Source organism: Mycobacterium sp. OTB74 (assembly GCF_029892685.1).
In the GTDB taxonomy this organism is placed as follows: Bacteria; Actinomycetota; Actinomycetes; order Mycobacteriales; family Mycobacteriaceae; genus Mycobacterium.
Window position 1 is genome coordinate 115,344 of record NZ_JARXVD010000013.1, and the last position, 55,066, is coordinate 170,409.

General features: G+C 65.4%; 56 protein-coding genes, 1 tRNA gene, 1 other RNA gene and 2 pseudogenes (1 of these 60 running past the window's edge). 34 read left to right on the forward strand and 26 right to left on the reverse strand.

Annotation, left to right across the window (positions count from 1 at the left end; all coding sequences use genetic code 11):
* Window positions 1–26 carry the 5' portion of a TetR/AcrR family transcriptional regulator gene (locus M2432_RS18005; protein WP_280828187.1) on the reverse strand. 649 nt of this gene lie to the left of the window's left edge, so only the first 26 of its 675 coding nucleotides appear in the window; its start codon is at window positions 24–26; the stop codon falls past the left edge of the window.
* A gap of 153 nt (window positions 27–179) precedes the next feature.
* Here M2432_RS18005 and M2432_RS18010 point away from each other — a divergent pair, with 153 nt between their 5' ends.
* From M2432_RS18010 to M2432_RS18040, 7 genes are all read left to right on the forward strand, one after another.
* The gene (locus tag M2432_RS18010; RefSeq protein ID WP_280828188.1) at window positions 180–929 is read left to right on the forward strand and encodes a DUF1989 domain-containing protein; all 750 of its coding nucleotides are present in this window, start codon (window positions 180–182) and stop codon (window positions 927–929) included.
* Window positions 926–1,552, forward strand: a complete 627-nt coding sequence (locus M2432_RS18015; RefSeq protein ID WP_280828189.1) for an urea amidolyase associated protein UAAP2 — start codon at window positions 926–928, stop codon at window positions 1,550–1,552. Before M2432_RS18010 ends, M2432_RS18015 begins: the two co-directional genes overlap by 4 nt.
* The gene (locus tag M2432_RS18020) at window positions 1,549–3,552 is read left to right on the forward strand and encodes a 5-oxoprolinase/urea amidolyase family protein (RefSeq protein ID WP_280828190.1); all 2,004 of its coding nucleotides are present in this window, start codon (window positions 1,549–1,551) and stop codon (window positions 3,550–3,552) included. Before M2432_RS18015 ends, M2432_RS18020 begins: the two co-directional genes overlap by 4 nt.
* A gap of 98 nt (window positions 3,553–3,650) precedes the next feature.
* Entirely contained in the window at window positions 3,651–5,135 is a 1,485-nt protein-coding gene (locus M2432_RS18025) for a CYTH and CHAD domain-containing protein (RefSeq protein ID WP_280828191.1), read from the forward strand.
* Between the two features lie 885 nt (window positions 5,136–6,020).
* Window positions 6,021–6,530 carry a hypothetical protein gene (locus tag M2432_RS18030; RefSeq protein ID WP_280828192.1) on the forward strand — a complete coding sequence of 170 codons (510 nt, stop codon included), beginning with the start codon at window positions 6,021–6,023 and terminating at the stop codon, window positions 6,528–6,530.
* Window positions 6,527–7,177: a TetR/AcrR family transcriptional regulator gene (locus tag M2432_RS18035; protein ID WP_280828193.1), complete on the forward strand. Its 651-nt coding sequence runs from the start codon at window positions 6,527–6,529 to the stop codon at window positions 7,175–7,177. Before M2432_RS18030 ends, M2432_RS18035 begins: the two co-directional genes overlap by 4 nt.
* A gap of 21 nt (window positions 7,178–7,198) precedes the next feature.
* Entirely contained in the window at window positions 7,199–7,729 is a 531-nt protein-coding gene (locus M2432_RS18040; protein WP_280828194.1) for a carbonic anhydrase, read from the forward strand.
* Between the two features lie 65 nt (window positions 7,730–7,794).
* On the opposite strand, the gene M2432_RS27970 is transcribed toward M2432_RS18040, so the two are convergent.
* Window positions 7,795–8,460, reverse strand: coding sequence for a recombinase family protein (locus M2432_RS27970; protein ID WP_348536317.1), 666 nt, complete (start codon window positions 8,458–8,460; stop codon window positions 7,795–7,797).
* A gap of 32 nt (window positions 8,461–8,492) precedes the next feature.
* Between M2432_RS27970 and M2432_RS18050 the strand changes: the two genes are divergently transcribed.
* Window positions 8,493–9,197, forward strand: a complete 705-nt coding sequence (locus tag M2432_RS18050; RefSeq protein ID WP_280828196.1) for an alpha/beta fold hydrolase — start codon at window positions 8,493–8,495, stop codon at window positions 9,195–9,197.
* Between the two features lie 28 nt (window positions 9,198–9,225).
* Here the strand turns inward: M2432_RS18050 and M2432_RS18055 are convergent, their stop codons facing one another.
* Window positions 9,226–9,501, reverse strand: a complete 276-nt coding sequence (locus tag M2432_RS18055; protein ID WP_280828197.1) for a hypothetical protein — start codon at window positions 9,499–9,501, stop codon at window positions 9,226–9,228.
* Window positions 9,502–9,663: 162 nt separating this feature from the next.
* On the opposite strand from M2432_RS18055, the gene M2432_RS18060 reads away from it, so the two are divergent.
* Window positions 9,664–10,206, forward strand: a complete 543-nt coding sequence (locus M2432_RS18060) for an ester cyclase (protein ID WP_280828198.1) — start codon at window positions 9,664–9,666, stop codon at window positions 10,204–10,206.
* 226 nt (window positions 10,207–10,432) lie between these two features.
* Window positions 10,433–11,308, forward strand: a complete 876-nt coding sequence (locus tag M2432_RS18065) for an alpha/beta hydrolase (protein WP_280828199.1) — start codon at window positions 10,433–10,435, stop codon at window positions 11,306–11,308.
* 199 nt (window positions 11,309–11,507) lie between these two features.
* Here M2432_RS18065 and M2432_RS18070 read toward each other — a convergent pair whose 3' ends face one another.
* The 5 genes from M2432_RS18070 to M2432_RS18090 all read right to left on the reverse strand — a co-directional run bounded on the left by M2432_RS18070 (window position 11,508) and on the right by M2432_RS18090 (window position 15,255).
* Entirely contained in the window at window positions 11,508–11,924 is a 417-nt protein-coding gene (locus M2432_RS18070) for a nuclear transport factor 2 family protein (protein ID WP_280828200.1), read from the reverse strand.
* 350 nt (window positions 11,925–12,274) lie between these two features.
* On the reverse strand, window positions 12,275–12,436 hold the full coding sequence (locus M2432_RS18075; protein ID WP_280828201.1) for a hypothetical protein: 162 nt from the start codon (window positions 12,434–12,436) through the stop codon (window positions 12,275–12,277).
* Window positions 12,437–12,646: 210 nt separating this feature from the next.
* Entirely contained in the window at window positions 12,647–13,561 is a 915-nt protein-coding gene (locus tag M2432_RS18080) for a hypothetical protein (RefSeq protein ID WP_280828202.1), read from the reverse strand.
* Window positions 13,562–13,856: 295 nt separating this feature from the next.
* The gene (locus M2432_RS18085) at window positions 13,857–14,909 is read right to left on the reverse strand and encodes a PE-PPE domain-containing protein (protein ID WP_280828203.1); all 1,053 of its coding nucleotides are present in this window, start codon (window positions 14,907–14,909) and stop codon (window positions 13,857–13,859) included.
* A gap of 178 nt (window positions 14,910–15,087) precedes the next feature.
* A complete protein-coding gene (locus M2432_RS18090) occupies window positions 15,088–15,255 on the reverse strand; it encodes a hypothetical protein (protein WP_280828204.1) in 168 nt (55 codons plus the stop codon).
* A gap of 145 nt (window positions 15,256–15,400) precedes the next feature.
* Here M2432_RS18090 and M2432_RS18095 point away from each other — a divergent pair, with 145 nt between their 5' ends.
* The gene (locus tag M2432_RS18095; RefSeq protein WP_280828205.1) at window positions 15,401–15,538 is read left to right on the forward strand and encodes a hypothetical protein; all 138 of its coding nucleotides are present in this window, start codon (window positions 15,401–15,403) and stop codon (window positions 15,536–15,538) included.
* A gap of 101 nt (window positions 15,539–15,639) precedes the next feature.
* Here M2432_RS18095 and rnpB read toward each other — a convergent pair.
* The 3 genes and pseudogenes from rnpB to M2432_RS18110 all read right to left on the reverse strand — a co-directional run.
* An RNA gene (gene rnpB, locus M2432_RS18100) (RNase P RNA component class A) lies at window positions 15,640–16,029 on the reverse strand.
* 23 nt (window positions 16,030–16,052) lie between these two features.
* Window positions 16,053–16,685 carry a class I SAM-dependent methyltransferase gene (locus M2432_RS18105; protein WP_280828242.1) on the reverse strand — a complete coding sequence of 211 codons (633 nt, stop codon included), beginning with the start codon at window positions 16,683–16,685 and terminating at the stop codon, window positions 16,053–16,055.
* A pseudogene (locus M2432_RS18110) lies at window positions 16,668–17,261 on the reverse strand (FAD-dependent oxidoreductase); the annotation flags it as partial. The pseudogene M2432_RS18110 and the gene M2432_RS18105, both read right to left, overlap by 18 nt.
* Before the next feature lie 48 nt (window positions 17,262–17,309).
* Here M2432_RS18110 and M2432_RS18115 point away from each other — a divergent pair.
* The 3 genes from M2432_RS18115 (at window position 17,310) to M2432_RS18125 (ending at window position 21,158) form a co-directional block, all read left to right on the forward strand.
* On the forward strand, window positions 17,310–17,888 hold the full coding sequence (locus M2432_RS18115) for an XRE family transcriptional regulator (protein ID WP_280828206.1): 579 nt from the start codon (window positions 17,310–17,312) through the stop codon (window positions 17,886–17,888).
* 350 nt (window positions 17,889–18,238) lie between these two features.
* A complete protein-coding gene (gene mgtA / locus M2432_RS18120) occupies window positions 18,239–20,863 on the forward strand; it encodes a magnesium-translocating P-type ATPase (RefSeq protein WP_280828243.1) in 2,625 nt (874 codons plus the stop codon).
* Between the two features lie 49 nt (window positions 20,864–20,912).
* Window positions 20,913–21,158, forward strand: coding sequence for a hypothetical protein (locus tag M2432_RS18125; protein ID WP_280828244.1), 246 nt, complete (start codon window positions 20,913–20,915; stop codon window positions 21,156–21,158).
* A 15-nt stretch (window positions 21,159–21,173) separates the two neighbouring features.
* Here M2432_RS18125 and M2432_RS18130 read toward each other — a convergent pair whose 3' ends face one another.
* Genes M2432_RS18130 through cobC form a run of 4 tightly spaced genes read right to left on the reverse strand, consistent with a single transcriptional unit; the run spans window position 21,174 to window position 25,094 of the window.
* Window positions 21,174–22,250 carry a bifunctional RNase H/acid phosphatase gene (locus M2432_RS18130; protein ID WP_280828207.1) on the reverse strand — a complete coding sequence of 359 codons (1,077 nt, stop codon included), beginning with the start codon at window positions 22,248–22,250 and terminating at the stop codon, window positions 21,174–21,176.
* Window positions 22,247–22,999 carry a C4-type zinc ribbon domain-containing protein gene (locus M2432_RS18135; RefSeq protein ID WP_280828208.1) on the reverse strand — a complete coding sequence of 251 codons (753 nt, stop codon included), beginning with the start codon at window positions 22,997–22,999 and terminating at the stop codon, window positions 22,247–22,249. The genes M2432_RS18130 and M2432_RS18135 overlap by 4 nt, the downstream gene beginning before the upstream one ends.
* A gap of 11 nt (window positions 23,000–23,010) precedes the next feature.
* Window positions 23,011–24,135: a Nif3-like dinuclear metal center hexameric protein gene (locus M2432_RS18140; RefSeq protein WP_280828209.1), complete on the reverse strand. Its 1,125-nt coding sequence runs from the start codon at window positions 24,133–24,135 to the stop codon at window positions 23,011–23,013.
* On the reverse strand, window positions 24,132–25,094 hold the full coding sequence (gene cobC, locus M2432_RS18145) for an Rv2231c family pyridoxal phosphate-dependent protein CobC (protein WP_280828245.1): 963 nt from the start codon (window positions 25,092–25,094) through the stop codon (window positions 24,132–24,134). The genes M2432_RS18140 and cobC overlap by 4 nt, the downstream gene beginning before the upstream one ends.
* Before the next feature lie 75 nt (window positions 25,095–25,169).
* Between cobC and M2432_RS18150 the strand changes: the two genes are divergently transcribed.
* From M2432_RS18150 to M2432_RS18160, 3 genes are read left to right on the forward strand one after another with little or no spacing between them, the layout of a single operon-like run.
* Window positions 25,170–25,826, forward strand: coding sequence for an HAD-IA family hydrolase (locus M2432_RS18150; protein ID WP_280828246.1), 657 nt, complete (start codon window positions 25,170–25,172; stop codon window positions 25,824–25,826).
* Window positions 25,819–26,316, forward strand: coding sequence for a low molecular weight protein-tyrosine-phosphatase (locus M2432_RS18155; protein WP_280828210.1), 498 nt, complete (start codon window positions 25,819–25,821; stop codon window positions 26,314–26,316). Before M2432_RS18150 ends, M2432_RS18155 begins: the two co-directional genes overlap by 8 nt.
* Window positions 26,316–27,158, forward strand: coding sequence for an SURF1 family protein (locus M2432_RS18160; RefSeq protein ID WP_280828211.1), 843 nt, complete (start codon window positions 26,316–26,318; stop codon window positions 27,156–27,158). The genes M2432_RS18155 and M2432_RS18160 overlap by 1 nt, the downstream gene beginning before the upstream one ends.
* On the opposite strand, the gene M2432_RS18165 is transcribed toward M2432_RS18160, so the two are convergent.
* Window positions 27,115–28,065 carry a cobalamin biosynthesis protein gene (locus M2432_RS18165; RefSeq protein ID WP_280828247.1) on the reverse strand — a complete coding sequence of 317 codons (951 nt, stop codon included), beginning with the start codon at window positions 28,063–28,065 and terminating at the stop codon, window positions 27,115–27,117. The genes M2432_RS18160 and M2432_RS18165 overlap by 44 nt on opposite strands.
* 55 nt (window positions 28,066–28,120) lie before the next feature.
* On the opposite strand from M2432_RS18165, the pseudogene M2432_RS18170 reads away from it, so the two are divergent.
* Both M2432_RS18170 and M2432_RS18175 read left to right on the forward strand, forming a co-directional pair.
* Window positions 28,121–28,396: pseudogene (locus M2432_RS18170) on the forward strand (oxygenase MpaB family protein); the annotation flags it as partial.
* Between the two features lie 55 nt (window positions 28,397–28,451).
* A complete protein-coding gene (locus M2432_RS18175; protein WP_280828248.1) occupies window positions 28,452–28,829 on the forward strand; it encodes a hypothetical protein in 378 nt (125 codons plus the stop codon).
* 6 nt (window positions 28,830–28,835) lie between these two features.
* Here M2432_RS18175 and M2432_RS18180 read toward each other — a convergent pair whose 3' ends face one another.
* On the reverse strand, window positions 28,836–29,807 hold the full coding sequence (locus M2432_RS18180; protein WP_280828212.1) for an alpha/beta fold hydrolase: 972 nt from the start codon (window positions 29,805–29,807) through the stop codon (window positions 28,836–28,838).
* 278 nt (window positions 29,808–30,085) lie between these two features.
* Complete coding sequence (locus M2432_RS18185) at window positions 30,086–30,799, reverse strand: DUF5666 domain-containing protein (RefSeq protein ID WP_280828213.1); 714 nt, start codon at window positions 30,797–30,799, stop codon at window positions 30,086–30,088.
* A 153-nt stretch (window positions 30,800–30,952) separates the two neighbouring features.
* Between M2432_RS18185 and M2432_RS18190 the strand changes: the two genes are divergently transcribed.
* Window positions 30,953–31,510 carry a YdcF family protein gene (locus tag M2432_RS18190; protein ID WP_280828214.1) on the forward strand — a complete coding sequence of 186 codons (558 nt, stop codon included), beginning with the start codon at window positions 30,953–30,955 and terminating at the stop codon, window positions 31,508–31,510.
* A 34-nt stretch (window positions 31,511–31,544) separates the two neighbouring features.
* Here M2432_RS18190 and M2432_RS18195 read toward each other — a convergent pair whose 3' ends face one another.
* Together M2432_RS18195 and M2432_RS18200 are read right to left on the reverse strand one after the other, a co-directional pair.
* Window positions 31,545–32,207, reverse strand: coding sequence for a class I SAM-dependent methyltransferase (locus M2432_RS18195; protein WP_280828249.1), 663 nt, complete (start codon window positions 32,205–32,207; stop codon window positions 31,545–31,547).
* 133 nt (window positions 32,208–32,340) lie between these two features.
* Window positions 32,341–33,717 (reverse strand): FAD-binding oxidoreductase, encoded by a 1,377-nt coding sequence (locus M2432_RS18200; RefSeq protein ID WP_280828215.1) that lies wholly within the window; start codon window positions 33,715–33,717, stop codon window positions 32,341–32,343.
* A 139-nt stretch (window positions 33,718–33,856) separates the two neighbouring features.
* Here M2432_RS18200 and M2432_RS18205 point away from each other — a divergent pair, with 139 nt between their 5' ends.
* Window positions 33,857–34,489 carry a TetR/AcrR family transcriptional regulator gene (locus tag M2432_RS18205; RefSeq protein WP_280828216.1) on the forward strand — a complete coding sequence of 211 codons (633 nt, stop codon included), beginning with the start codon at window positions 33,857–33,859 and terminating at the stop codon, window positions 34,487–34,489.
* A 144-nt stretch (window positions 34,490–34,633) separates the two neighbouring features.
* Here M2432_RS18205 and M2432_RS18210 read toward each other — a convergent pair.
* The 4 genes from M2432_RS18210 to M2432_RS18225 form a co-directional block, all read right to left on the reverse strand.
* Window positions 34,634–34,708 (reverse strand) — tRNA-Val (locus M2432_RS18210).
* A gap of 41 nt (window positions 34,709–34,749) precedes the next feature.
* Window positions 34,750–35,205, reverse strand: coding sequence for a peroxiredoxin (locus tag M2432_RS18215; protein WP_280828217.1), 456 nt, complete (start codon window positions 35,203–35,205; stop codon window positions 34,750–34,752).
* Window positions 35,206–35,308: 103 nt separating this feature from the next.
* A complete protein-coding gene (locus M2432_RS18220) occupies window positions 35,309–35,731 on the reverse strand; it encodes a DUF3052 domain-containing protein (protein ID WP_280828218.1) in 423 nt (140 codons plus the stop codon).
* A gap of 109 nt (window positions 35,732–35,840) precedes the next feature.
* Window positions 35,841–36,383 (reverse strand): hypothetical protein, encoded by a 543-nt coding sequence (locus M2432_RS18225; RefSeq protein ID WP_280828219.1) that lies wholly within the window; start codon window positions 36,381–36,383, stop codon window positions 35,841–35,843.
* Between the two features lie 151 nt (window positions 36,384–36,534).
* Here M2432_RS18225 and aceE point away from each other — a divergent pair, with 151 nt between their 5' ends.
* From aceE to M2432_RS18265, 8 genes are all read left to right on the forward strand, one after another.
* Window positions 36,535–39,324, forward strand: a complete 2,790-nt coding sequence (gene aceE / locus M2432_RS18230) for a pyruvate dehydrogenase (acetyl-transferring), homodimeric type (protein WP_280828220.1) — start codon at window positions 36,535–36,537, stop codon at window positions 39,322–39,324.
* Between the two features lie 67 nt (window positions 39,325–39,391).
* Window positions 39,392–40,681, forward strand: coding sequence for a PucR family transcriptional regulator (locus M2432_RS18235; RefSeq protein WP_280828250.1), 1,290 nt, complete (start codon window positions 39,392–39,394; stop codon window positions 40,679–40,681).
* Between the two features lie 139 nt (window positions 40,682–40,820).
* The gene (locus M2432_RS18240) at window positions 40,821–41,741 is read left to right on the forward strand and encodes an ACP S-malonyltransferase (protein ID WP_280828251.1); all 921 of its coding nucleotides are present in this window, start codon (window positions 40,821–40,823) and stop codon (window positions 41,739–41,741) included.
* Window positions 41,742–41,809: 68 nt separating this feature from the next.
* Entirely contained in the window at window positions 41,810–42,103 is a 294-nt protein-coding gene (gene acpM, locus M2432_RS18245; protein ID WP_061006272.1) for a meromycolate extension acyl carrier protein AcpM, read from the forward strand.
* The gene (kasA, locus tag M2432_RS18250; protein WP_280828221.1) at window positions 42,100–43,350 is read left to right on the forward strand and encodes a 3-oxoacyl-ACP synthase KasA; all 1,251 of its coding nucleotides are present in this window, start codon (window positions 42,100–42,102) and stop codon (window positions 43,348–43,350) included. Before acpM ends, kasA begins: the two co-directional genes overlap by 4 nt.
* Window positions 43,351–43,374: 24 nt before the next feature.
* Window positions 43,375–44,643 (forward strand): 3-oxoacyl-ACP synthase KasB, encoded by a 1,269-nt coding sequence (gene kasB / locus M2432_RS18255; RefSeq protein ID WP_280828222.1) that lies wholly within the window; start codon window positions 43,375–43,377, stop codon window positions 44,641–44,643.
* A gap of 51 nt (window positions 44,644–44,694) precedes the next feature.
* Window positions 44,695–46,116 (forward strand): acyl-CoA carboxylase subunit beta, encoded by a 1,422-nt coding sequence (locus tag M2432_RS18260; RefSeq protein WP_280828223.1) that lies wholly within the window; start codon window positions 44,695–44,697, stop codon window positions 46,114–46,116.
* 282 nt (window positions 46,117–46,398) lie between these two features.
* Entirely contained in the window at window positions 46,399–47,046 is a 648-nt protein-coding gene (locus tag M2432_RS18265; RefSeq protein ID WP_280828224.1) for a dihydrofolate reductase family protein, read from the forward strand.
* On the opposite strand, the gene M2432_RS18270 is transcribed toward M2432_RS18265, so the two are convergent.
* Together M2432_RS18270 and M2432_RS18275 are read right to left on the reverse strand one after the other, a co-directional pair.
* Window positions 47,025–48,563, reverse strand: coding sequence for a glycerol-3-phosphate dehydrogenase/oxidase (locus M2432_RS18270; protein WP_280828225.1), 1,539 nt, complete (start codon window positions 48,561–48,563; stop codon window positions 47,025–47,027). The two genes, M2432_RS18265 and M2432_RS18270, sit on opposite strands and share 22 nt — an antisense overlap.
* On the reverse strand, window positions 48,560–49,159 hold the full coding sequence (locus tag M2432_RS18275; protein WP_280828226.1) for a helix-turn-helix domain-containing protein: 600 nt from the start codon (window positions 49,157–49,159) through the stop codon (window positions 48,560–48,562). Before M2432_RS18275 ends, M2432_RS18270 begins: the two co-directional genes overlap by 4 nt.
* Before the next feature lie 62 nt (window positions 49,160–49,221).
* On the opposite strand from M2432_RS18275, the gene M2432_RS18280 reads away from it, so the two are divergent.
* From M2432_RS18280 to M2432_RS18300, 5 genes are all read left to right on the forward strand, one after another.
* A complete protein-coding gene (locus tag M2432_RS18280) occupies window positions 49,222–50,802 on the forward strand; it encodes an FAD-binding oxidoreductase (RefSeq protein WP_280828252.1) in 1,581 nt (526 codons plus the stop codon).
* Window positions 50,803–50,876: 74 nt separating this feature from the next.
* A complete protein-coding gene (locus M2432_RS18285) occupies window positions 50,877–51,773 on the forward strand; it encodes a diacylglycerol kinase (protein ID WP_280828227.1) in 897 nt (298 codons plus the stop codon).
* Window positions 51,774–51,783: 10 nt separating this feature from the next.
* Window positions 51,784–52,080, forward strand: coding sequence for a DUF1905 domain-containing protein (locus M2432_RS18290; RefSeq protein WP_280828228.1), 297 nt, complete (start codon window positions 51,784–51,786; stop codon window positions 52,078–52,080).
* A 156-nt stretch (window positions 52,081–52,236) separates the two neighbouring features.
* Window positions 52,237–54,426 (forward strand): DUF4185 domain-containing protein, encoded by a 2,190-nt coding sequence (locus tag M2432_RS18295; RefSeq protein WP_280828229.1) that lies wholly within the window; start codon window positions 52,237–52,239, stop codon window positions 54,424–54,426.
* Window positions 54,427–54,429: 3 nt separating this feature from the next.
* Complete coding sequence (locus tag M2432_RS18300; protein ID WP_280828230.1) at window positions 54,430–54,951, forward strand: hypothetical protein; 522 nt, start codon at window positions 54,430–54,432, stop codon at window positions 54,949–54,951.
* Window positions 54,952–55,066 lie beyond the last annotated feature (115 nt).

The following is a 55,066-nucleotide window of genomic DNA, read 5'->3' on the forward strand; positions in this document are numbered from 1 at the left end:
GGCCGGCCCGGGCCTTCGGTAGCCATGTGCCCATTCTGCACACCCGCGGTCCAGGTGGCCGGCCAATATCTATCGCTTGACAGGAAATGTCACTCAGCCGTAACAGCGGCGACACCCGTCGAACATGACTCTCCCAAAAACTCTCAATTGACAGTTATCCGGGATCAGGAGAGGACGAGATGTCGAGCACCAACTCGACCGGGGGCGCCCGGTCACACGCCCGCGCACAGGCCACCGACGCGCAGATGCGCGTGCCGGCGACCCCCGAGGGCGTCACCGAGTTGCGCTGGGCCGAGACCGTCCCGACGGGTTCATATGTGAGCCGAGTTCTGGGACGCGGCAGTCGGCTGCGGCTGGTCGACACCGACGGCGACGCGTGCGCACATGTGCTGATGTTCCGCGCCGACGCCCCATGGGAACGGCTCAACGTGGCCGACACCATGAAGGTGCCGTGGCAGGCCTATATGGGCAGCGGGCATCCGTTGCTTTCCGACCAGGGCCGGGTGTTGGCGACAATCGTCGCGGACAGCTCCGGCAGGCACGATGCGCTGTGTGGCGCGGGCGCTGAGGTGCGCTCGAAACTGCTGCTCGGCGTGCACAAGCACGGCCTGGACGTCCGTGATGTCGCCCAGTCGGTGTCCTTCTTCCGCGGCGTGCGGGTCGCCGAGGACGGCAGCGTGGAGGCCACCGGGTCAGCCGGAGCGGGCGCCGCGGTAGACCTGCTGATCCACCTGCCGGTGGTGGTGGTCATCGCCAACGGTGCGCACCCACTCGACTCGTCGCCGGCAACCGGTGATCTCGATGTGCTGGCCTGGCGGGCCGATGACGAGCTGACCACCCCCGTCAATGCCGAGCCGGAATATCTGCGGGCCCTGTTCAACACCGAAAGCACTTGGGCTGCAGAACAAAACGAAGGAGCACTCGCGTGACCAGCACTGTGACCACCGTCGCCGACCAGACCGTCGCCGCGTGCGCCCCGTGGTCAGCGATCGTGACCGCCGGCCAGACCCTGCAGATCATCGACCTGCACGGCAACCAGGCCGTCGACACCTTGTTCTGGGGTGTCACCGACGGACACCCTGACCCCGAACTGCGCTATAGCGCCCAGGCAACCGTTGCGGCACAACGCAATATCTTCCTGACCACCGGCTCGGTGCTGCGCGCCGCGGACGGCACGGCTCTCATGACGCTGGTCGCCGACGAGGTCGGTAACCACGACACCATCGCCGGCGCGTGCTCCAAGGAGTCGAACACTCTGCGCTACGGGCATCACACCGCGCACCAGCACGCCTGCGCGGAAAACTTCCTGGCCGAGGCCACCCGTTGGGGCATGGGCAAGCGCGACATCGTGTCCAACGTGAACTTCTTCATGAATGTCCCGGTCGAACCGGACGGCACGCTGGGCATCGTCGACGGCTTGTCCGCCCCCGGCAAATCGCTGACCCTGCGGGCCGAGGTCGACACCCTGGTCCTGGTGTCCAACTGCCCTCAGATCAACAACCCGTGTAACGGTTTTGACCCGACACCGGTGCGAATGGTGATTTCCCGATGAGCACCGTCGTGGTGGTCCGCCCCGGCATGCTGACCACCGTTCAGGACTGGCCGGGCCGCGTCGGTTACTGGCACATCGGGGTTCCGCCGTCGGGCCCGATGGACGACCTCTCCTTCCGGATCGGCAACCGGGTGCTGCTCAACCCCGAAGGTGCTGCCGGCCTGGAATGCACGAAAGGCGGACTGGCACTGAGCTTTCCCGATGGCGGTCGAGTCTGTGTCACCGGCGCCCCGGTAACTGTCGCCCTCGACGGCGCGCCGGTACCGCAATGGCAATCGGTCACCGTCCCAGTCGACGGGGTGCTCGACATCGGCATGGTCAACGGCCCCGGCATGCGCTGCTATGTGCTGTTCGCCGGCGGCCTCGTCGAACCCGAATACCTGGGTAGTGCATCGACTTTCACCATGGCGGCATTTGGCGGACACTGCGGCCGCAAGCTGCTGCAGGGTGATGCGCTGACGGTCGCCGCCGATCCCGGACCGCACGAGATGCGACCGGACCGCGATGCCCGGGCGGCCATCGATGAGCTGCCGGCCATTGCTAACCGCTGGGAACTGGCCGTCACCGAAGGCCCGCACGGTGCACCAGAGTTCTTCACCCGCAGTGATTTTCAGACGATCATCGGCACGGACTACAGCGTGCATTTCAACTCCGACCGCACCGGCGTGCGGCTGGAAGGCCCCAAGCCACAGTGGGCTCGCACCGATGGCGGCGAGGCCGGGCTGCACCCGTCGAACATCCATGACAACGCGTATTGCGTTGGTGCCCTTGATTTCACCGGCGATACCCCGATTCTGCTCGGACCCGACGGCCCCAGCCTGGGCGGTTTCGTCTGCCCGGTCACGGTGGTCACCGCGGACCGGTGGAAGCTGGGTCAACTCGCACCCGGCGACACCGTGCGCTTCGTGCCGGTGCGTGCCAACCGCGCCCCGTCGGCACGCAGTCTCGACCAGGACCGCAGGGCATCCTTCCCCAAGGTGCTGTCCAGCGGCGGCGACAGAGACGACGGTGTGCTGAGCAAGTTCAGCGCGGCTGACGGCACAGCGGTCACGCTGCGCCGGGCGGGCGACGGCGGCATGCTGATCGAGTACGGCCCGATGGTGCTCGACCTGGCGATGCGCGCCCGGGTTCATGTGCTGCATCAGCAACTCCAGGCCCGCAAGATCGATGGCATCACTGAGATGACGCCTGGCGTGCGGTCGCTACAGGTCCAGTTCCACCCGGCAGAGCTGACCCTGGGTGAACTGGCCGACCTGGTCTCCCGGGTGGACGAGAACCTGCCGTCGTCCGATCAGCTGGTGGTGCCCAGTCGCACCGTGCGGTTGCCACTGTCCTGGGACGACCCGGCTACCCACGAGGCGATCGAGCGGTACCGCAACGGGGTGCGCGCCGATGCCCCATGGTGCCCCGACAACATCGAGTTCATCCGGCGGGTCAACGGCCTGGCCGATCGGTCCGATGTGCACGACACCGTGTACAACGCCGATTACCTGGTGCTGGGGCTGGGCGATGTCTATCTGGGCGCACCGGTGGCCACCCCGCTGGACCCGCGGCACCGACTGGTCACCACCAAGTACAACCCGGCCCGTACCTGGACTGCCGAGAACTCGGTGGGTATCGGCGGTGCGTACATGTGCATCTACGGCATGGAAGGCCCGGGCGGCTATCAGTTCGTCGGCCGCACCACGCAGGTGTGGAATCACTGCCACCCGGCCCAGGCGGCGTCGTTCGAGCCGGGAACGCCCTGGCTGCTGCGATTCTTCGACCGGATCAACTTCTATCCCGTCAGTGCCGCCGAACTGCTGGACCTACGGGCCGACATGGCGGCCGGGCGCGGCCAGGTCGAAATCACCGACGGCGAGTTCTCGCTGGCCGGCTACCGCGACTTCCTGGCCGCCCACGCCAATGGCATCGCGTCGTTCCGGGCACAACAGTCCGAGGCCTTCGCCGCCGAACGGGCAGCCTGGGATGCCGCCGGGGAGTTCAGCCGCGCCGGCTGAACTCCCCCGTACCTGCCCCAGCCAGCCGGTTCACAGCGATGTGGCACGCTATTCACGGCTCTCCGTTGGGCCCGCACGCGTCGCAGATGAAGGTGAACATGGCAGCTGGAAAAGGTAAACCGTCCCGCCACACCGAGATTGAGCGCAAGTTTGCGGTGCTCGATACAGCCGTCTCACCGTCTTTCCAGGGGCTCTCAGCGGTGTCTCGGGCCGAGGAGCTGCCGCTGGCCCATCTGGACGCGGTGTACTTCGACACCGCCGGCCACGACCTGGCGGCGCACAACATCACGCTGCGGCGCCGCACCGGTGGCACCGATGCGGGTTGGCACCTCAAGTTGCCGGCCGGCGCAGAGGCCCGAACCGAGGTGCGCCTGCCGCTGACCGGTGCCCGGGAGGGCGTGCCCGACGAGCTGCACGACGTGGTGCTGGCCATCGTCCGGGACCGGCCGCTGCAGCCGGTGGCGCGGATCGAGACCCAGCGCAGCGTCCAGACGTTGTACGGGCCGGACGGAGAAGAGCTGGCCGAGTTCTGCGACGACCGGGTGACGGCCTCGGCGGGGGCGGTCGAGCAGAACTGGCGTGAGTGGGAGCTTGAGCTGGCCCCCGGCGTCAGCGACACCGAGCTGCTGGACCGGCTGGCCAACCGCCTCTTCGATGCCGGCGCAGAGCCGGCCGGGCACGGTTCCAAGCTGGGCAAGGTGCTCGCAGCCGCGCGCGGCGCTGACACTCCGCCACCGGTGCCGATTCCCACCGACGCGGTGCATCGCGCCGTCGCCGCCCATATCGACGAGCTGATCGAATGGGACCGTGCGGTGCGCGCCGACGTCTTCGACTCGGTCCACCAGATGCGGGTGACCATCCGCAAGATTCGCAGCTTGCTGCAGGAGGCGGGAGGGCTGGGCGATCGGGCCTGGGTGCTCGATGAATTGCGATTGCTCGCGTCGGTCCTCGGCACGGCACGCGACGCCGAAGTGTTGGCCCAGCGCTATGAACGTGCCCTGTCCGGTCTGGCCCCGGGGTTGGTCCGGGGCCCAGTGCGCGAACGACTGGTCGACGGCTCACAGCACCGTTATCAGGCCGGCCTGCGCCGCTCGATAACGGCGATGCGGTCCGAACGCTATTTCCGGCTGCTCGACGAACTGGACGCCATTGTCGCCGACGGCAGCTGGCCGTCGTCCGACGAAGATGCCGGACCGGTGACGGTCGATGCGGCCTACCGGCGGGTGCGCAAGGCGGTACGTCGCGCGCGCAGCGCCGAGGCCGCCGGCGCGGATCATGCCGATGAACTGCTGCATCGGATTCGCAAGAGCGCCAAACGTCTTCGGTACACCGCAGCCGCCACCGGTGCGGGCCGGGTGGCCGACCGGGCCAGGGAAATCCAGACCCTGCTGGGTGATCATCAGGACAGCTATGTCAGCCGGGCACATCTGGTGAAGCAGGCCGACGCCGCCCACGCCGCCGGCGAGGACACCTTCACCTATGGGGTACTGCATCAGCAGGAGGCCGAGGTCGCCGAGTACGCGCGGACGCAGTTGACCGGTTCGTTGAAGGCGTTGGAGCGGGCGGCGCGCAAGGCCCGCTGAGCGAGCCAGCCTTGCGGGGCGGACGAGTTGGCCTGTAAGCCGGATTCTGTTATCTGGGCGTTTGTACCGTTTAGCTGTGTTGGGCGCGTTGTAACGGTGCAGGTCAGAGTGCTGGTTGTGTTGGCTAATGAAAGCAGTTGTTAGCTCTACTGCGGACAATCTGCGGACGGTCCCGATTTCTGTTTCGGCGAGTTATTGTCTCGAGGGCCGCCCGCAGGGGGCTGAGGAGTGACCAGAGCTGGCCCCCGCGAGGCCTGAGCCGAGTGGCTGGCCGCAGGGCTTGGGTTGTAATGGCTCCAGGGGTCGGATCACCGCTTCGTCCCCGGTAGGCCCCCGACAGCACCGATCTCATCTTGCTGGTGAATCGTTCGGTGGTGCGGATGGTGCCGCCGGCTGGCAGTTGCTCCTGCTGCCGATTCTGCTGCTTGCGGAGGGGCCGATGCCTTGCGCTCAAGGTCACTCCGGTAGTGCCCACTGGCGACCACTTGCCCTTGCGGAGCAAGATCGCGTCACGCCGCGCCGCACGCTCTGCAACATTGATCGTTCGAGACACCGACTCACACATCCATAATTAGACCGACGGTTGGTTTATTCACCATTGCCGCTGCCCTTCGATGCCGTCATCAACAGCCTTCGACGAATACCGGCAGAGCCTGAACGTGGTCGGCGTACGAGTGGTGCTGGCGTTGGCGGTTGGGGCTCATCGGCCTCGGCGGATGGGCTGCCAGCGTGGGCCATTGTCAACGCGTCACCTCGTTTCGGTAAAAATTATGGACGATCGTCCATCCAATTTGTAGAGTGGGTGACATGCTGCCTACTGCCCCTGATACTGCGGCGGCTCGAGCCGCGGTCAACCTGGTACTGGAGGTGTCCGACGCTCCACTCGTGGGGCATGTCTGGCGCACGTGGTTTTTCGGTCGTCAACTCATTGCCGAACATGTCCACGACGCAGATTTTGAAGTCGGATTCGTGGCCGCGATGCTGCACGATTTGGGGCTCACGGCCAGTTTTGACGGCGATGCACCCTTCGAACAGGCCGGCGCTGCCGCGGCGGCCGATACGCTCGCCGGCCTGGGGTGGCCGCAGGACCGTATCGCGCTCACCGCGGCCGCGATCGGCCAGCATCTCGACGTGGCGTCGGCCGAGGCCAGGCCCGAGATCGCCCTCGTGCACCTGGGCGCCGCCGCGGACGTCATCGGCCTTCGCCTCGATGACCTTCCCGGCGAACTGATCGAGGAGGTTCTGAACACTTATCCACGGCAGGGATTCGTTGACACTGTATTGCCCGCGCTTGAGCGCCAAGTCGAGCGCAAGCCCGAGTCGACGATCGCGCGGTTGTTTAGCGCCGTGCGGTTCGGCGATCTGATGCGGGCATGCCCGCTCGATGCCCGATGAGCCGTTCTGCGCCGCTTTCACCGGCCGCCCGTCGGGATCCGCCGTCCGATGGGCGCCGAGCAAAAGGGATCCGCTCGCGCGACGCGCTGCTCGCGGAGGCCGTACAGCTCGCTTCGGTTGAGGGCCTCGAAGGGCTCACGATCGCCAGTCTCGCCGAACGGCTCGGCACGGCGAAGAGCAGTGTTCACGCCGCATTTGGATCCAAAGAGGCCCTGCAGGTCGCGGCCGTGCAACGGGCCAGGGCGATGCTCATCGAGTTGGTGATCGTTCCTGCGCTGGCCGCCGAGCCGGGCCTGGCCCGGCTCGAAACACTTGGTGAGTCGTGGTTCACCTACCTCGAGAACGACATCTTCGAGGGTGGCTGCATGCTGTGCTCGGCGTCCGCGGAAATGGATGGACGCCCGGGAGCCACCCGCGACGCCGTTGCCGCGGTGATGAAGGAATGGCTGCAGTTTCTTGCAGACAACGTCCGCGCGGGCATCGACCAAGCCGAGTTCGCTGCGGCAACCTCGCCCGACCAAACGGCGTTCGAACTTAACGCAATTGGGATGGCTGCCAACTGGCACCACCAGCTATTCGGCGGCCTGACCGCCTTCACCGCCGCCCGCCGCGGCTGGGCCGACACACTTCAGCGCATTCGAGCCTGACCCAACCGAAGGAGATTCTCAATGACCGCAATCACCACGTTGACCGAACGCAACCGCGGCTATGCCGCCGCCCATTTGGGCAAGCGTCCAGCGCTAGAACCGAGCCTCAAGACCGTGATCTTGTGCTGTGCCGACCATCGCACCGACCCCGCCCACGTCCTCGGACTCATGCCCAACGAAGCCGTCGTCATCCGGAATCCCGGCGGCCGCGTCACACCCGATTTCCTTCGCAGCCTCGCCGTGCTTGCGGCAGTCGCGATGACTGAAAACTTTTCGACCGAATACGAGCTCATCCTCATGCAGCACACAGATTGTGGGCTCTCACACCTCTCGCCGCAGACCAATGCCGAGGTGCTCGCACCATTTTTCGGCATCACGCCGGACGAGTTGCCCAACCAGCAGCTTGGCGACCCGCGCGAGGCGGTACGCAGCGATATCTCACTTCTACGCAGCAACCCATTGGTCCCCCGCACGCTTGTCGTCAGCGGACTCGTCTATGACGTCGATACGGGGCGCGTGGAGACGATCGTGCCGCCGGCCACGACCGTCTAAGGCAAGACAGAGTCAGGCGGCTTATGCCGTCTAAGTGAGTTGGTGTTCGCATTCGACAGGACTGATCATTCCGAGGGCCGAGTGACGCCGGCGACGACTTGGGACTTCCCCCAATATGAACCACGTTGTGCTGTAACGACGTCGACTCGTCGGCGTAGAGCTGGCGCCGCACCCCGTTGCTCGCCTCGAGCGCGCCAGGCCGCCAAGGCATCTCGGGTGCGCTGGCTGATGAGGCTACGTTCGTATTCGGAGCCCGCGATGATGTTCGCCGCCATCTCCCCTGCCGGCGTGCTGGTGTCGATATCGAGGTCCGCAAAAGTGAAGAGGCCCCCGGTCACACCGCGCCGGTCCATCAAGCCCGCACCGACCCGAAAACGGGATGTTTTCCCAGGTAAATCCAGTGGAGCTAAGGGGACTCGAACCCCGTAACCAACCTGTGGAAATAGGTTCTGATCTGCATTTTCCGTCTTTCGGCATTGTTGCGCAGGTCTGCCGTGTACTGCGGATATGCCTCGGCGTGTTACGCGACGTAACAGTGCTGGGGCGCCAATTCCGAAGGATGGCAGTGGCAGACCTACTCGTTTTCGGCAGGTAGAGGAGGTAGTGGGGAACCTGGCGCATGTCGAGCGCCCTGCGCATACTCGACTTACGGACACGTCAATATCGCGGGCAGATTCATCCGAACGAACGACCGACGTCCAGTGAATCGGCGTGACGTCGTTTTCACCCATAGCAGGTTGAGATGTCCCCCTACGCTCGGCGTATGGCGACGTTTGCGTTGGTGCATGGCAGCTGGCACGGCGCGTGGTGCTGGGAATTGTTGACACCGCTGCTGCGGAAAGCGGGCCATGATGTCGTCGCCATGGACCTGCCTTGCGATGACGGTTCGGCGAACTTTGAGACGTACGCCGACGTGGTTAGCGCTGCGCTCGTTGGGTGCAATGACGATGTGGTGCTCGTGGGCCACTCGTTGGCGGGCAACACGGTTCCATTAGTCGCGGCTCGCCGACCGGTACGGCATTTGGTGTACTTGTGCGCCCTGATTCCTGACATCGGCAGGAGCTTTTTCGACCAACTGCGTGACGAACCCATGCTGAACCCCGAATACGTGAAGGGGCTAAGTGAGCCTGATACGCAGAATCGAACCGGATGGGTCGATCTCGAACTTGCTCGCAAGATATTGTTCGCCGACTGTGATGAATCGACATCGGAGACAGCATTCCACCGGCTTGGACTGCAGGCACGGTACCCGTATTCTGTCCCGTTCTCGCTGACCGAATTTCCTGCTGTGCGTTGTACTTACGTGGGTTGCAGTAACGACCAGCTGGTCTTACCTGAGTGGTCGAAACGAGTCGCTCTCGACAGGCTCGGTGCCGATGTCATCGAGCTTCCTGGTAGTCACTCACCGTTTTTCTCGCGACCGACAGCTCTTGCCGATGTGTTGCTCGACATAGCTGACGACAGATAGCGCCGAACCCACCAGAGCTGATGGACCGCTATTTCGACACCGCGTTCAGTTCTGTTCGGGCCTGGTCGATTTGGTCGTAGGCGTAGTTCACCATGGCGGCGGTGGTCATCGTTTCACCCCTGTGGGCGAGTGACTTGTAGGTCTGGTCGCCGAGGACAACGTGCAGATGGGTGATCGTGGTGGTGATCTCGGGCATGGTTGCCGTGGTGAAGGGGCCGACAGCGAACCCGGCGATGGTGGCTGCTGACTCGCATCGTCCGATCCCGTCGAGAATCGCAGCGAGAAAGCTCAGGATGGGTCGCAAAGTGGTGGTGTTGCCCGCGTCGTGGCATCGCCTAAGCCAACGAAGAACCCCGTGGTCTTGGACTGTTTGTCGTATTGATCGGTTGCAATCACTCACCATCACTTACGCTCACGTCAGCGACGACGCGGGACAGGGGTCGGGCCGAGCGCAAGGGGGAGCGTAATGACGGGGACAGCGAGCGTGGATGCAGAACGTCGACTATTGCGAGAAAAAACCGTCCTCGCTCATTTCGAGGCAGAGAACCAACACGACATCGCGGCGACGCTCGCCACATTCAAATCCGGCTCCGCCCGAACGGAATTGCCCGGAGAGGTCGCCGATGGTCCTGATGCGGTCGCCGACGCCTACCGTGAACTCTTCACTGCGCTTCCGGATATGCGTTTCTCCGACATCACACCCGGATCGCTGTGTCACCAGGGCGACCGGGTGATTCTGGAGTCTCGCGTGCAAGGCACCCACGACGGGCCGTATCGCGGCCTACCCCCGACTGGTCGCCGAATCGACCTGCCGCTAGTAGCGATCTTCGAGTTCGATGGCACCGATCTCCTCTGCGAACGCGCCTACTTCGACCGACTCGCGATGCTGATGCAGCTCGGCGTCGCACGCGATCCCAACACCCGAGTTGGTCGAGTCATGACTCTCCTCAATCATCCTGTGATGATCGCCCGAGCAGCATTGCGTTCGCGAAGAGTCGGCAACTCGTAGGTCCTTGGGCCTCGCCGGTAAACAGGAAAGTGACGACCCCCGACGCGCGGCGTTCGGGTGGTTCCTCGAAAGTAAGTGGTGTCCGCGAAAGCCAAAACTTGTCCTGAACTGTCGATACCGTTGCTCCTGGTATCGCCGACGGCGTTGATAAGGACACCGCCCTGCTGATGAGAAGGAATACGATGACCTCGATCGCCGATCCGACGACTGCCACCACGAGGTCGGCATGACTACCTCCGGAACGCCTTCTGACGGCTTCGACGGCACCAGGCACGACATCGACGGTCTCAGCGTGTTCTGTGCGGACACCGCCCCGGCAACAAGCACCCTTCCAACGGTCGTCGCCGTGCACGGCATTCCTGAGTCATCGCTCGCGTGGCGCGATGTCGCAGCCGAGATCGGCGGCAGCGCCCGCATGGTCATTCCCGACCTGCCCGGGTTTGGGCGGTCGGACAAGCCCGCGAGCTACGATTATTCGCTTGCTCGTCAGTCGCGGCTCCTGGAGGCGCTGCTGGAGCGTGTGGTGCCCGAGGGTCCAATACACCTCGCCGTTCACGATATCGGCGGACCCGTCGGCCTGATGTGGGCAATCCGCAACCCCGACCGCCTAGCGTCGTTGCTTATCCTCAACACCACGCTGTTTCTCGAACTCTTTCGCCCACCCCGTGCGGCGGTCGTGTCTTTGGTCCCGGTGATTGGTCCCCGAGTGGTCGCTGCGACTCTGTCGCGTGAGAGCGATTTCAAGCGCGGATTCCTGCGTCCGTGCGCTCGACCCATTGATCCGGCCACGCTCGATGAGTTGTATGACCCCTACCGCCAACCTGACGCTTGCCGCGCTGCCGCACTGACCTGGGCTGCCTATCGTCGCGGCCTTGGCGCTGTCGTACGTGCACGTCGGGAACTGCCGCGCATTACCGCGCCTACGACCGTCCTGTTCGGCGCTCGTGACCCGTATTGCACTCCCGGCAATGCGCGTGCGTTCGCATTACGCATTCCAAATGCCCGCCTGCGTCTGCTTGACGATGTTGGGCACTTCACTCCGACGGAGGCACCTATCGAGGTTGCCGATGAGCTGAAGAGCCTGCTGCAACGGGCGCAGTGACCACAGGCTGCCGCCCAACCCAACAGGAACGCCGCCGAGACCGTTCGGCGGGGTCTCCCATTCTGGTGTCGGTTTACGCCTACGACCAGATCGACCAGGCCCGAACAGAACTGAACGCCGGCTCAAATAGATTCCGCATCTAGGAGGCGACGGCGAACAGACGCCACTCGCCGGGCACGCCCCTGAGGCCGTGCCGTTCCTATCCGAAAAGCACAGTGCGAACCAAGTGGGTATCGCAGTACTCGCGGAGAAGCGCAATCTTGTCGTCGGCGAAGCGGAATAGCCAGCTATATGCGTTGGCATACTTCTTGCCGCTAAGTGCGGTGGCGTTGGACTCGCCGAAGAGCACGACGTAGGGACCCTCGCTCATGGCGAGTTCATAAGTGAAGTGCATGCCATCTCTGGTGAAGCTCGGGATGCTGCGCACGAAATCGAGATATGCCTCTTTGTCATAAACGGTCGCTAACGGCTCGCCGGTCGGCAGCATTATCGGTACGCGGAGCATCTCCTCGAGCGTGAAATCGTCACTGATCATTGCCTCCACCGCAGCAACATCGCCACGCTCTGCCGCCTGCAGAAGCTCCTTTGCTCTCTGCTTTTGCTGCTCACCAGTCATGGTTTCTCCTTCGGGCCGATCAACGTGTTTGGTCAATATGCAGCAGCCTCTCCCGACGCCCGGTTAGGCGGACGCGCAAGTCCCCGTTCAGCGCGTAGCGCGTCTCGGAGAACATTGCCGAAGTGTAAGCCGAGGAGTGGGTCGAGTTTCGGTGTCAGGCACGCAGCTGCAACAAAGTGTTCTTCGCAAAGTCGCTGCTATCAGCTTTCCAACGCCTTCGCGCACCCGCCGAGGATGGTCAGGAAGCTCCGACGGACGAGCCGCGAGCTGGGTCGCGTTTCCCCGGACATGCTAAACGCCGCCGCACCAAATCTTAAGGAGGACACCAAGTTCGACCTCAGCTCCGGGCCTCAGAAATCGTCATCCTCGCCCTCGATGAACTCGGTGGGATCGTAGGGGTCCTCGTCGTCGAAATCCTCGGTCTCAGCGTCGATCACTTCTGAATCCAGCTGCGGCTGATCGAGCCTCTCGATGGTGTCGCCCCACATTTCTTGTGGCACAACGACTTTCACAGCACTGACGAGCCCAGGCGGCGGTAATCAACTTGCCCACTCGCGTACCCCGTTCGCGACGCCCACGATTGCTTTGGTTCATTCGGGCCCCGGCGGGGGCGGTTGGTCTCAATGACTGCCGCAGCCTGGGCTCGGGGCAGTGCGAAGGCGGGGGGCTTCCTGGTGTAGACCACGGCAGCGACCCGAGCACGGGGATAGTGGCGATTGGGATTACTTCTTGGGGCCGCGATGGGAGGCGGCTGTCAAGGTGGTGGTCTTCTTGGTCGTGGTCACCGCCGCCGCTGTTGGGGCGGTGGCGGTGCCGCTTTTGACGGCTGTTGGGGCGGTGGCGGTGGCGCTTTTGACCGCTGCGGCTTTGACCGCTGCCGCCCCGCCGACAGCCGCCCCGTTGATGTTGAAGCCGGGGCCGACCTTGGTGACGGTCGCGATGTTTTGCAGGAACGACCCCGCGATTGCCACCGGACCTGGGCCTGCCACCACAATGTTCTTGCTGCCAAAGTTGTTGAACGCCACGTTCAAGGCACCCCCCTGGCCCGCGACAACTCCGTCGTTGGTCCCTCCGAGGTTCACGGCGGCATTGGCGATGCCGTTCGCGTTGACTACGTGGCCGTAGAACGTGGTCCCGTCGCCGAAAAGGTTGACCGCGACGTTGCCGATACCCCAGGCGTGCACGACGCTGCCGATGGTGCCGATAGGCGTCGTGGTTCCGGGCGAGACATTGACGGCGATATTGAGGCCGCCCGTGCCGAGCGAAGGCGTCCCCCCTGTATCGGTGAAGCCATTCGGGCCTAGTTGCATAGCGATTCCGAACAGCCCCAAAGCGCTCGCAACCGCGTTATCGCCTGCCGCCGTCGCGAAGGTAAATTCGTTGTCAGTCGTGGCCATTGCTTGCGTGCCGGTCGAAAATGCTGTGCTGAACAGTCCATAGGCGTGAGCCTCAGCGTTGGTGCCGACCGCGATGGCGATACTGGTCAGGTTGCTCGTGCACTGTGCGGAGTTGCCGATGCCAAGCAGTGACGCGCACGTGGCGTTCGCGGTCGGGACTCCACTCACGGTTCCGATGGCCAGCGCCCCCGACACCAGCACGGCGAGCAACGCCCCGCATTTAGTCCGAATCCCGCCCATGAGTTGCCCCCATCTTTTTGTATATGACCAGGGTGTCGATGCCCCGACGACTCGCTGGGAGAGTTATAACAACCCAACACGCATGCGACTTACGGATACGTCAATATCGCGGGCAGATTCATCCGAACGGACGACCGACTTCATCCGAAGGAACTACAGCGGTGGTTGTTGGTGTCGCGGAGGTTGAGTCCCCCACCCCGTTCCGTCGCATTCGGCGCAGCAGCGCCCGCGCTCGGCGTCGTTTCTTTTGTCCTGCCGTAGTCGGTTCCGCTGCTACGGGGCGTTGCCGCGCCGGTCATCGGTGCCCATGCGCCGCCTTCGTGAGGGCGGTTTTGCCCACCTTCGGGGTGGCCGTGGTCGCCGGTTTGCGGGTGGCCGTGGTCGCTGGTTTCGGGGCGGGGACGACCAGCCTGGGTAATCCGTTGGTGGGTTGCAGGTATGGGGCGTGGACTCCGGTCGCCGTGTCGTTGCGCGAGTAGCCCGCGTCCACCAGCGGCTTGAGCGCGGTGTTGAGAGTGGTCACCGCCGGTGCGGGCACCCCGAGCTGCGCCAGCGGCTGCAGCAGCGGCAGGGTCGGGGTGGGTACGAGATAGGTTGTCGTCGTCGCACCCGTGCTGTTGGTGGTGACCGTGATGTTCTGCGGCGGTACACCATCTGGGCTCGACAGGCTGGAGTTGCTGTGCACGTGGGCCATCCCGGCCACCGCGTTCACGTCGGCCAGCAGGTTCCACGGTCGGTCGGGGAAGTCGGCCCAGCCGTCGTACTCGCCCACCACGACGACGGTGTTGTACGGGCTCTGAGTGTCGGGACGATTCACCGTGTACCCGAACACCGGAATGGTGGTCTCAGCGGGAAGGTAGGTAGCCAGCCCCATGGTCTGCGGGGTGGCGCGGGTGGGGTCACCGGACACGATGAACGTCACCCGGCTTGGCGGTGGCGCATCTGCCGGGTGAGTGTCGTAATAGTGTTGCAGCGCATCGGCTGTCACGCTGCCCAGTGATAGGCCAGCGACCACAACGGGATCATGAGCAGGGTCCGTGATTGACTGCTCGGTGAGTGATACTCCGACGGCAATCGTCTTGTTACCGGACGGAGCATTCGGGCCGAACAATGGACCCACGGTGCGCGGATAGGGGATCAGCGAAACAGTGCACCCACCGGCGCAGGAGTAGTAATTGGCGTCGATGTAGGGGTTGTTTGCACCGCCGATACCGAACGCGGACTGAGGCAAGAACGACCACGTGCCAGCGGCACCGGGCAGCACCAACACATCAGTTTGTGCGAGTGCCGGTGCAGCGAACCCAAGCACACTGGCAGCAGCCAGGGCTGCAACCGCCTGCTTGATCATTCCAACTCCTCGAAATACTTCCCTCGGATGGCGGGGCTAACGGATTCAGGGTGGCCAACGGAATCTGCGCGCAGTTGACCAGTCGCAAAACCCCGACGCAAGTCTGGCGATGGGCGGTTACCAACACACAACTGGGTTTGGCGCAGGCTGTCACCTTCAGCCATATCAGCCTGAATGTCTACTGCCCGCAGTAGTTGTCCGAGATCGCCCCTGGCGGTATCAGCGAATCAATTGCCTTGGAGTGACGCCAAGCCGGGTCCAGCGCGGCCAGCTCGCCTCGCACGTCAAGTGGATGTAGCGCTGCTGCCCGCGAGGGAATGAGGCACACCCCGAACGAACGCATCACGGATAGTCAGGCGCACCTCGCGGGACTCGCCGGACCCAATCCCCGAACGGCTGCTTTGGCTCGCTTCGTGCAGGAGGACATCGTCAGGGTCACGGGAAGGCGCGACGAATTCTCGGTGTTACGCCCACGAACGGAGGTGGCGGACATGAGGACGACCAGGACGGGCCAGTGGTACCGGCTCACGTCGGGCCACCACGCCATGAGCATCTGGGTCGGCGATGCCCAGGTGACCTACCGCGCCCTGCGCGTGCGACGCAACGAGGTTGCCGAGGGTGCAGCGTAAGCAGGTGGTGCCGCTGATGACCGGGCTCGGATCTACTGCGGACGCGCTGCGGACGGACATGACCGCCAGGTAGGTAAACACACAACTCACATGGCATTGGGCGGACGAGTTGGCCTGTAAGCCGGATTCTGTTCCCCGCGACCATTGCTGGTAGCGGGGCGGCGACCATCCATCTGGGCACACCGTTGCCGGGTACCTCAAGCGGCCTACCCGCAGGCTCGGGCGAGCAGCCCTCGGGCACCTGCGCAGCCGCAACCAGGTTGCGGCCTTCTTGGCCTTGCTTCGGGTGGGGTTTACCAAGCCACCCCGGTCACCCGGGATGCTGGTGCGCTCTTACCGCACCATTTCACCCTTACCGCCTTACGGCGGCGGTCTGTTTTCTGTGGCACTTTCCCGCGAGTCACCTCGGATTGCCGTTAGCAATCACCCTGCTCTGTGAAGTCCGGACTTTCCTCGACACCTTCCGGTGCCGCGGCCGCCCGGCCAACTCGTCCGCGCAGTTCACGGTACTAGATCAGGCCCGCTTCAGAACCATCAGGTTGTCGATCAACGTCGCCTGCTGTCCGTCCGGACCGACGCCCTCGCGGCTTACCGGGCCGACATGTTCGTATCGCCAGCGCCCCGGCAGATCCAGTTCGGCGAGGACCTCCTCGGCCGACTGGAACACGTGGTTGTGCACGTGTTCCTTGGCCCACGGCGGCGGTTCGCCATGGTCGACAATCAGCAGGGTGCCGCCGGGGTTGACCGCGGCCGCCGCCTGCCTGAGTATCTGCGGTCGCTCCAGCCGCACCATGGAGTGCAGGAACTGCGCCGAGACCAACTCGAAGCCGCCTGCCGGGAAGCTGTCGGACAGGTCGTGGTGCTGGAATTCGATACGGTCTTTGACATCCGCTGCAGCGGCGGCTTTCTCGGCCCGCTGCAGAGCAGTGGTGGCGATGTCGACGGCCACCACCTGCCACCCGTTCTTGGCCAGCCACACCGCGTCGGCACCCTCGCCGCAGCCCAGATCCAACGCGCGCCCCGGCTCGAGATCACTTGCCACCGTGGCCAATTGGGCGTTAACCCGGCCGCTCCAGATCGAGGGCTTCTCGGCGTAGCGGCTCTCCCAGTGCTCCTGGACAGACGACGGCCAGGCCGGGCCGGGCAACCCGACGCGGTCACTGAGCAAGCTCTGCACCACGGCCACGGCCGCAGCTGAACCGCTGGCGATCGCCGCGGCCACCTGAGGCATCTGGGCGCATGCGTCACCAGCGGCGAACACCCCGGGAACCGACGTGCGGTACATCTGATCGACCAGCAGGCCATCGACTACCGCCGGGCCGGGCGGTGCGATCTGGACGCCGAGTTGTGCTGCCAGCGTGGATCGCTGGTGCAGCCTGCTGGCCAGCAGCACGCGCCCGGCCCGGTGAACATCGCCGTCGGCGAGCTCCAGGCGGAAAGCTCCATCTTCCCGAGCAGCCGCGACCACCTCGCCTTCGATCAATCGCACCGACTTGTACTGAGCAAGTTCGCCCTGGCCGGCGGCGTAGAACTCGTGCGGTGGACGGCCGTCTTGACCCAGCAGGCCGCCGATACCGTGCGCGACACCGTTACTAGACTGTCCGACGTCGACCACCAGGGTCCGGCGCCGTGCCCGTCCCAGTACCAGCGCTGCACTCAATCCTGCCGCTCCGCCGCCGATGACGATGCATTCCCAATCACTACCCGTGCTGTCCGGTTCCATGGTGTCGAGCTTGCCGTCGACAACCCGGGAATGCCAAGCTGATTTGCCATGCAGGCAAATCGTGATCCCGATGACATCGAGTCACGGGTACGGCGACGGTTGCGGGAACTACGCACTCAACGCGGTATGACCCTGGAAGACGTTGCGCGCGCGGCGGATATCGACGTTTCGACGCTGAGTCGACTGGAGTCCGGCAAACGCCGACTGGCGCTCGACCACCTACCGAGACTGGCTGCGGCACTGGCAGTCAGTTCCGACGATTTGATGCGCGCACCGGAGGCCGACGACCCGAGAGTGCGCGGCACCGCCCAGATCCGCGACGGAATCACCTACTGGCCGCTGACCCGCGACGGACCGGCAGGCGGATTGCACACGTTCAAACTCCGGGTCAGCGCGCGCCGCCGCATCCCACCCGCCGAACTGCCGGTGCACGACGGTCACGAATGGCTGTACGTGTTGTCCGGCCGGTTGCGACTAATACTCGGCGCACGTGACTTCGTGATCAAACCCGGTGAGGCTGTTGAATTCTCGACGTGGACCCCACACTGGTTCGGATCCGTCGACGGCCCGGTGGAGGCCATCGCCATCTTCGGAGCACACGGCGAGCGGGTGCACGCACGGACCTGAGACCCCGCATCAGAACGGGGCGGCGCCTCGGCGGCTTGATCGGCGGTCTGGAGATCGATGATGGGGCCCGGGGCGCCGCGCGGGTTCGGCCACCACTTCGGATGGCTTCACACACCGTGACGGCGGGTGGCCGATCGGTGAACACAACGAGAACAGTGGCGCGGTAACCTCGCTGAGGCCTTTCTGCCCTACGTCACCAGGACCGCTGCACTCGACAATGTCGTCGTGGGAAGGGGCTGGCAATTGTTCGATCGGAGCGGGCGACCCATTGGGGTCATCACGGGATCGAGGGCAGCGCCGGCCGCGCCCGTCGCGGGGATTGCGACCAGACCGTGCGTTGTGCCGTGGCGATGAGACCGGACGTCACCGACGGGCCCGATCGACAGGCGCTGACCGCCCGGCGGGCCGCGGCCGCTCCCGCCGATCAGATCCTTGGGCTACTGGGCAGTTCTCGCGACGGCCTGTCGAGCGTGGAAGCGGCGGCGCGCCTGGAGCGGGTCGGGCCGAATGCGGTGCGTACCCATCACGTCAAAGCGCTTGCGGTGCTGGGTCGCCAGCTGCGTAACGCCGTGCTGATCCTGCTGGCCGGCACTGCGATCGTGTCGTACTTCCTCGGCGACAGCATCCAGGCCATCATCATCGGAATTATCCTGACTGCCAGCATCGGATTGGGGTTCTTCAACGAGTACCGCGCCGAGCAGGCCGCCGCGGCGCTGCATTCGCGTATGCGCCACACCGCAGTGGTCCTGCGCGATGGGCAATTCGTCACCCTGGACGTCACCATGCTGGTGCCCGGCGACATCATCCGGTTGACGCTGGGCGAGGCGGTACCTGCCGACCTACGGTTGATCGAGGCCGTCGGCCTGGAATGCGACGAGAGCATCCTGACCGGCGAGTCGATGGGATCGGAGAAGTCACCCGAGCCGGTGGGCGCCGATACCGATCTGGCCGACTGCACCGATCTGGCGTTCATGGGCACGATCGTCAGTGCGGGCGAGGGCCGCGGCGTGGTGTACGCGACGGGGAAGAACGCCGAATTCGGCCGGATCGCAGCCGGTTTGGGTGAACGCCAGCCTGAAACCGACTTCCAGATCGGGCTGCGCCGCTTCTCCTATCTGCTGCTGCAGGTGGCGATCGCGCTGACGGTGCTGATCCTGGTCAGCAACCTGCTACTACGCAAACCGCTGATCGACTCGGTGCTGTTCTCCCTGGCTATCGCCGTGGGCATCACCCCGCAGCTGTTGCCGGCGGTGGTCAGCGCCAGCCTGGCCACCGGGTCGCGTCGGCTGGCCAAGGCCAAGGTGCTGGTCAAACGCCTGGTGTGCATCGAAGACCTCGGCGATATCGACATCCTGATCACCGACAAGACCGGCACTTTGACCGAAGGGCGCATCAGTCTGGTCGACGCCCTCAACACCGCTGGTGCACATAGTGATTCGGTGCTAAGGCTGGGCCTACTGGCCTCCGATGTCGACCTGCAGGCCGGTGGCGTCAGCGCCAATCAGTTGGACACCGCCCTGTGGGAATCCCCCAACGCCAAGCAGATCGTCGGCGCGGCCCGTCGCGTCGCACTGCTGCCCTTCGACCACCTGCGCCGTTCAACGTCGGCTCTGATCGACGACGAGGGCAAACGCATCCTCGTCGTCAAAGGAGCCCCCGAACAGATCCTGGCCCGCTGCTCGACGAACGACCCGGCCGCCCAGATCACCCTGGCCGAGCTGTTCGCTGGCGGGCGGCGGGTGGTGGCGGTGGCGGTCAAGCCCGCACCCAACCTCACCGCCATCACCGCCGACGACGAATCAGAATTGATGCTGGCCGGGTTCCTCGTGTTCGCCGACGAACCCAAAACCGCCGCCCGGCAGTCGCTGACCGAACTGGCCGCGCTCGGCATCGAACTCAAGATCGCCACCGGCGACAACGCCCAAGTGGCCGAAAAGGTCTGCCACGACCTCGGAATGGTGTCCAAAGGCACCATCACCGGCTCCCAACTCGACGACCTCAGCGACGGCGAATTCACCCAGGCGGCCGCCAATCACACCATCTTCGCGCGCATCTCTCCCGAACAGAAGGCACAGCTGATCACCGCCGCGCGGCGCATCGGACGATCCGTCGGTTTTCTGGGTGACGGGGTCAACGACGCGCTGGCGCTACACGCCGCGGACGTCGGCATCTCCGTCGACACCGCCACCGACGTCGCCAAGGACGCCGCCGACGTGGTGCTGCTGGAGAAAGACCTCGGGGTGCTCGCCACCGGTGTCGCCGAAGGCCGGCGGATCTTCGCCAACACCATCAAATACGTATTAATGGGCACATCAAGCAATTTCGGCAACATGTTCTCCGCCGCAGCAGCCTCGGCGCTGCTGCCGTTCCTGCCGATGCTGCCCAGCCAGATCCTGCTCAACAACCTGCTCTACGACAGCTCCCAGCTGGCCATCCCGACCGACCGGGTCGATGACGAGCAATTACATGCACCCTCGCACTGGAATGTCGCGTTCATCCGTCGGTTCATGCTCACCTTCGGCCCGATCAGTTCGGTGTTCGACTTCCTGACCTTCGGGCTGATGCTCGGGGTGCTGCATGCCGGTGCCGTGGAATTCCGCACCGGCTGGTTTGTGGAATCCCTGGCCACCCAAACGTTGATCATCTTCGCCATCCGCACCCGCAAGGTGCCGTTCTTACGCAGCCGGCCCAGCGGTTGGCTGACCATCACGAGTCTGACCGTGGTCGCGATCGGCGTGCTAATCACGGTGTCCCCGCTCGCGCACACCCTGGGTTTCACCCCGCTACCGTGGCAATTCTTTGCCGCGCTCGGCGGTTTCGTGGTCACCTACCTGGTCTTGGTCGAGCTGGCGAAAATGGTGTTCTACTCCGAACCAATGCGGCTGTTCGCACAGCCACACCGCACCAGAGGAGACGCGCACCGCATCCATCGCCGCGCAGCCCGCTTCTCTCACGCCGCCAGCACCGGCTCCTAGACCGAAAGAAGCGACCGTGGCGGCCCGACTACAGCACCGAGGCATCGTCGTGGGCATCGACGGATCGGGCCCATCTGAAGCGGCGCTGCGCTACGCGGCCCACGACGCCGCGCTGCGCACCCAACCGCTGACACTGGTAAACGTCAACCCGCTGGTTGCGTCCCCGGGATGGGGATCCTCGATGGCTGACCTTCTTGGTGGCCATTATTGGCACCGTTGTCCGGCGGTGAATCGTCGCTGTCTTCCGGCAGTATTTCCCGAGCGAGAACGGGGTGCCGACAGCAGCCTGAATTAAAGACAATAGGTCTGATCAAAGATAGTCGGTCTGATTTACCAACCTCACCGCAGACCCGCCGTCGCCGAAGAACTCGGCGATGCTCAAGGAAGCCAGATCCAGATGCAGTCGGTACAGAATGCCGGGTCCGGCGTCGAGCGCCAGCCGCAACAACGTCTTGATCGGGGTCACGTGCGACACCACCAGAACGCTGGTATGACCGTGCTCGGCGACGATCCGGTCGCGCGCTTGTTGAACCCGAAGCGCGACGGCGTCAAAGCTCTCGCCGCCCGGCGGGGAGACACTGGTGTCTGCCAGCCATTGCCGGTGCAGCTCTGGATCGCGGGCTGCCGCTTCGAGAAACGTCAGCCCCTCCCAGGCGCCGAAGTCGGTCTCGATGAGGTCGTCGTCAACGGTCACGTCGAGCCCCAGGGCCGACGCCGCAGCTGATGCGGTGTCGAACGCGCGCTGCAGTGGCGAACTCACGACGGCCGAGATGCCACCACGGGCCGCAACATATGCCGCGGCGGCCGCCGCCTGCTGCCGGCCCAACTCGGTCAGTGGCGGGTTACCGCGACCCGAGTAGCGGCGATTGACCGACAGTTCGGTCTGCCCGTGCCGCAACAGGAGAAACCGAGTTGGCGCGCCGCGCGCGCCGGTCCACCCCGGCGCCTCAGGCTTGGCGGCCGGCTCGGCTTTGGCGGGCGCTGGCTCGGCGGCGTCCATCGCCTCATTGGCCAGCCGGTCGGCGTGCGAATTGCGCTCCCGCGGAATCCACGAATACGTCACCCGTCCGAACCGCCGGGCCAATCCCGCGGCTTCTTCATTCAGCGGAATCAGATCCGGGTGTTTGACCCGCCAGCGGCCGGACATCTGTTCAACCACCAGTTTCGAGTCCATCGACACGTCGACCTCGTCGGCGCCCAACTCGTCGGCGGCCCGCAGGCCGGCGATCAGGCCGCGGTACTCCGCGACATTGTTGGTGGCCCAGCCGACGGCCTCTTTACGCTCGGCCAGCACCTCGTCGTGGGATGCCGAGAACACCACCGCGCCGTACCCAGCCGGTCCAGGGTTGCCGCGCGATCCTCCGTCGGCCTCGACCAGAACTTTCACAGACCGGTTGTCCCGGCCCGAAAGTCCTTGACCCGAACCAGAATTGCTCCACATTCCGGGCAGCGCAGCAGGTCGTCATCGGCGGCGGCGGAAATCCGGGACAGCTCACCGCGGTCGATCTCGATGCGGCACGCGCCGCACCGACCGCCGTTCAGTGGCCCGGCACCGGCACCGCCCCGCGACCGCTGCCGCTCGTACAGCCCGGCCAGTTCGGGGTCCAGGGTGGATACCACCGCGGCCCGTCGGTCGTTGGCCACCTGCCGCGACTCGTCAATGGCGACCAGAGCGTTGTCGCGGTCGACCTGCGCAGTGGTCAGATCACCCTGCAGCGCGTCGATCAGCGCCAGCTCCTCGGCCTGCTCGGTCTGCAAATCTTCGCGACGCTCCATGATCTCGAGCTGCTGCTCCTCCAGCGCAGCTTGCCGACGCTGCAACGTCTCGAGCTCGTGCTGCAGTTCACCGAGCTGCTTGGCCGCTACCGAGCCGCTGTCCAGCAGCTGCTGGTCGCGGGTCTCACGCTGGCGCACCGCGTCGATCTCGGATTCGAACTTGCCGACCTGAGCATCCAGGTCCTCCACCGCAATACCCAGCGCCGCCACCCGGTCATTGGCCTCCCGATGCTCGGCCTGCACTGCCTCGAACCGCTGCTGTTCGGCCAGGTGTTTCGACCGATGCGTCAGCCGGGCCAGCGCGGCATCCAATTCTGCCAGCTCCAGCAACGAACGCTGTTGTGCCACTTCAGCTTTCATATCCACATCTCTCAGCAGGTGATATCCAGGTTCCACGGGTCGGTGCGGATCTGACTGACTCGCACCGGCAATGCATCACCGAATTGTGCACGCAACACCCCGGCGGCCTGCTCACACCATGGAAATTCGCTGGCCCAGTGCGCCACGTCGACCAGTGCGACCGACGATGCGCGGCGATGCTCGTCGGCCGGATGGTGCCTCAGATCGGCGGTCACGTAGGCATCGACACCGGCCCGCGACGCAGCACCCAGCAGCGAGTCACCCGCACCCCCACACACCGCCACCCGCGACACCACCACGTCCGGATCGCCCGATGCGCGAACCCCCCACGAGGTGGCAGGCAGCCCGCGCAAAACACGGGAAGCGAAGGCCGACAACGATTCCGGCTCTGCCAATGAACAGATGCGTCCGATCCCCACACCCGACGGCAGCGCCGCCAGCGTCAGCACATCGAACGCGGGCTCCTCGTACGGGTGCGCGGCGCGCATCGCTGCCAGTACCGCGGCACGTAACTGGGCCGGCGCGATCACCTCGACACGCTCCTCGGCCACCTGCTTAACGGCGCCGACCTCACCGATCGTGGGGGCAGCACCTTCGTGCGGCAAAAACTGCCCGACGCCAGAGGTGGTCCAGCTGCAATGCGAGTAGTCACCGATCTGCCCGCCGCCGGCGGAAAACAGCGCCTCACGGACCGCCCTGGCATCTGATGACGGCACGAAGACCACCCATTTGTCCAGGTCGGCGCCAGCTGCGGCAGGGTCCAGGACATCCTCAACGTGCAGCCCCAGCGCATCGGCCAGGGCGTCAGAGACACCCGGCGCAGCGGCGTCAGCGTTGGTATGGGCGGTAAACAGGGCCGATCCGCGCCGGATCAGTGAGTGCAGCAGCGCGCCCTTGGCGGTGTTGGCGGCGACGGTGTCCACGCCGCGCAGCAATAGCGGATGGTGAGCCACGAGTAGACCACGTTCCGGCACCGAGGCGACCACATCTGCAGTCGCGTCCACCGCGATGGTCACCGAATCGACCGTCTCGGCAGGGTCACCGCACACCAGGCCGACCGAGTCCCAGTCGTGCGCCAGCGCCGGCGGGTACGCGTCGTCCAGAACCGAGATGACCTCACGCAACGGCACGCTCACCAGCTGACCTCCTGTAGTGCCTGCACCAGCAGCGGCCATTCCGGTCGCACGGCGGCGCGCAGGTATCCGTCTGGCAGGCCGAAGAACGTGTCACAGCGTCGCACGGCAATCCCCTTTTCCTGCAGATACTTCCGGGCCAATCCGGCATCCGGCACGCCGAACAACACGAACGGCGCCACCCCGTCGACCACCGGAAAACCGGCCGCGGCCAGCCCGGCGACCATATCGGCTCGCAGCTGCGCCAGCCGCACGGCGCCTGCTGCGGCTTCGCCGACGGCATCGGGAGCACTGCACACAGTGATGGCCTCCAGCTGCAAGGTTCCCAGCGGCCAGTGCGCGCGCTGCGCCGTCAGCCGGGCCAGCACCTCAGGGGCGCCCAGTGCGTAACCCACCCGTAGGCCGGCCAGTGACCAGGTCTTGGTCAGACTCCGCAGCACCAGCACGTCGGGCAGCAAGTGGCCCGCCAACGATTCAGGCTCGCCAGGCACCGAGTCCATGAAGGCCTCGTCCACCACCAGCAGCCGCCCCGGCGCGCGCAGGGCGAGAATCTCGTCGCGCGAGTGCACGACCCCGGTCGGGTTGGTCGGATTGCCGACCACCACCAGGTCAGCATCGTCGGGCACCACCGCTGCCGACAGCCGGAACGGGGCGGGCAGCACCACCTGGGCCACCGGAACCCCGGCCGCGTGGAACACCGCCTCCGGCTCGGTGAATGACGGTGCGATCAACGCGGCCAGGCGCGGCTGCAGCTGCGGTAACAGCGCAAATCCCTCCGCCCCGCCAGCCAACAAGGCGATTTCTGCAGGTGCGCGACCGTGGCGCGCGGCGACTGCAGCTCGGGCTGCAGCGGCATCAGTGGCCGACGGATAGTGCGCAAGATCACCCAGGCGGGCGGCCAACCGCGCCGTCAGCCAGCCCGGCGGCTGCGCGCTGCGCACGTTGACCGCGAAATCCACCATGCCGGGACGCACGGCCTGGTCACCGTGGTACCGGGCGGCGGTTCGACTTGCCACCCCACGACATTAGACAATGTCCTGGTGACTCCACAGCTGGTGCTATTCGACCTCGACGGAACCCTGACCGACTCCGCCGAGGGCATCGTCGCCAGCTTCCGGCATGCGCTGGCCGAGATCGGCGCCGGCGATATCTGTGCCGAGGTGCCCGACGGCGACCTGGCCGGTCGGATCGTCGGCCCGCCGATGCACGTGACGCTGCGCTCGCTCGGCCTGGGCGCGAAGGCCGACGAGGCGATCACCGCCTACCGCGCCGACTACACCACCCGCGGCTGGTCCATGAACCGCATGTTCGACGGCATCGACGCACTGCTGGCTGACCTGCGCGCCGCCGGCGTACGGCTGGCTGTCGCAACCTCCAAGGCCGAGCCGACCGCGCAGCGCATCGTCGAGCACTTCGGCATCGACGAGCATTTCGAGGTGATCGCCGGAGCCAGTGTCGACGGCAGCCGCTCGGCCAAGGCCGACGTGGTCGCCCACGCCCTGACCCAGCTGCACCCCGTACCGGAGCGGGTGCTGATGGTCGGCGACCGGTCGCACGACGTGGAAGGTGCCGCGGCCCACGGCATCGACGCCGTAGTGGTCGACTGGGGTTACGGCGCAACAGATTTCGATGATGATGCGACGGTGCGGCGCGTAGCCTCCGTCGACGAACTGCGGGAGGTGCTGGGTGTCTGAGCGGTTCGCGCCGTTGCACGTGACGTTCATCTGCTCCGGCAACATCTGCCGGTCGCCCATGGCCGAGAAGATGTTCGCCCACCAGATCAGCGAGCGCGGCCTGGCCGACGTGGTCCGGGTGACCAGCGCGGGTACCGGCGGCTGGCATGCCGGGGACGGCGCCGACCGCCGTGCCGAGAAGGTGTTGCAGGCACACGGATACCCCAGCGCGCACGCGGCCGCCCAGATCGGACCGGACCACATGGGCGCCGACCTGGTGGTGGCCATGGGCCGCAACCACACCCGCATCCTGCACGACCTCGGCGTCGACCGGGACCGGGTCCGGATGATGCGCTCGTTCGACCCGCGCTCGGGCGCACACGCGCTGGACGTCGAGGACCCGTATTACGGCGATATCGACGACTTCGAGGAGACCTTCGACGTAATCGAGGCCTCCCTGCCCGGCCTGCACGACTGGGTAGACAAGCAGTTGGCAGAGGAGGCGAGTTGATGCGCCGCCTCGCGTTCCTGCTCCGGCCGCAGTGGCTGGCGCTTTACGTCGTGGTAATTGCCTTCGCCTACCTGTGCTTCACCGTGCTGGCGCCGTGGCAGCTGGGCAAGAACACCCGGACCTCACGGGAGAACAACCAGATCGCATCGTCGCTGAACACTGATCCGGTGGCGCTGACAACACTTCTGCCACAACAGGATTCGTCAGCTCAGGACGCCCAGTGGCGCAGGGTGACGGCGACCGGACACTACCGGCCGGAAGGTCAGGTGGTGGTCCGGTTGCGGCTCGACGACGGCGATGCGTCATACGAGGTGCTGACGCCTTTCGCGGTCGACAACGGGCCGACCGTCTTGGTCAATCGTGGTTACGTCAAGGCCGCTGACGGTCCCGGCGTGCCACCGTTCGCGGCCGCTCCCACCGGCAGCGTCACCATCACCGGTCGGCTGCGCGACCCCGAACCGGTGGCGGCCGGCAAGGAACCGTTCCGTCGCGACGGCATTCAGCAGGTGTACTCGATCAACCCGGCCCAGGTCGCCAAGCTGACCGGGATCCCGTTGGCCGGTTCGTACCTGCAGTTGGTCGACGGCCAGCCCGGTGGCCTCGGAGTGATCGCCATTCCGCATCTGGATGCCGGGCCGTATCTGTCGTACGGCATCCAGTGGATCGCGTTCGGCATCATCGCCCCGATCGGTGTCGGCTACTTCGTGCGAGCAGAAATCCGCCAACGCCGGCTGGAGAAGGCCCAATCCACCTCTGCGGCATCAGGTCCCGATCCCGATAAACCCGCCGCGCCGCAGACTACCGAGGAGAAGCTGGCCGACCGCTACGGCCGGCGGCGCTGAGTCCCACTGCCACCGCAGTGGTGAGCGCTTGCACGCGGTGCGACAGCCGCACCGCTTGCCCCAGATTTTTGGTGGTGGGCGACGGCCCGTCGCCCAAGGTCGGCCGCAGCTGAATTCCGTACGGGTACTGCGTCGCACCACCGAGCTGCACCCCGAGCGCCCCGGCGAACGACGCCTCGACCACACCGGCATTGGGGCTGGGATGCTTGTGTGCGTCGGCACGCCAGGCCCGCCAAGCGGCGCCGGGCCGACCCGACACCGCCACGACGCACAGACCCGCCAACCGAGCCGGCACATAGTTCAGCAGATCATCGAATCGCGCTGCGGCCCAACCAAATCGCTCGTAACGCTCCGAACGATGACCAATCATCGCATCCAAGGTGTTGGCACCGCGGTATACGAGCAGCCCCGGCACCCCAGCCACTGCACCCCACAGAATCGGGGCCACCTGAGCGTCAGAGGTGTTCTCCGCGACCGATTCCAACGCCGCCCGGGCGAGGCCGTCTGCGTCCAGCGAAGCCGGGTCCCGCCCGCAAAGTGACGGCAGCAGTTCGCGGGCGGAGTCGATGTCGCCGCGTTCCAGCCGGGCAACCATGTCGGACCCGGTCCGGGCCAACGAGGTACCGCCCAGCACGGTGTAGGTCGCGGCCGCGGTCACCAAAGCCGTCCCGACCGGTCCCCTGGTGGCGCGTTGCAGACCGAACCCCAATGCCGCGAGCGCTCCGAGCAGCACCGCGGTGTGCGCGGCGCCCGCCGCCCGGTTGTCCGCATACGTGCGACGTTCCAGCAGCGTGGTAGCCATCCCGAACAGCGCCACCGGATGGCCGCGGCGGGGATCGGCCCAGCACTTGTCTGCCAGATAGCCGAGCGCCAGACCGGCCGCCCGCGGCGCGCTGCTACGACCGATCACTACGGTGTCCAATCACGCCGGGAGCGTCTCACACTGTGCTTTACTCAGATACATGCGGCTCGGCCCACCCCGAAACCCCAGGCGGATTGTCGATCTGATCAATCCCGCGGCTGCACTCGCTCCGGCGGCAAACGTCATCATGCAGCTGGCATTGCCCGGTGTGGGCTATGGGGTGTTGGAGAGCCCGGTCGACAGCGGCAACGTCTACATGCATCCGATCAAACGGGCCCGCACTACTGGTACCTACCTGGCCGCCGCAACGTACGGCACCGACGCCGACCGGGCGCTGATCCGCCGGGAAGTGGACCGCGTCCACGCCCAGGTCCGCTTGTGCGCTTGCACCCGGATTCCGGCCTGGCCAGAACTTTCTGACCTGGCGCTTTCTGGACCCCACCGCGCAAGAGTTCTACGTCGACTGGGAAAGTTCTACCGCAACCAGTGTGAGCGTGCTGCGCGAAGTGGTGGGGGCGGACATGGGAGACCCGCGAGTGCGCGCGTTGGTCGACGAACTGTCGGCGGCCAGCGAACGATTCCGCGAGCTGTGGGGCCGCGCTGACATCATCCAGCCTGCTGAAGTCATGCACATGTGCCACCCCAAAGTCGGCGACCTGTACTTGCAGCGCACTCCCCTGGCGGTGCCGTATTCGAGTAGCCAGCACCTGGTCATCTACCACGCGGAACCCGGAAGCCCTTCGGCCCTCGCGCTCGAGAAGTTGCACGCCCTGGCGAGCGAATACGTCGACGACCCGCCCGACCCGTGACGTATCTCATCGGTTCAGAACGCTAGTGAGCCACAATCCGATGTCGCGGTGGACGTCATCTTTTTCTGCTTCGTTGAAGATCTCGTGGCGCCCGCCGGCATAAAAGCGGTATTCCAGCGCGAGATGGCCATGCGTCATGTAGCGGGTGATAAGACGCTGGATTGTCTCCGTCTTGCCGCCGACCGGGTCGGCCGTTCCCGCCACGATCAAAATCGGCAGATCCAGCGGTACCCGCGCTTCGTTCTCCAGTAGCCATAGGTCGTGGAAGCCCTTGATCACCGAATAGGTCATGGCATTCGAAAACGGCTTGGCACACAACGGATCACTGAGAAATTTCTGAATCTCTGCGGCGTCGCTGGTTTGCCACTCACAGCCGGTCGGTTTGGCGACATCGGCCACGAATGGCGCGTTGAATTCCGTCAGCAGTCCGCCGAAAAACGTGCTGGGCGCCGTGGCATCTGGCCCCACGGCAAGCGTATGAAGCTCCTCGATGACTGCCGGATAGCGGTCTTCGCTCAGGCCGGGGAGCGCGCCCATCGTGCCGCACAACACCGCCCCGGCTAGAAGGTCGCCGTAATTCTCGATGTGCGCCTGCGTCAGCGCCGAGCCCATGCTGTGCCCGAACGCGACCAGCGGCAACGACGGGTTTTCGGCTCGGGCTATGTCGGCAAGTTGTTTGATGTCGGCGGTCATATCGTGCCAGGCGGTGATTCCGGCCTGGCCAAGCTGCCCAGGACCTGCGGTGTGGCCGTGCCCGCGTAAGTCCAGTGCGTAGACCACGTAACCCTCGGCTGCCAGATACCGCGCGAGTCGGCCGTATCGGCCACTGTGTTCAGAGATGCCATGGGTGATCTGAACGGCAGCTCGCGGGCGAATCCCGCACGGCGGGTGCCATTTTCGAACAAAGATTGGGGCTTGGTCGAGTTGCGAGGCAAACGTGAAGGTGCCGATATCGGTGGACACGTCCAAGGTGGTCATGTCAATCCTCTCACTGGCTTTCACGGTGGACCGGCGTGATCCCGGCTACGACTGGAATGTCTCTGCCACAAGCCCCTGTCACTGACATCGACGCTGGGACCCGTGTCAGACTCCACTCTCTACGCAAAATAAGGCGATAGCCAGGTTCCCAATGTTGGTGGGATCGGCAGGGTCACGCTGACCATTGACAAAATTCCAGCGGTTCATAGTCACGCTAGATCGGCGCGATGGATTTCGCGCCGATCTCCGCTTTACCCCGCACTCGCCAGCCCGGCGATTTAGTTGTGCGGCTGCCCGCCGCCGCAAGCGCCGTTGACAGCCGGCCGCACCAACGCGGTCGTGGCCTGCAAAACGCCGTTGCCATCCTTGGTGCCACGTGCTCCGAGGCACACCCCGGCGGCGATAGCCGTTGCATCGGCACTCGCACGCTTGGTGTAGCGCGTATCGGGTGTCACGGTCACCGTGGTTTGGCTGTTGTCGGCCGCCTTGACGACGATGGTGTTGCCGTTCACCGAAGCCACGGTGCCGCCGATTCCGTGTCCCTTGGGCCCCTCGGTACCACCCTTGTGTCCGCATTGGCCGTTGTCGGGCTGGCCGAACAGGACGCCTGCAGCGGTGACCGTGGGAGCAGTGTCGTTGTCTTTGGTCGGACGGACGGCGATGCACTCACCCGCGGTGACATCGGTGAGCTGGCCCGGGCTGAATTGCATGACGCGCGTTGAGGAGGTGACGTCGACGGTGGCCGGACCGTCCTTCCCGGTGACCGACACGGTGCCACCCGCCACCGAGTTGACCAGCCCGAACACCCGGTCCTTGCCATTGTCGGGATGGCCGTTGTGGCCACCGGCTCCGGGAGAAGGGCTGGCCGCGGGAGACGAAGCGGCGGTAGTGGACGACGGAGTGTTCGACGATCCGCATGCTGCCAAAGAGAGCGCAGCGAATCCGGCAAGGGTGGCAACGGCGTAGCGCTGGGTACGAGATGTGGTGTGCATAAGGACACAGTGGTTGCCAGAACAGTGAATCAGCTCAGATCCTCATGTGAAATGGCTAAGCGCTGGACCGCCGGCCTGGTGGTCTGCGGTCACTGAGCGTTGCGGTGACAATGGGTTCCGATGACGTGTGGGCGGACTCGATGGATGGCGGCAGTGGCAGCGGGGACAGTGCTCGGATGGGCGGAATGGGCAACCTGGCGAGCATCTCGGGAACTGCTACCGGCGGGGGCGACCGATCCGGGCCAGGTCGTCGCCGACGAGTGTGTTCTGGTGCTGGGCAATCCGTTTCCGGTGCTGCACCGGTGGCGGGTCCGTATTGCGGTGCGCTCGACCGATCCGCTCCGTGCGCGGTTCATCTTCTCCGGTGGTGCGGTGCGTACGCCGGTCTCGGAGGCTCAAATCATGGCCGACTACGCCGTTGACTTCATGGGGGTGCCGTCGGCCAACATCGTCCTGGAAGACCAGTCGCGAACCACGGTGGAGAACATCGTGAACTCTGTCCCGCTGATGCTCGGCAGTCCCGCAATCAAGATCGCATCGGACACCTTCCATGCGCGTCGGGCCCGACGGATTCTTCACAACCAATCACCGGAACTGGCACGGCGTTTGGTACGAGCACACGATTACGTCGTGTTCGAACGCGGTCCCTTGCACGCGGTCATGGCAGGCTTCGAGCTTTACCGGCAGCGGCGCACGCGCCGCACGGGTTAGCTGCGGATTGGCTCTGGCCGCATGGACACAAGGGTTAGTGAACCTTGTGCGCTGACAGCAGGTAGGCCGGAAATTTCACCCTGCCCTTCTCGTCGCGCTCGTGTGAGGGGATCATGACACCCGAGATCTGCGGGGGATTGGCATGAATGAACGCCGGCCGGATCTCGTCGATCACCCAGTATTTCGAGACGATCGCGTGCAGGTCCGCCTCGTCCACCTCGTTTGGCTTTGTTGCGGTCTCCATATCAGTCGGGAAGGCGCCCTTGGCGAACACCAGAACGTAGTAACCAGCGCCTGGTGCAGCGGCATTGGATACCGAGCGCAGATAGTCGTCGCGCTGCTCGACGGGAAGCGTATGGAACAGCGCGCTGTCCAGAACCGTATTGAAGCGCCCGTCGAACCCGGCCATGGTGGTGACGTCTTCCTGTTGGAACGTGACACTCCGCAGCCCGCGAGCCGCGGCAGACTTGGTTGCCGCGGCGATAGCCGTCGGAGCCAGATCGATGCCGTACACCGTGTAACCGTCGGCGGCTAGCTTCAGCGAAAGCTCGGCGTAACCGCACCCAACCTCGAGAACATCGCTGCGCACTCTGCCTGCTCGGATCACGGCGGCGAACTCTGGCTGGGGTTCGCCGATGTTCCACGGCGGAGGGCCCTCGAAGTCGCCCTCCTCCCGATATGCGCTTTCCCAGCCCATCGCTTCTTGCATTTGCCCCAACCCACCTTTCCTTGTCTGCATCTTGAGCGCCGACTTGGTCATCGAACCACTGAATTACGAACGCCGGGTTTCGCTTCTGCCGTCGGGTGGGCTCGCCGCTGCTTGTCCCCGGCTAGCCTTGGGTGCAGCCACTCAACTTAGGTGGCAGCGGGATTGCCGAGAAGATCCCGTCCGGGTCGAATCGATTTTTGGCTGCGCGTAGCCGTGGGCCGTTGGGCCCGTATGCGTGCGCGATCTGTTCGTGGTCGGTTGGGCCGAGCATGTTGGGATAGCCGCCGGGCAGTGCGTGGCGAGCCAGGTTGTGGGCGACACGATGCGCCCAGTCGCGGTGCCGAGCGGCCCGGTCGCCTGGTTCCCACGCGGCAAGAATCTCAATCATGTAGTGCGAGCGGCGAATACCGAAGGCGGTCTCTTCGACGGGAACGCGAGTGGCGGCACCGTGGAAATGATGAACGACGATGCCGGACAGCGCCGATGTTTTTGAATCGCCGGCATCGACAAGTCCCGCGATGACGTCGGGAGAGTAGCTCGCCACGGTCCGGGTCGCCATCGCGTAGTGGCGGCCGGTGACGATATGCGCGTCGAACAAGCGCAACATGTCGGCGTAGCTCATCGGAGCGACCTGCGAGGACAGCGGGTCGCCCACACGTAACAACTCGTCGATCGCGCGCTCACCCTGTGACAGCTGACCGCTCCACACCGGCGACAAGAACAACATCGGGCCGTCAGGACTGGGCAGCACTCCGCTTTGGACGGTGAGTTCGTCGGGACAATCGGCGAGAACCTCGTCGATCCGTGCCCACACATCGGCGGCCTGCGACCAGGGATAGACAATGAGGCCAGCCAATACGCTCGGAACGCGGTGCAGTTGCAGCGTCAGCGACGTCACCACACCAAAGTTCCCTCCGCCGCCGCGCAGGGCCCAGTACAACTCGGGCTCTTCGGTGGGTGTCGCGGCGACGTGGCGTCCGTCGGCCAGGACCACCTCGGCCCGCAGCACGTTGTCCAGCGATAGACCGCTCCGGCCATTGAGTGGCCCGTATCCCCCACCCAGTGTCAGGCCGGCAATCCCGACGGCGCCTATGGTGCCGGTGACGGCCGCGAGACCGTGGGGCTGCGCTACGCCGATGACCTCGCTGGCGGTTGCGCCGCCCTGAACGATGGCCACCCGCGCTTGGGTGTCAACCGCGAGGCCCTTCATTCCCGACATGTCGATAACCAGGCCACCGTGTCGCAGCGACCTGCCGGCCCAGTCATGGCCACCTCCTCGAACCGACAGCGCCACATCGTGGTTTCGTGCGGCGAGAACCGCGGCCCGCACCTCGGCGGGCGATTCTGGCCGCACTATCAGGGCCGGTTCGTGAGTGACGGCAGCGTTCCAGATCCGCACGCTCGCGTCGTACGTGGACCCCGATAAGACCCGACCCGCGGGCAGGTCAGCGAGCAGGTTCCGCGAGGGCGGGGCCATCAGCTGGGTTTCGGTCGTCATGGGTTTTCCTCCTCGATGGGCTTCCCGATGGCGGGAATCGATCCGATAGAGCATAAGTATGCTCGCTAGAGTGTCGCTCTAGCAAGAGGGTATTTGATATGCTGAGCTGAGCACAGCTCTGATGACAAAAGGAGTGCTCGTGAGCCCGCAGACGTCGACGCCCAGCGAACCCATCAGCCGGCGCGCGGAATACGCCGAAACAACCCGCCGCGCGGTGGTGGCTGCAGCCCGGCGGTTGTTCACGGAAAAGGGCTACTTCGCCACGACCGTCAACGAAATCGCGGCCGCCGCCCGCGTCTCTCCGGCCACCGTGTACTCCGTCAACGGCGGCAAGCAAGGACTGCTGTGCACATTGATCGACGAATGGTCGGCTGCACCGGTCGTTGCCGAGGCCCGCGAGCACATCGAAAACCTCAATGACCCCAACGAAATCGTCCGTTATCTCGCCGAGCTGACCCGCAAAATGCGCCAGGAGTACGGCGACATCATGCGCATCGTGCTTGCTGCAGCCCCCCATGACCAGGTCGCCGCCGAAGGACTTGCCCTCGCCACCTCCCGTTATCGCGGTGGTAATGGCCTGGCGGCCCAGCGCCTCGCCGACCTGGGCGCTCTGCGCGAAGGCATGGACGCCGACGCAGCCCTCGACATCATCTGGTTCTACCTCGGCTACGCCGGATTCTTCACTCTCGTCGACGACAACGGGTGGACCTACCAAAAAGCTGAACAATGGCTCTGCACCGCGGTGAGCCAAGCCCTGCTGAAACCCTCATAGCGTCAGGAGCGTCTGCAGCCCATGACATGGCAGTCACGCTGGAAGTCCTTTGCCGGCATGGCTTCTCGGGCACACTTTTGACACAACGGGGATGTGCCATCAATGCCGTTGCACCACTGATAGGCCTCTGACCTCAGTGAATAATGGTGGGCGCGGACGGTATCGAACCGCCGACCGCTGGTGTGTAAAACCAGAGCTCTACCACTGAGCTACGCGCCCTGCGTCGGGCACGCTACACGGCTTAACGCGCCAAGGGAAAATCAATTCAGCGCAGCCAGCGCCGATACCCACACCGACTGGTCCCGCTGCTCCCCCGGCGACGTGCACTCGGCGAACCGCACCACGCCGGTCCGATCCACCACGAAGGTGCCGCGGTCCGGATAGCCGGCGTCGGCGTTGAACACGCCGTAGGCCTGGGACACCGCGCCGTGCGGCCAGAAGTCCGACAGGATCGGGAAATCGAAGCCTGATTCACGGGCCCAGACCTTGTGGGTGGCCGGTGGCCCGACCGAAATCGTCAACGTCTCCACCGAGGAATTGCGATACGTCGCCAGGTGATCCTGAATCTCGCCGAGCTCCCCCGCACACACCGGGGTGAACGCCAGCGGAAAGAACACCACCAGCACATTGCACCCGCGCAACGCCGACATTGTCACCGGACGGCCGTGCTGGTCCTTCAGGGTGAAGTCAGGCGCCGGAGCACCGACCGGGATCATCGAAAATCTCGCGAACGTAACCAGATGGCGGTCTGCGCGCGTGTTCGCCGCCCTGTAGTTACGTCCGCGGGGCGAACGTCCGGCCCCCGAGGGACATACCGCACTAGCGCCGGCCCGCGGCCTTCGACTTCGGCTGCACCAAGCGGCTGGCGATCCAGTCGCCCAGGTTGGCGGACGACGTCACCACCAGCCCGGCCGTAGGCGCCGACTCGGCGATCTCAGCGGGCTGCACGTGGCCGGGCTTACCGGTCTTCGGGGTGACCACCCAGATAACACCGTCCTCAGCCAGCGGAGTGATGGCGTCCATCAAGCGGTCCACCAGGTCACCATCGTCGTCGCGCCACCACAGCAGCACCACGTCCACCACGTCATCCGAGTCCTCGTCGAGAAGCTCACTGCCGCAGGCATCTTCGATGTCTGCACGGATGTCGTCGTCGGTGTCCTCGTCCCAGCCCAACTCCTGAACGATCTGACTTTTCTGAATGCCCAGTCTGTGGGCGAAGTTCGGCGCGTCCGCCGCGGCCACCGGTGTCCTCCTTTAACCTGCCTGTTTGCTGCCCATATGGGTGGAACCCCATCGTCGCATGACGGTACAACTCATTGGCCGCATGCCACGCACGTTCACGAATCCTTGATCAATGAGTGCCCGCTATGCACAGCGTTTGGATGGTGGACTTCGCCGCGTTGAGCTTGTTCACCGCGTCGTTGAACGGGTCAGTTGCCGCATTGCTGCCGATCGCGCCGGCGAGTGCCCGCGCGGCGTCCACCCAGCTGCTCAACGCATTCTTGAGGTCGCTCGACACCCCGGCGGTCGAGGCTTGGGACACCGCGTCGGCGCTGTGGTTGAGCGCGTCGACAGCCGCCTGCGTGGTCGCCGAATCAGCGCTGCCGTTGTTTACCGCAGAGACATAGGCATTGACGTCTGTCAGGACGGTGTCGATGGCGTCGCCGAAAGGCTGACATGCTCCCACGACCGCCGCGACTGAGGCCGAGCTGGCCGCCGAGGCACTGGACACCGACACCGACGTCCGATATGCCGCAGCTTGCGGCGTATCAACGGTTGAACTGCCGTCGGTGACCTTGGCGCACCCGACGACAATCATGGCGCTGGCAGCTAGGCCGCCGAGCACGCCGACGCCCACCCGAAGGCGTCGCGCCAGGACTTGCCGACTGATCACAATGCCTGACCGTACCGGTTCGTCGGGTTCATCGCCGGTTCATCAATTCGTACTCGCCGGTAGCACACCCCGGCGCTGCCAGCGCGGCACGATAGGTGGACGATAGGCACTGCCACAAGCAACAGAAAACAAAATACGCAAGGAGCGGCAGTTGACCACCGAGTTCGCGCGCCAAGACCTGGCTCAAAACTCCAGCACCGCAGCCGAACCCGATCGGGTTCGGGTGATCCGCGATGGTGTTGCGTCATACCTACCCGACATCGACCCCGACGAGACCGCCGAATGGCTGGAATCGTTCGACGAGATGCTGGGTCGGTCGGGGCCCGCGCGTGCCCGCTACCTGATGCTGCGCCTGCTGGAACGCTCCCGCGAAAGTCGCGTCGCCATCCCGGCGCTGACGTCCACCGACTACGTCAACACCATCCCGACCGAGCTGGAACCGTGGTTCCCCGGCGACGAAGAGGTCGAACGCCGATTCCGCCGGTGGATTCGCTGGAATGCGGCGATCATGGTGCACCGCGCGCAGCGGCCGGGAGTCGGTGTGGGCGGCCATATTTCGACCTATGCTTCGTCCGCCTCACTGTACGAGGTCGGCTTTAACCATTTCTTCCGCGGCAAGGGCCACCCCAGCGGTGGTGATCAGATCTTCATCCAGGGCCACGCCTCGCCCGGGATCTACGCTCGCGCCTTCCTGGAGGGCCGCTTGAGCGCCGACCGGATGGACGGGTTCCGCCAGGAGCACAGTCACGCCGGCGGTGGCCTGCCCTCCTACCCGCACCCGCGCCTGATGTCCGATTTCTGGGAATTCCCGACGGTGTCAATGGGATTGGGTCCCATGAACGCCATCTACCAGGCCCGGTTCAACCACTACCTGCACGACCGCGGCCTGAAAGACACCTCCGATCAGCACGTGTGGGCGTTCCTGGGCGACGGTGAGATGGACGAACCGGAGAGCCGCGGCCTGATCCAGGTGGCTGCCAACGAGGCGCTGGACAACCTGACGTTCGTGGTGAACTGCAACCTGCAACGCCTGGACGGACCGGTGCGCGGCAACGGCAAGATCATCCAAGAGTTGGAGTCGTTCTTCCGTGGCGCCGGCTGGAATGTCATCAAGGTGGTGTGGGGCCGCGAGTGGGATGCGCTGCTGCACGCCGACCGCGACGGCGCCCTGGTCAACCTGATGAACTCGACGCCCGACGGCGACTATCAGACCTACAAGGCCAACGACGGCGCTTACGTCCGCGATCACTTCTTCGGCCGCGACCCACGCACCAAGGCTCTGGTCGAGCCGATGACCGACCAGGAGATCTGGAACCTCAAGCGCGGCGGCCACGACTACCGCAAGGTGTACGCCGCCTACCGGGCCGCGATGGAGCACAAGGGCCAGCCGACCGTCATCCTGGCCAAGACCATCAAGGGCTACACGCTGGGCAGCCACTTCGAGGGCCGCAACGCCACCCACCAGATGAAAAAGCTTGCGCTCGAAGACCTCAAGAATTTCCGTGATGCAACCCGGGTGCCGATCAGCGATGCCCAGCTCGAAGAGAACCCGTACCTGCCGCCGTATTACCACCCCGGCCCCGAATCGCCGGAAATCCGTTACATGCTGGACCGGCGCCGGGCCCTCGGAGGCTTCCTGCCCGAACGTCGCACCAAGAGCAGAGCACTGACATTGCCGGGCCGTGATGCGTACGCGCCACTGAAGAAGGGGTCCGGCAACCAGGCCGTGGCCACCACCATGGCAACAGTGCGCACGTTCAAAGAACTGTTGCGGGACAAGAACATTGGGCCGCGGCTGGTGCCCATCATCCCGGACGAGGCCCGTACCTTCGGTATGGACTCGTGGTTCCCGAGCCTGAAGATCTACAACCGCAACGGCCAGCTGTACACCGCCGTGGACGCCCAATTGATGCTGGCGTACAAGGAAAGTGAAGTCGGCCAGATCCTGCATGAGGGCATCAATGAGGCGGGCTCCACCGCGTCGTTCACCGCCGTGGGGACCTCGTATGCCACCCACGACCTGCCGATGATCCCGATCTACATCTTCTATTCGATGTTCGGGTTCCAGCGCACCGGCGACAGCTTCTGGGCAGCGGCCGATCAGATGGCCCGTGGATTCGTATTGGGCGCGACGGCCGGTCGCACCACGCTCACTGGTGAAGGGCTGCAGCATGCCGACGGGCACTCGCTACTGCTGGCCTCGACCAACCCTGCCGTGGTGGCCTACGACCCGGCGTTCGCCTACGAGATCGCATACATCATCGAAAGCGGTCTGCAGCGGATGTATGGCGAGAACCCCGAGAACGTCTACTTCTACATGACGATCTACAACGAGCCGTACCCACAACCGGCCCAGCCCGAGAACCTGGACCCCGAGGGCGTGCTGCGCGGGCTGTACCAGTACCGAGCCGCCACAGAGAAGCGAACCAGCACCGCGCAGATTCTGGCCTCGGGTGTTGCCATGCCCGAGGCGCTGCGCGCCGCTGACCTGCTGGCCGCCGAATGGGACGTGGCGGCCGACGTCTGGTCGGTGACCAGCTGGGGCGAGCTGAACCGGGACGGGGTCGCGATCGATCGGGAGGCGCTGCGGCACCCGGAGAATCCCATCGGGGTGCCCTACGTGACGCAGAAGCTGGCCCCCACCTCGGGACCGGTGGTCGCGGTGTCGGACTGGATGCGGGCCGTACCCGAGCAGATCCGCCCATGGGTGCCCAACACCTACGTCACCCTCGGTACCGACGGCTTCGGCTTCTCGGACACCCGCCCGGCGGCTCGGCGCTACTTCAACACCGACGCCGAATCGGTGGTGGTGGCGGTGCTCGAAGCACTGGCCCGGGACGGCGAGATCGACCCGTCGGTGGCGGTGGCGGCGGCCAAGCAGTACCGGATCGACGATGTGTCAGCGGCGGAAGTGTCCTACGTGGACACCGGCAGCGCGTAGGTCCTCGCGACCAGCACTGGCGGAAATCACCAGACAACAGGCGTAGCTTTTAGCTGTGCCCGACAAAATGGCCGACCATCGGTTCGTCCCGCCGAAGTCGACGCTAGAGGTGCTGGAGAACGTGCCGGAGACGGTGCTGCGCCGTCTCAAGCAGTACTCCGGCACCTTGGCCACCCAGGCGGTGCACGCGCTCGAGGAGCGGTTGCCGTTCTTCGCCGACTTGGAGGCCTCCCAACGGGCCAGCGTGCACCTGGTGGTGCAGACCGCGGTGGTCAACTTCGTCGAGTGGATGCGTGATCCAAACAGCGACGTCAGCTACACCGCACAGGCCTTCGAGGTGGTGCCTCAAGAGCTGAAGCGGCGCATCGCGCTGCGGCAGACGGTCGAGATGGTGCGCGTCACCATGGAGTTCTTCGAAGAGGTGGTACCGCTGTTGGCCCGCAGCGAGGAGCAACTGACCGCCCTCACCGCGGGCATCCTGCGCTACAGCCGCGATTTGGCCTTCGCCGCGGCCACCGCATACGCCGACGCCGCCGAAGCCCGGGGTGCGTGGGACACCCGGATGGAGGCCAACGTGGTCGACGCCGTGGTGCGCGGTGACGTCGGCCCCGCCTTGCAGTCCCAGGCTGCTGCACTGAACTGGGACGCCACGGCGCCCGCGACAGTCGTGGTGGGACTACCCCAGCCAGACCGGGTCGATCTGGCCAGCGAGGACGTACATGACGTCACCACCCGCAACGGCCGGGTAGCCCTGTCCGACGTGCACGGCACCTGGTTGGTCGCCATCGTGTCGGGACATATCTCGCCCACCGATCGGTTCCTCGGCGAATTGATGTCGGTATTCGCTGACGGGCCGGTGGTCATCGGACCCGTGGCGGCGACCCTATCGGCGGCGCATTACAGCGCCACCGAGGCCATCTCGGGCATGAACGCGGTGTCCGGATGGACCAACGCACCACGCCCGGTGCCGGCTCGGGAACTGCTGCCCGAACGTGCACTACTCGGCGATCGATCGGCCATCACAGCCCTGGAGATGGAGGTGGTCCGGCCGCTGGCAGACGCAGGTCCGGCCCTTGCCGAGACCCTGGATGCCTACCTCGATGCCGGGGGTGCCATAGAGGCGTGCGCCCGCAAATTGTTCGTTCATCCAAACACCGTCCGGTACCGACTGCGCCGAATCGCCGACTTCACCGGCCGCGATCCGATGGTGCCGCGTGATGCTTATGTATTAAGAGTGGCTTCTACGGTGGGTCGGCTGAACCGCCACGCACCCCACGCAACCACAGCAAACAACCTGCTCAGAGCACCCGAGATGGACGATTTGGGCCTGTCGGCGCAGACCCGGGCAGTGACCTAGGTCGCAATCCGGTCTCGCCCGCATCGCATCACGTGCACTTTTGTAGACATTCCACAAAATCCTAAGACGAGGTTCATATTCTCTTACACGAGGTAAATCCGCCTTCACAGTGTTTTCTTAATCCGTGCCTCAAACACCCGTGCTTGCGCTGCTCGCTCCTGGGCAGGGTTCTCAGACCCCCGAAATGCTCGCCCCGTGGCTTGAGCTGGCGGGCGTAGCTGACCGTCTCGCGACGTGGTCCGACATCAGCGGCCTGGACCTGGCCCGCCTGGGCACCACCGCGACCGCTGAGGAGATCACCGACACCGCGGTGACCCAGCCCCTGGTCGTCGCGGCCACCCTGCTTGCACACGAAGAGCTGACCAAGCGCGGTCTGCTGTCCGGTGCCACCACCATCGTGGCCGGGCACTCCGTCGGCGAGATCGCCGCCTACGCCATCGCCGGTGTCATCTCCGCCGACGACGCCATCAAGTTGGCTGCCACCCGCGGTGCCGAGATGGCCAAGGCCTGTGCGCTGGAGCCCACCGGCATGTCCGCCGTCCTCGGTGGCGACGAAGCCGAGGTGCTGGCCCGCCTGGAAGCCCTCGAACTCGTGCCGGCCAACCGCAATGCGGCCGGGCAGATCGTGGCGGCCGGTGCCGTCTCAGCCCTGGAAAAGCTTGCCGAGGACCCGCCGGCCAAGGCCCGGGTGCGTCAGCTGGCCACCGCCGGCGCGTTCCACACCCACTACATGTCTTCGGCCGCCGAGCCGTACGCCGCAGCCGCCGCAACGGTGACCGCGAGCGAACCGACCACCACGCTGCTCTCAAACGCCGACGGCCAGCCTGTTTCGTCAGCGGCCGACGCCATGGAGAAGTTGGTCGCCCAGATGACCCGCCCGGTGCGCTGGGACCTGTGCTCGGCCACCATGCGCACCCGGTTTGACGGGCAAGAGGTGACCGGCATCATCGAGTTCCCGCCCGCCGGCGCCCTGACCGGCATTGCCAAGCGCGAGTGCAAGGGCGTGCCGACCTACGCCATCAAGACCCCCGCAGACCTGGACGCACTCGCCGAGTTCTGACAGGCCTGTCGGCCCAGATACATCCACCCAGGCACACCGTGTGCCGATCCAACAGAGAAGGAGCCATCGTGGCTGCCAGTCAAGAAGAAATCATCGCCGGCCTCGCCGAGATCATCGAAGAGGTCACCGGCATTGAGCCGTCTGAGGTGACCCCGGAGAAGTCCTTCGTCGACGACCTGGACATCGACTCGCTGTCCATGGTTGAGATCGCCGTCCAGACCGAGGACAAGTACGGCGTGAAGATCCCGGACGAGGACCTGGCCGGTCTGCGCACCGTTGGTGACGTCGTCGCCTACATCCAGAAGCTCGAGGAAGAAAACCCCGAAGCTGCCGCCGCCCTTCGCGATAAGTTCAGCAAGTGACCAGGCCTTCCACTGCTAACGGAGGCTTCCCGAACGTCGTGGTGACCGCCGTGGAGGCCACCACGGCGCTCGCCGCTGACATCGAGAGCACGTGGAAGGGCCTCCTGGCCGGAGAAAGCGGCATCCGTGAGTTGACCGACGACTTCGTCACCAAGTGGGACCTTCCGGTGCGTATCGGTGGTCACTTGGTCGATGACCTCGACAGCCACCTGACCCGCATCGAGCTGCGCCGCAATTCCTACGTGCAGCGCATGTCGCTCGTGCTGGCCCGACGGTTGTGGCAGTCCGCGGGTGTCCCTGAGGTCGATCCGGATCGTTTCGCTGTCGTGATCGGCACCGGCCTTGGCGGTGGCGAGAAGATCGTCGAAACCTACGACGCGATGAACGAGGGCGGGATTCGCAAGGTCAGCCCGCTCGCCGTTCAGATGATCATGCCCAACGGTGCCGCTGCGGTCGCCGGCTTGGAGCTGGGCGCCCGTGCCGGGGTCATCACCCCGGTGTCGGCGTGCTCGTCGGGTTCTGAGGCCATCGCCCACGGCTGGCGTCAGATCGTGATGGGTGACGCGGACTTCGCCGTCGTGGGCGGCGTGGAAGGCGGCATCGAGGCGCTGCCGATCGCGGCGTTCTCGATGATGCGCGCAATGTCGACCCGCAACGACGATCCCGCGGGTGCCTCGCGTCCGTTTGACAAGGATCGCGACGGTTTCGTGTTCGGCGAGGCCGGCGCGATGATGATCATCGAGACCGAGGAGCACGCCCTGGCCCGTGGCGCCAAGCCGCTGGCTCGGATCATGGGTGCGGGTATCACCTCGGACGCGTTCCACATGGTGGCCCCGGCCGACGACGGCCAGCGGGCCGGTGCCGCGATGAAGCGTGCGCTGGAAACCGCCGGGCTGGAAGCCAAGGACATCGACCACGTCAATGCCCACGGCACGGCCACGCCGATCGGTGATACCGCCGAGGCCAATGCCATCCGAGTCGCCGGATGTCAGAACGCTGCGGTGTACGCGCCGAAATCCGCACTCGGCCACTCCATCGGGGCCGTCGGTGCACTCGAGTCGGTGTTGACGGTGCTGGCGCTGCGTGACGGTGTCATCCCTCCGACGCTGAACTACGAAACACCGGATCCCGAGATTGATCTCGATGTTGTTGCGGGCGCGCCTCGTTATGGCGACTACAAGTACGCCATCAACAACTCATTCGGGTTCGGTGGACACAATGTCGCCCTAGCCTTTGGGCGTTACTGAGTCGAAGGGAAATCTGGGGCAGTAATGGCAGAGGTAACCGCAAAGAAGTTGTCAACGGGGAATGGTCTCCCCAATGTCGTCGTCACCGGTGTCGCGATGTCGACGGCGTTGGCAACCGATGCTGAAACCACATGGAAGAAACTCCTTGAGGGGGAAAGTGGGATTCGCCTCCTCGATGACGCTTTCATCGAGGAGTACGACCTACCCGTCCGCATCGGCGGGCACCTGCACGAGGATTTCGAAAGTGAACTGACGCGGGTCGAACTGCGTCGCCTGTCATATCTGCAAAAAATGTCGACGGTCATCGGCCGGCGAGTCTGGGAAAACGCAGGCTCGCCGGACGTTGATCCGCGCCGACTCATGGTGTCCATGGGTACCGGCATCGGCTCCGCCGAGGAGCTGGTCTTCGCCTACGACGGCATGCGCGAACGCGGGCTGCGGGCGGTATCGCCGCTGGTCGTCCAGATGTTCATGCCCAACGGGCCGGCCGCGGCAGTCGGGCTGGACCGCAAGGCCAAGGCTGGGGTGAGCACCCTGATCTCGGCGTGCGCGTCCGGTTCCGAAGCCATCGCGAACGCCTGGCGCCAGCTGGTGCTGGGCGAGGCTGACGTCGCCATCTGTGGCGGCGTCGAAACCAAGATCGAGGCAGTGCCGATCGCCGGGTTCGCCCAGATGCGCATCGTGCTGTCCAACACCAATGACAACCCGGCCGGCGCCTGTCGCCCGTTCGACCGCGACCGCAACGGTTTCGTGTTCGGTGAGGGCGCCGCGCTACTCGTGCTGGAGACCGAGGAACACGCCAAGGCCCGCGGCGCCAACATCCTGGCCCGTCTGATGGGTGCCAGCGTGACCTCCGACGGCTACCACATCGTGGCCCCGGACCCCAACGGCGAGCAGGCCGGTTACGCCATGACCCGGGCCATCGAACTGGCCGGTCTGGTGCCCACTGACATCGACCACGTCAACGCGCACGCCACCGGCACCACGGTCGGCGACGTCGCCGAAGGTGTGGCCATCAACAATGCGATGAAAGGCCACCGGCCCGCGGTGTACGCCCCGAAGTCGGCCCTGGGCCACTCGGTCGGTGCGGTCGGCGCGGTGGAATCCATCCTGACCGTGCTCGCGCTGCGCGACGGCGTCATCCCGCCCACACTGAATCTGGAGAACCTAGATCCGGAGATCGACCTGGACGTGGTCGCCAAGGCGCCGCGGCACGGAGACTACCGGTACGCGATCAACAACTCGTTCGGGTTCGGCGGACACAACGTCGCACTCGCATTCGGCCGGTACTGAGCAACCGCGGCAGCCGTGAGCGCCTACCGCGAGATCAAGGAGATTGAACAGATGACGACCCTGGCACCCGAGGCGACCGCCGAGTCTCTTGATCCTCGCGACCCGCTGCTGCGGCTCTCGACCTTCTTCGACGACGGCAGCGTTTCGCTACTCCATGAGCGGGACAAGTCCGGCGTGCTGGCCGCTTCCGGCACCGTCAACGGCGTGCGGACCGTCGCGTTCTGCACCGACGGAACGGTCATGGGTGGTGCCATGGGCGTCGATGGCTGCGCGCACATCGTCCGCGCCTACGACACCGCCATCGAGGACCAGGCGCCCATCGTCGGCATCTGGCACTCCGGCGGGGCCCGTCTGGCCGAGGGCGTGCGCGCCCTGCACGGCGTGGGCCTGGTCTTCGAGGCGATGATCCGCGCTTCCGGCTACATCCCGCAGATTTCCGTGGTGGTCGGTTTCGCGGCCGGTGGCGCGGCGTACGGCCCGGCGCTGACCGACGTCATCATCATGGCGCCAGACAGCAAGGTGTTCGTCACCGGTCCGGACGTGGTGCGCAGCGTTACCGGCGAGGACGTCGACATGGTCTCGCTCGGCGGCCCGGACACCCACCACAAGAAGTCCGGCGTCTGCCACATCGTCGCCGACGATGAGCTGGATGCCTACGAGCGTGGCCGTCGCCTGGTCGGATTGTTCTGCCAGCAGGGTCATTTCGACCGCAACAAGGCCGAGGCCGGCGACACCGACCTGCGGGCCCTGATGCCGGAGTCGGCACGCCGTGCCTACGACGTGCACCCGATCGTCACAGCGCTGCTGGACGAGGGCGTGCCGTTCGAAGAGTTCCAGGGCAAGTGGGCGCCGTCCATCGTGGTCGGCCTGGGCCGGCTCGCGGGCCGGTCGGTGGGCGTCATCGCCAACAACCCGCTGCGTCTGGGCGGCTGCCTGAACTCTGAAAGCGCTGAGAAGGCAGCACGTTTCGTGCGGCTGTGCGACGCGTTCGGCATCCCGCTGATCGTCGTGGTGGACGTCCCGGGCTACCTGCCCGGTGTCGACCAGGAGTGGGGCGGCGTGGTGCGCCGCGGCGCCAAGCTGCTGCACGCCTTCGGCGAGTGCTCGGTGCCCCGGGTGACGCTGGTGACCCGCAAGATTTACGGCGGCGCGTACATCGCCATGAACTCGCGCTCGCTGGGTGCTTCGAAGGTCTTCGCCTGGCCGGACGCCGAGGTTGCCGTCATGGGCGCCAAGGCCGCCGTCGGCATCCTGCACAAGCGTAAGTTGGCCGCCGCGCCCGATCACGAGCGCGAGGCCCTGCACGAAGAGCTGGCATTGGAGCACGAGCGCATCGCCGGTGGTGTGGACAGCGCCATCGAGATCGGTGTGGTGGACGAGAAAATCGACCCGGCCCACACCCGGTCGAAGATCACCCAGGCCTTGGCCGAAGCCCCGGCCCGGCGTGGTCGCCACAAGAACATCCCGCTCTGATCTCTCGCGAGCAGTGCCCCGCAAGCGGGAGGTGCCCCCAGTGAAATCCCCCTAAACCGCGTGTTTAGGGGGATTTCTCGGCTGTCCGGCTCCTGTGGTGAATGTGTCGGCTGCCGTCGAATTTTCGCGAAATCTTCAACAACAACCGCCACGCTCGGCATAGCACCCACAGCTGACCATCGGACCTGGCTCACCTCTACCCGTCGGACATCGCGCATCGACCCGCGATGAGTATTGCTAGCGCTCCAGGTCTACTCACTGACATCTAATTAGGAGAGAGCCTTGGTCCAACTGGTTAAAGTGCAGAACTTCAATGTCTCAGCGGACGGCTTCGGTGCCGGTGAGGGGCAGAGCTTTGAGCGGCCGTTCGGGCACGCCGACCCAGCGACGATGTTCGCCTGGTGCGGCGCGACCGCAAACTGGCCCAACCGCACCGATCCGGGCGGAAGCCGCGGCCTGGACGACTACCTGGTCCGCGACTTTCACCACAACATCGGCGCCGAAATCATGGGGCGCAACAAGTTCAGCCCACATCGTGGGCCGTGGGCCGACCATGACTGGCTGGGCTGGTGGGGTGACGAGCCACCGTTTCACACCCCGGTGTTCGTGATGACGCACCACCTGCGGCCATCATTCTCCCTGTCGGACACCACGTTTCACTTCGTCGACGGTTCACCGGCCGAAGTGCTTGCGTTGGCCCGGGAAGCCGCGCAGGGCAAGGACGTTCGGATCGGCGGCGGGGCCCACACTGTGCGCGCCTTCCTCGATGCTGATCTGATCGACACCTTGCACGTGGCGGTGTCCCCCAACATCACGCTCGGCTCCGGCACCCAACTCTGGGAGTCACCCGACGAACTGCTGGACCGGTTCCACTGCGACGTGGTGCCGAGCCCAAGTGGGGTTACTCATCACCTGTTCTGGCGGCGCTGAGCGAACTCCTCGGCCACCGCAGCGACCCGCTCCCGATCGGCCGTCACCAAGCCGATCCGGGTGCGGCGGTCCAGGATGTCATCAGCGGTCAACGCACCCTCGTGAGTCACCGCGTACTCGAATTCGGCTCGGGTGACATCGATTCCGTCGGCAACCGGCTCGGTCGGTCGATCGCAGGTGGCGGCGCTGAATACGTTCGACGCCTCCGCGCCGTAACGCGCCACCAGCGACGCCGGCAGATCCGCACGACGCGTGTCCGACACCGGGTTGTCCGGCGCACCCACCAACGGCAGGTTCCGGGTGCTGCACTCCCCCGCCCTCAGAGCACGGGCTGCCACGGCCCGATTCAGCACATCCTCTGCCATGTACCGGTATTCGGTGAGCTTGCCGCCGATGACGCTCAGGACGCCTTCGGACGATTCCACTACCGCATGCTCGCGGGACACATCGGCGGTGCGGCCCTCGCCGGTGTCGATCAGCGGCCGCAGTCCGGCGTAGGCACCTTTTACATCGGCGGCGGTCAGGCTGATGGCCAGGGCCGTGTTGACGGTGTCCAGCAGGAACTTGATTTCGGATGAAGTCGGTTGCGGTACATCGGGAATCGGGCCCGGTGCGTCCTCATCGGTCAAGCCCAGATAGACCCTTCCGAGTTGTTCGGGCATGGCGAAGATGAAGCGGTTGAGTTCGCCGGGGATAGGAACAGTCAGCGCAGCAGTCGGATTGCCGAAAGATGTGGCATCGAAAACCAGGTGGGTGCCGCGGCTGGGCCGCAACGCGATTGAGCCATCGACTTCGCCGGCCCATACTCCCGCGGCGTTGATCACCACGCGAGCGGTGGCAACGAAAGATTCGCCGGTGAGCTGGTCGGTCAGCCGCACCGAGTTGCCGGTGGCCGCAGACGCCGCCACCCGGGTCAGGATGCGCGCGCCGTACTGGGCTGCGGTGCGGGCGACGGCGGTGACCAGCCGGGCGTCGTCGATCAACTGGCCGTCGTAGGCGAGCAGAGCCCCGTCGAGGCCGCTGCGACGCACGGTGGGGACCAACTCAGTGGCGGGCGCCGCACCGACGCGGCCCGAGCGCGGCAGTGTCGACGCCGACGTGCCGGCCAGCCTGCGCAATGCGTCGCCAGCCAGGAATCCGGTGCGCACCAATACCCTTGACGCCTTGCTCATTTCAGGGAGCAGGGGCACCAGTTGCGGCATGGCGTGCACCAGATGCGGGGCGTTGCGGCTCATCAGGATGCCGCGCTCGATGGCGCTACGCCGAGCGATGCCGACGTTGCCGCTGGCCAGATAGCGCAGACCGCCGTGTACCAGCTTCGAACTCCACCGACTGGTGCCGAAGGCCAGGTCGTGTTTCTCCACGAGCGCGACAGTCAGGCCCCGAGTAGCGGCGTCCAACGCGATGCCGACACCCGTGATGCCCCCGCCGATGACGATGACGTCGACCGGGGCGTCAGCCAGTGCGGTCAGTTCGGCGGTGCGCCGTGCGGCGTTGAGGGTAGCGCTACTTGTCATGGCTTGAGGTATCCGTTCAGCGAGTGGGCAAGTTCGATGTCCAGGGCTGCCACGTCGAGGACCGGGGCGACCATCTGGGCGGACTGGACGGCCGATTGGACGATAAGTAGGCACATGGCGGCCATTTGCCTGGTGTCGCCGGCGCGGACGCTGCCGTCGCGCTGAGCCTCCGCCAGCGCACTGGCGACCACCTCGAGCAGGATCTGCTGGCTGGTGCCCATTCGCTGGGCGATGTAGACCATGGCCAGGTCGGGTCCCGTGCTCAGCACCGACATGATGACGTCATCGTCGCGCAGCTTGCCGGCCAACCCGACCATCCGCCCCACCACGGCCTGACGGTCGGTGCCGTTGACGGCGATGTCCTTCAGCGAGTTGGTGATTCGTGTGGTCAGAACTGTTGCCAGGATCGAGCGGGTATCAGGCCAGCGGCGGTACACCGTCGGCCGACTGACCCCGGCGCGGCGGGCAATCTCGGCCAGCGTCACGCGATCCACGCCGAAGGCGATAACGCAGTCGGCCGCGGCATCGATGATCCGGTCTTCGGTGGAGTCCCGAGCAACGGAGTCGCGAGAATCATCGTTACTGATTGACACCATATGTAATACTGTAACGCATGAGTGCCAGCAGCGCCCACCCCCAAGACCACTTGCAGCCGCCGATGGCATGGAACGCCTGGGGCGATCCGAGTGCCGCCAAGCCACTCTCGGACGGCATCCGCGGCTTGCTGACCGCAGCCCTGGGCGTCGAGGCGAACGCGACCGATGAACTTCAGCCCGACGACGTCGTGCTGCGTCCGTCCGCCCTTTCTGACGCCGACCGTGACGCGCTCGCGGCGATTGTCGGCGAAGATTACTGCCGCACCGACGACCGCGATCGGCTGCTGCACGCCGGCGGCAAGTCCACGCTGGATCTGTTGCGCCGCAAGGACACCGGCCCACAGGATGCACCGGACGCCATCCTGTTGCCGGGCTCCGAGGACCAGGTGGGCCAGATCCTCGAATACTGCTCGAAAAACCGCATCGCAGTAGTGCCGTTCGGTGGTGGCACCAGCGTCGTGGGCGGGCTCGACCCGATTCGTGGCGAGTTCGCCGCCGTGCTGTCGCTGGACCTGCGCCGCCTGGACCGCCTGGTATCACTGGACAAGGAGTCCGGCGAGGCAGAACTAGAAGCCGGCGTCACCGGCCCACAGGCCGAGGAACTACTTGGTGCCCAAGGCTTCTCGTTGGGCCATTTCCCGCAGAGCTTCCAATTCGCCACCATCGGCGGCTTCGCCGCCACCCGGTCGTCGGGCCAGAACTCCGCGGGTTATAGCCGATTCGATGACATGGTCCGCGGCCTGACGGTCATCACCTCGGCCGGCGTGCTCGATCTCGGCCGCGCCCCGGCATCGGCGGCCGGTCCTGATCTGCGTCAGCTGATCGTCGGTTCAGAGGGCACCTTCGGCGTCATCACGCGCGTGCGGGTGCGGGTGCACCCGGTGCCGGAAACCAGTCGCTACGAGGCCTGGTCCTTCCCCGACTTCGCCACCGGTGCAACGGCCTTGCGTGCCGTCACCCAAACCGGAACCGGACCGACCGTCATCCGACTGTCCGACGAAGTCGAGACCGGCATAAATCTGGCTACCACCGGCAGCATCGGCGAGCAGAGCATCACCGGCGGCTGCCTGGCCATCACCGTCTTCGAGGGCACCGAGGCCCACACCCGCAGCAGGCAGGAGGAAACCAGCGCCGTACTGGCCGCGCACGGCGGCACCTCGCTGGGCGAAGCCCAGGCCCGGGCCTGGGAGCACGGCCGGTTCGGGGCACCGTATCTGCGCGACTCGCTGCTGAGTGCAGGGGCGCTGTGCGAAACCCTGGAGACCGCCACCACCTGGTCCAACGTCCCGGCGCTCAAGACGGCCGTCACCGATGCCCTGACCACGGCGCTGCAGGAAAGCGGCACACCGGCTTTGGTGATGTGCCACATCTCGCACGTCTACCCCACTGGCGCATCGCTGTATTTCACCGTGGTGGCCGGCCAACGCGGCAACCCGATCGAGCAGTGGCGGGCGGCGAAAACCGCGGCGTCCCAGGCAATCGTCGGGTGCGGGGCGACCATCACCCACCACCACGCCGTCGGCGCCGACCACAAACCATGGATGACCGCGGAAGTCGGCGAGCTGGGCGTGCAGGTACTGCGGGCGGTCAAGCAGGTACTGGACCCAGTTGGAATCTTGAACCCTGGCAAGCTGATTCCGTGACGCCGCGGACGCGAGGAGCAAAATGACACCGCGGACGCGAGGAGCAAGATGACACCGCGGACGCGAGGAGCACGATGACGCTCGAGCGCATAACCCTGCTGACCAACCCAACCTCGGGACATGGTCATGGGTCGGCGGCGGCACAGCGTGCTGTCGTGCGGCTGCAGCGGCGCGGCGTCGACGTGTGTGAACTGGTCGGCGCCGACGCGGCCCACGCCCGGCGGCTGCTGGACGAGGCACTCGGTCACGGCACCGATGCCGTGGTGGTGGCCGGCGGTGACGGCATGATTTCCCTTGCGCTGCAAGCACTTGCGCTGGGCGATGTTCCACTGGGCATCATCCCCGCCGGCACCGGCAACGACCATGCCCGTGAATTCGGCATCCCTCGTGATGACCCCGAGGCCGCCGCCGACATCGTCGCCACCGGGCACACCGAATCCGTCGATCTGGGTCGCATCGAAGCCGCCGACGGCACCGTCCGGTGGTTCGGCACCGTGATGGCGGCCGGATTCGACTCGCTGGTGACCGACCGTGCCAACCGGATGAGCTGGCCACGCGGCCGGATGCGCTACAACATGGCGATGTTGGCCGAGCTGTCGCAGCTGAGGTCGCTGCCCTTTCGCATGAGCTTTGACGGCGGACCGGTAGACGACACACCGCTGACCCTGGCGGCGTTCGGCAATGCCCGCAGCTACGGCGGTGGCATGCTGATCACGCCCGGCGCCGATCTACACGACGGGATGCTCGATATCACCATGGCCACCTCCGCGTCACGCTTGAAGCTGGTCCGGTTGTTCCCCACCGTATTCAAGGGCACGCACGTCGACCTCGCCGAGATCCGGACGGCGCGGGCCCGCACCGTCACCGTCGACTGCCCGGGGATAAACGCTTACGCCGACGGGGAATTCATGTGCCCGCTGCCGGTGACGGTTTCGGCGGTGCCGGACGCATTGCGGGTTCTGGTTCCGTAGCCTGGAGAGGGTGGACTGGCAGTTCGCGGCCGAAGTGTTCCAATGGCGCGGCCCCGCACCCTATTTCTTCGTTGTCACCCCGGAGGAAGTCGATGCGTTCCTACACGATCATCGCGGCGAGCTGACCTACGGCTGGGGAGTTATCCCTGCGCGAGTGCGTATCGGTGACACCGAGGCGCAGACGTCGCTCATGCCGAAGGACGGCACGTACCTGGTTCCGCTGAAGGTGGCGCTACGACGCGCGGAAGGCATCGACGACGGGGACGTCGTGCACGTGCGACTAGCGGTGACCATCAGCCATAAGTAGCCCCAAGGGCGGCAAGCAGATTCATTAATCACGTGATAGTGCCGGTCACTGGCTGGGCCGGTAGTGCCGGATCGATCGGCGTGTTTCCCTTCGGCAGCCGCCGCCAAGAGCTACCTTGTTTGTGGGTCGGAGCCGCCAATCGATTCGTGGAGCGTCATGGATTCAAGCAAATACATCGGCCGTGTCGGAGCACTCGCCGTGGCGCTGGGCATCGGTACCGCTATGGCTTCCGGGACCGGTATGGCATGGGCCGACGACAACGGAACCTCCGGGAAAACCAGTACGCACAACACCAACGCGTCCACCGACTCGTCAGCCGGCGAGGGCTCAGCGACCAAGAAGCCCGCTGCCACGCGTCAAAGTCCGCTGTCGAAGCTCGCGGACCAAGTCCGCAAGGACCTCCAGAGCCAGCTCGACAAAACCCGAACTCCGCTCAGCGGCAAGGCCACCGGCAGCAAAACCGCGTCGTCCGACATCGTCGAACAGGCCGCGACTCAGACCGGCAAACCGACGCGCACCCGATCCGACAACGCCAAGACCTACTCGAGCCCGGCGCAGCGTCCCAGCACCGTGGCGCCGAAGATCGCCGCCGCCACCGACACGGTCACCAAACCTGTCTCGACACCTGCCACCACGGCACCTGTCGTGGTGAGTGCGGTCGCTCCTGCAGAGGCCGTCCAGACACTGTCCATCACGTCACTGTCCGCCAGCCAGGTCATGTCCACTGCGCACGTCACCACACCCCAGGTCGCCGCGCCCCCAGTGGTATCGACGCTGCTGGCAGCCGTGGGACTGTCCCCGCTCGCCGCGGGCGGCAACCCGGTCACGCCGCAACAGTCTCCCCTGCTGTGGGCAGTGATGGCTTGGGCGCGAAGGGAATTCGATCGATCAGTCAATCCGAGCGGCACCCGCCTGGTATCGGCCACCAACGCCGCCTCCGTAGTGGCCGAGAGTACCGTCCAGCCGACGGCGGCGGTCAGCCCGTCAACGACAACGACAACAGCAGCGGCCACCGACAACCTGACGCCCAAGCCGACGGTCCCATCGTCACTGTCGGACTTCACGACCCAGCTCGGGTGGGTCACCGGTACCGGCGTCACCGACCACTGGTACGTCGCGGGCACGGACCTCGGAATCCTGTGGAACAGCGGCTACACCGACTCCACAACCGGCAAGGCCATCATCTACGCATTGTTCGGTGACACCTACAGCGGTGCGAACATGACCGGCGACTGGCGCAACAACGTCCTGTTCCGCACCAGCGACACCGTCCTGTCCAACGGCCTGCAGTTCAGTGACGCCATGATCAGCGCCGGGGCGCAATACCCGGGCGATCCCAACGGAGTTCACCAGTGGTACTCGACCCAGGGTCCGCCCGCGGGCGCCACCCAGATCATCTACGACCCGGGCGGCCTCAACGGGCTATTCGGCCAGACCTACACGATGATCCCGACCTCCGCGATCGCCATCAAGAACGCGGACGGAACCTACACGCAGTACGCCACCGTGATGTCGATCCGCACCTGGGACAACCCCGGCAGCTGGACCACCAATTACGCAGCCATCGCCACTTCCACCGACGGCGGCAAGAACTGGACCGTCGACCCCAGCACCGTTCGGTCCTCCGGATGGTTCCGCGCGAGCACGGCTTACGTCCCCGGCGACGAGCACTTCCAGCAGAGCGGGCTGGTGATGTCGAACGACCCGACCGATCCGTACGTGTACGTGTACGGGACGCCATCCGGGCGCCAGGGCTCGGCATACCTGGCTCGCGTCCAGAAGGATCAGATCACCGATCTTGGTGCGTACCAGTACTGGTCCGGTCAGAACTCCAGCGGCGTCGGGCAGTGGGTGACCGGGGACCCGTCGGCGGCAATCCCGGTGTTCGGCTCCAACCCCACCGATTTCCTGCCGTCCCTGTACAAAGTCCTCGACTGCTTCACCTTCGGGCTGTTCAGCAAGATCGCCAACGGCATCTGGGTCGGGGGGCTACCTACCTTCGGTAATGTCAGCGAAATGTCGGTTCAGTACAACGACTATCTCGGTAAGTACGTGGTGCTCTACACCGACGGCGGCAACAACGTGGTGATGCGGGAGTCGGATTCACCGCAGGGCACCTGGTCGGACCCGACGACGCTGGTGACCAACAACTACACAACCAACACGGGCATGTATGCCCCGATGGTCCATCCGATGTCGGGAACCGGCTACTTCAACACCACCAACCCTGACGGCACCATCCAGGACAACTCGCATTACCTGTACTACGACTTGTCCTACTGGGGCGACTACAACGTCCAGTTAATGCAGACCGACCTGCAATCGATGAAGACTGTCTCGGTGTAGCCCGTGCGGTTTTCCCTCGCGTCTGCGGCAGCCCTCAGCGCGGCAGCCTTCGTCAGCGCGGGTGCATGCGCAGATGCCGAACCCACACCGATACCAACCGGCCCATCCGAGGCGGCGCCGCCACAGCCGGCCACGTCGTGCGCCCAAGTCCTTGCCGGGGCACTGACTCCGACGGGCTCCGCGCCGACCGGCAACAACCTGCACCTGCTGCAGTGCAGCGACGGTATCTGGCAGCCGTTCGCCGACCCCTATCCCTCGTCAGACCGCTGGTTGACCACCGGCGGTGAATTGGTCCTCCACGGGCAGGGCCGCCGCAATCCGGAAGCCAAGGCAGGAACTTGGACCGCGAGCCCGCAGACCAGCGAAGCCCGATGCAGCGCTGAGAGCGTAGACGTCATTGGCGCCGGCAGAACGTCAGCGCCGCAGACCTATTCGTCCGACGCGGGCCGGTCGCTGACCTTCGAAGTCAGCGACCACATGTTCACCGTGAAGCTCAGCGGGTACTGCCTCTGGCAGCGTGGCTGAGGGGCGTCGGCTATCCCACGCCGTGCCCGATGTCGTCGGCTACCCGACTCCGTGCCCGATGTCGTCGGCTACCCGACTCCGTGCCCGATGTCGTCGGCTACCCGACTCCGTGCCC

Excerpts from the sequence above, each read along its gene's own strand:
- M2432_RS18010 (WP_280828188.1), top strand. The coding sequence starts at position 180 with ATGTCGAGCACCAACTCGACCGGGGGCGCCCGGTCACACGCCCGCGCA.
- M2432_RS18020 (WP_280828190.1), top strand. The coding sequence starts at position 1,549 with ATGAGCACCGTCGTGGTGGTCCGCCCCGGCATGCTGACCACCGTTCAG.
- M2432_RS18025 (WP_280828191.1), top strand. The coding sequence starts at position 3,651 with ATGGCAGCTGGAAAAGGTAAACCGTCCCGCCACACCGAGATTGAGCGC.
- M2432_RS18035 (WP_280828193.1), top strand. The coding sequence starts at position 6,527 with ATGAGCCGTTCTGCGCCGCTTTCACCGGCCGCCCGTCGGGATCCGCCG.
- M2432_RS18040 (WP_280828194.1), top strand. The coding sequence starts at position 7,199 with ATGACCGCAATCACCACGTTGACCGAACGCAACCGCGGCTATGCCGCC.
- M2432_RS27970 (WP_348536317.1), bottom strand. The coding sequence starts at position 8,460 with ATGGGTGAAAACGACGTCACGCCGATTCACTGGACGTCGGTCGTTCGT.
- M2432_RS18050 (WP_280828196.1), top strand. The coding sequence starts at position 8,493 with ATGGCGACGTTTGCGTTGGTGCATGGCAGCTGGCACGGCGCGTGGTGC.
- M2432_RS18060 (WP_280828198.1), top strand. The coding sequence starts at position 9,664 with ATGACGGGGACAGCGAGCGTGGATGCAGAACGTCGACTATTGCGAGAA.
- M2432_RS18065 (WP_280828199.1), top strand. The coding sequence starts at position 10,433 with ATGACTACCTCCGGAACGCCTTCTGACGGCTTCGACGGCACCAGGCAC.
- M2432_RS18070 (WP_280828200.1), bottom strand. The coding sequence starts at position 11,924 with ATGACTGGTGAGCAGCAAAAGCAGAGAGCAAAGGAGCTTCTGCAGGCG.
- M2432_RS18080 (WP_280828202.1), bottom strand. The coding sequence starts at position 13,561 with ATGGGCGGGATTCGGACTAAATGCGGGGCGTTGCTCGCCGTGCTGGTG.
- M2432_RS18085 (WP_280828203.1), bottom strand. The coding sequence starts at position 14,909 with ATGATCAAGCAGGCGGTTGCAGCCCTGGCTGCTGCCAGTGTGCTTGGG.
- M2432_RS18095 (WP_280828205.1), top strand. The coding sequence starts at position 15,401 with ATGAGGACGACCAGGACGGGCCAGTGGTACCGGCTCACGTCGGGCCAC.
- M2432_RS18115 (WP_280828206.1), top strand. The coding sequence starts at position 17,310 with ATGCAGGCAAATCGTGATCCCGATGACATCGAGTCACGGGTACGGCGA.
- mgtA (WP_280828243.1), top strand. The coding sequence starts at position 18,239 with ATGAGACCGGACGTCACCGACGGGCCCGATCGACAGGCGCTGACCGCC.
- M2432_RS18135 (WP_280828208.1), bottom strand. The coding sequence starts at position 22,999 with ATGAAAGCTGAAGTGGCACAACAGCGTTCGTTGCTGGAGCTGGCAGAA.
- cobC (WP_280828245.1), bottom strand. The coding sequence starts at position 25,094 with ATGGTGGATTTCGCGGTCAACGTGCGCAGCGCGCAGCCGCCGGGCTGG.
- M2432_RS18160 (WP_280828211.1), top strand. The coding sequence starts at position 26,316 with ATGCGCCGCCTCGCGTTCCTGCTCCGGCCGCAGTGGCTGGCGCTTTAC.
- M2432_RS18180 (WP_280828212.1), bottom strand. The coding sequence starts at position 29,807 with ATGACCACCTTGGACGTGTCCACCGATATCGGCACCTTCACGTTTGCC.
- M2432_RS18185 (WP_280828213.1), bottom strand. The coding sequence starts at position 30,799 with ATGCACACCACATCTCGTACCCAGCGCTACGCCGTTGCCACCCTTGCC.
- M2432_RS18195 (WP_280828249.1), bottom strand. The coding sequence starts at position 32,207 with ATGGGCTGGGAAAGCGCATATCGGGAGGAGGGCGACTTCGAGGGCCCT.
- M2432_RS18200 (WP_280828215.1), bottom strand. The coding sequence starts at position 33,717 with ATGACGACCGAAACCCAGCTGATGGCCCCGCCCTCGCGGAACCTGCTC.
- M2432_RS18215 (WP_280828217.1), bottom strand. The coding sequence starts at position 35,205 with ATGATCCCGGTCGGTGCTCCGGCGCCTGACTTCACCCTGAAGGACCAG.
- M2432_RS18235 (WP_280828250.1), top strand. The coding sequence starts at position 39,392 with ATGGCCGACCATCGGTTCGTCCCGCCGAAGTCGACGCTAGAGGTGCTG.
- kasB (WP_280828222.1), top strand. The coding sequence starts at position 43,375 with ATGGCAGAGGTAACCGCAAAGAAGTTGTCAACGGGGAATGGTCTCCCC.
- M2432_RS18260 (WP_280828223.1), top strand. The coding sequence starts at position 44,695 with ATGACGACCCTGGCACCCGAGGCGACCGCCGAGTCTCTTGATCCTCGC.
- M2432_RS18270 (WP_280828225.1), bottom strand. The coding sequence starts at position 48,563 with ATGACAAGTAGCGCTACCCTCAACGCCGCACGGCGCACCGCCGAACTG.
- M2432_RS18275 (WP_280828226.1), bottom strand. The coding sequence starts at position 49,159 with ATGGTGTCAATCAGTAACGATGATTCTCGCGACTCCGTTGCTCGGGAC.
- M2432_RS18280 (WP_280828252.1), top strand. The coding sequence starts at position 49,222 with ATGGCATGGAACGCCTGGGGCGATCCGAGTGCCGCCAAGCCACTCTCG.
- M2432_RS18285 (WP_280828227.1), top strand. The coding sequence starts at position 50,877 with ATGACGCTCGAGCGCATAACCCTGCTGACCAACCCAACCTCGGGACAT.
- M2432_RS18295 (WP_280828229.1), top strand. The coding sequence starts at position 52,237 with ATGGATTCAAGCAAATACATCGGCCGTGTCGGAGCACTCGCCGTGGCG.